The organism is Microcoleus sp. B9-D4 (assembly GCF_036705105.1).
Lineage (GTDB): Bacteria > Cyanobacteriota > Cyanobacteriia > Cyanobacteriales > Microcoleaceae > Microcoleus.
In genome coordinates this window covers 115019-172570 of the sequence record NZ_JAUBTS010000008.1, presented here as the reverse complement: position 1 = coordinate 172570, position 57552 = coordinate 115019, and the positions used below count along the sequence as shown (strand labels likewise).

At 44.0% G+C, this 57552-nt stretch carries 54 protein-coding genes, 3 pseudogenes and 1 riboswitch (2 of these 58 only partly in view); of the genes and pseudogenes, 25 read left to right on the top strand and 32 right to left on the bottom strand.

Annotation, left to right across the window (positions count from 1 at the left end):
- A protein-coding gene (gene hisF, locus QUB24_RS07700; RefSeq protein WP_333152110.1) for an imidazole glycerol phosphate synthase subunit HisF crosses the window boundary here: on the bottom strand, nt 1-583 show its 5' portion. Its footprint begins 209 nt before the window's first position; 583 of the gene's 792 nt are visible here — the first part of the coding sequence; it begins with the start codon at nt 581-583; the stop codon falls past the left edge of the window.
- A 195-nt stretch (nt 584-778) separates the two neighbouring features.
- On the opposite strand from hisF, the gene QUB24_RS07695 reads away from it, so the two are divergent.
- Together QUB24_RS07695 and QUB24_RS07690 are read left to right on the top strand one after the other, a co-directional pair.
- Nucleotides 779-1009 (top strand): hypothetical protein, encoded by a 231-nt coding sequence (locus QUB24_RS07695; protein ID WP_333152108.1) that lies wholly within the window; start codon nt 779-781, stop codon nt 1007-1009.
- A gap of 88 nt (nt 1010-1097) precedes the next feature.
- A complete protein-coding gene (locus tag QUB24_RS07690; RefSeq protein WP_333152106.1) occupies nt 1098-2087 on the top strand; it encodes an adenylate/guanylate cyclase domain-containing protein in 990 nt (329 codons plus the stop codon).
- Between the two features lie 100 nt (nt 2088-2187).
- Here the strand turns inward: QUB24_RS07690 and QUB24_RS07685 are convergent, their stop codons facing one another.
- Nucleotides 2188-3648 carry an IS200/IS605 family accessory protein TnpB-related protein gene (locus QUB24_RS07685; RefSeq protein WP_333152104.1) on the bottom strand — a complete coding sequence of 487 codons (1461 nt, stop codon included), beginning with the start codon at nt 3646-3648 and terminating at the stop codon, nt 2188-2190.
- Between the two features lie 36 nt (nt 3649-3684).
- On the bottom strand, nt 3685-4284 hold the full coding sequence (locus tag QUB24_RS07680; protein WP_333152102.1) for an IS607 family transposase: 600 nt from the start codon (nt 4282-4284) through the stop codon (nt 3685-3687).
- 287 nt (nt 4285-4571) lie between these two features.
- Between QUB24_RS07680 and psbU the strand changes: the two genes are divergently transcribed.
- A complete protein-coding gene (gene psbU, locus QUB24_RS07675; RefSeq protein WP_006635850.1) occupies nt 4572-5006 on the top strand; it encodes a photosystem II complex extrinsic protein PsbU in 435 nt (144 codons plus the stop codon).
- Between the two features lie 321 nt (nt 5007-5327).
- The gene (gene nadB / locus QUB24_RS07670; protein WP_333152100.1) at nt 5328-6980 is read left to right on the top strand and encodes an L-aspartate oxidase; all 1653 of its coding nucleotides are present in this window, start codon (nt 5328-5330) and stop codon (nt 6978-6980) included.
- 21 nt (nt 6981-7001) lie between these two features.
- Here nadB and QUB24_RS07665 read toward each other — a convergent pair whose 3' ends face one another.
- The 4 genes from QUB24_RS07665 to btpA form a co-directional block, all read right to left on the bottom strand.
- Nucleotides 7002-7247: a hypothetical protein gene (locus tag QUB24_RS07665; RefSeq protein WP_333152098.1), complete on the bottom strand. Its 246-nt coding sequence runs from the start codon at nt 7245-7247 to the stop codon at nt 7002-7004.
- A 582-nt stretch (nt 7248-7829) separates the two neighbouring features.
- Entirely contained in the window at nt 7830-9932 is a 2103-nt protein-coding gene (locus tag QUB24_RS07660) for a CHASE2 domain-containing protein (protein ID WP_333152095.1), read from the bottom strand.
- A 561-nt stretch (nt 9933-10493) separates the two neighbouring features.
- Nucleotides 10494-11417, bottom strand: a complete 924-nt coding sequence (locus QUB24_RS07655; RefSeq protein WP_333152094.1) for a vitamin K epoxide reductase family protein — start codon at nt 11415-11417, stop codon at nt 10494-10496.
- Nucleotides 11418-11573: 156 nt separating this feature from the next.
- On the bottom strand, nt 11574-12461 hold the full coding sequence (gene btpA, locus QUB24_RS07650; protein WP_333057464.1) for a photosystem I biogenesis protein BtpA: 888 nt from the start codon (nt 12459-12461) through the stop codon (nt 11574-11576).
- Nucleotides 12462-12678: 217 nt separating this feature from the next.
- Between btpA and QUB24_RS07645 the strand changes: the two genes are divergently transcribed.
- Together QUB24_RS07645 and QUB24_RS07640 are read left to right on the top strand one after the other, a co-directional pair.
- Nucleotides 12679-13920: a transposase gene (locus QUB24_RS07645; protein WP_333152092.1), complete on the top strand. Its 1242-nt coding sequence runs from the start codon at nt 12679-12681 to the stop codon at nt 13918-13920.
- A 418-nt stretch (nt 13921-14338) separates the two neighbouring features.
- Nucleotides 14339-15325, top strand: a complete 987-nt coding sequence (locus QUB24_RS07640; protein WP_333152090.1) for an SGNH/GDSL hydrolase family protein — start codon at nt 14339-14341, stop codon at nt 15323-15325.
- A gap of 870 nt (nt 15326-16195) precedes the next feature.
- On the opposite strand, the gene QUB24_RS07635 is transcribed toward QUB24_RS07640, so the two are convergent.
- A complete protein-coding gene (locus QUB24_RS07635) occupies nt 16196-17242 on the bottom strand; it encodes a Gfo/Idh/MocA family oxidoreductase (protein WP_333152088.1) in 1047 nt (348 codons plus the stop codon).
- 351 nt (nt 17243-17593) lie between these two features.
- Between QUB24_RS07635 and QUB24_RS33570 the strand changes: the two genes are divergently transcribed.
- A complete protein-coding gene (locus QUB24_RS33570) occupies nt 17594-17788 on the top strand; it encodes a PEP-CTERM sorting domain-containing protein (protein WP_445300390.1) in 195 nt (64 codons plus the stop codon).
- A 36-nt stretch (nt 17789-17824) separates the two neighbouring features.
- Here the strand turns inward: QUB24_RS33570 and QUB24_RS07630 are convergent, their stop codons facing one another.
- The 4 genes from QUB24_RS07630 to QUB24_RS07615 form a co-directional block, all read right to left on the bottom strand.
- Nucleotides 17825-19162 carry a PrsW family glutamic-type intramembrane protease gene (locus QUB24_RS07630; protein WP_333152086.1) on the bottom strand — a complete coding sequence of 446 codons (1338 nt, stop codon included), beginning with the start codon at nt 19160-19162 and terminating at the stop codon, nt 17825-17827.
- A gap of 177 nt (nt 19163-19339) precedes the next feature.
- Complete coding sequence (locus QUB24_RS07625; RefSeq protein WP_199292547.1) at nt 19340-19540, bottom strand: hypothetical protein; 201 nt, start codon at nt 19538-19540, stop codon at nt 19340-19342.
- Nucleotides 19540-20100 (bottom strand): peptide deformylase, encoded by a 561-nt coding sequence (def, locus tag QUB24_RS07620; protein ID WP_333152083.1) that lies wholly within the window; start codon nt 20098-20100, stop codon nt 19540-19542. The genes QUB24_RS07625 and def overlap by 1 nt, the downstream gene beginning before the upstream one ends.
- A 96-nt stretch (nt 20101-20196) precedes the next feature.
- Nucleotides 20197-21423 carry an RNA-guided endonuclease TnpB family protein gene (locus QUB24_RS07615; protein ID WP_333152081.1) on the bottom strand — a complete coding sequence of 409 codons (1227 nt, stop codon included), beginning with the start codon at nt 21421-21423 and terminating at the stop codon, nt 20197-20199.
- A 175-nt stretch (nt 21424-21598) separates the two neighbouring features.
- Between QUB24_RS07615 and QUB24_RS07610 the strand changes: the two genes are divergently transcribed.
- On the top strand, nt 21599-22111 hold the full coding sequence (locus QUB24_RS07610; RefSeq protein WP_333152079.1) for a DUF1648 domain-containing protein: 513 nt from the start codon (nt 21599-21601) through the stop codon (nt 22109-22111).
- Between the two features lie 413 nt (nt 22112-22524).
- Here QUB24_RS07610 and QUB24_RS07605 read toward each other — a convergent pair whose 3' ends face one another.
- Complete coding sequence (locus tag QUB24_RS07605; RefSeq protein ID WP_333152076.1) at nt 22525-22980, bottom strand: aspartyl protease family protein; 456 nt, start codon at nt 22978-22980, stop codon at nt 22525-22527.
- A 56-nt stretch (nt 22981-23036) separates the two neighbouring features.
- On the bottom strand, nt 23037-23492 hold the full coding sequence (locus tag QUB24_RS07600) for a retroviral-like aspartic protease family protein (protein WP_333152074.1): 456 nt from the start codon (nt 23490-23492) through the stop codon (nt 23037-23039).
- Between the two features lie 119 nt (nt 23493-23611).
- Here QUB24_RS07600 and QUB24_RS07595 point away from each other — a divergent pair, with 119 nt between their 5' ends.
- Nucleotides 23612-24904: a pentapeptide repeat-containing protein gene (locus tag QUB24_RS07595; RefSeq protein WP_333152072.1), complete on the top strand. Its 1293-nt coding sequence runs from the start codon at nt 23612-23614 to the stop codon at nt 24902-24904.
- 951 nt (nt 24905-25855) lie between these two features.
- Here QUB24_RS07595 and QUB24_RS07590 read toward each other — a convergent pair.
- Nucleotides 25856-26479, bottom strand: a complete 624-nt coding sequence (locus QUB24_RS07590; RefSeq protein ID WP_333152070.1) for a TenA family protein — start codon at nt 26477-26479, stop codon at nt 25856-25858.
- 281 nt (nt 26480-26760) lie between these two features.
- On the opposite strand from QUB24_RS07590, the gene QUB24_RS07585 reads away from it, so the two are divergent.
- Nucleotides 26761-27726 carry a glycosyltransferase family 2 protein gene (locus tag QUB24_RS07585; protein WP_333152068.1) on the top strand — a complete coding sequence of 322 codons (966 nt, stop codon included), beginning with the start codon at nt 26761-26763 and terminating at the stop codon, nt 27724-27726.
- A gap of 113 nt (nt 27727-27839) precedes the next feature.
- Here QUB24_RS07585 and QUB24_RS07580 read toward each other — a convergent pair whose 3' ends face one another.
- Both QUB24_RS07580 and QUB24_RS07575 read right to left on the bottom strand, forming a co-directional pair.
- Nucleotides 27840-28949 (bottom strand): glycosyltransferase family 4 protein, encoded by a 1110-nt coding sequence (locus QUB24_RS07580; protein WP_333152066.1) that lies wholly within the window; start codon nt 28947-28949, stop codon nt 27840-27842.
- Nucleotides 28950-29035: 86 nt separating this feature from the next.
- Nucleotides 29036-30406 carry a condensation domain-containing protein gene (locus tag QUB24_RS07575; protein ID WP_333152064.1) on the bottom strand — a complete coding sequence of 457 codons (1371 nt, stop codon included), beginning with the start codon at nt 30404-30406 and terminating at the stop codon, nt 29036-29038.
- Nucleotides 30407-31387: 981 nt separating this feature from the next.
- On the opposite strand from QUB24_RS07575, the pseudogene QUB24_RS33565 reads away from it, so the two are divergent.
- The 6 genes and pseudogenes from QUB24_RS33565 to QUB24_RS07550 all read left to right on the top strand — a co-directional run.
- Nucleotides 31388-31615, top strand: a pseudogene (locus tag QUB24_RS33565) (hypothetical protein); the annotation flags it as partial.
- Between the two features lie 15 nt (nt 31616-31630).
- Nucleotides 31631-32005 carry an ion channel gene (locus QUB24_RS33560; protein ID WP_445300388.1) on the top strand — a complete coding sequence of 125 codons (375 nt, stop codon included), beginning with the start codon at nt 31631-31633 and terminating at the stop codon, nt 32003-32005.
- Nucleotides 32006-32138: 133 nt separating this feature from the next.
- Nucleotides 32139-32537 carry an IS200/IS605 family transposase gene (tnpA, locus tag QUB24_RS07565; RefSeq protein ID WP_333152062.1) on the top strand — a complete coding sequence of 133 codons (399 nt, stop codon included), beginning with the start codon at nt 32139-32141 and terminating at the stop codon, nt 32535-32537.
- On the top strand, nt 32530-33579 hold the full coding sequence (locus QUB24_RS07560; protein ID WP_333152060.1) for a transposase: 1050 nt from the start codon (nt 32530-32532) through the stop codon (nt 33577-33579). The genes tnpA and QUB24_RS07560 overlap by 8 nt, the downstream gene beginning before the upstream one ends.
- Nucleotides 33580-34317: 738 nt before the next feature.
- Nucleotides 34318-34590, top strand: coding sequence for a hypothetical protein (locus QUB24_RS07555; protein ID WP_333152057.1), 273 nt, complete (start codon nt 34318-34320; stop codon nt 34588-34590).
- 421 nt (nt 34591-35011) lie between these two features.
- Nucleotides 35012-35821, top strand: a complete 810-nt coding sequence (locus tag QUB24_RS07550; protein WP_333152055.1) for a glucose 1-dehydrogenase — start codon at nt 35012-35014, stop codon at nt 35819-35821.
- Nucleotides 35822-36038: 217 nt separating this feature from the next.
- Here QUB24_RS07550 and QUB24_RS07545 read toward each other — a convergent pair whose 3' ends face one another.
- Nucleotides 36039-37664 (bottom strand): cation:proton antiporter, encoded by a 1626-nt coding sequence (locus QUB24_RS07545; protein WP_333152148.1) that lies wholly within the window; start codon nt 37662-37664, stop codon nt 36039-36041.
- A gap of 91 nt (nt 37665-37755) precedes the next feature.
- Nucleotides 37756-37844, bottom strand: a riboswitch (Fluoride riboswitch).
- A gap of 278 nt (nt 37845-38122) precedes the next feature.
- Here QUB24_RS07545 and QUB24_RS07540 point away from each other — a divergent pair.
- On the top strand, nt 38123-38725 hold the full coding sequence (locus QUB24_RS07540) for a glutathione S-transferase family protein (RefSeq protein WP_333152053.1): 603 nt from the start codon (nt 38123-38125) through the stop codon (nt 38723-38725).
- 65 nt (nt 38726-38790) lie between these two features.
- Here QUB24_RS07540 and QUB24_RS07535 read toward each other — a convergent pair whose 3' ends face one another.
- Nucleotides 38791-39828, bottom strand: a complete 1038-nt coding sequence (locus QUB24_RS07535) for a Gfo/Idh/MocA family oxidoreductase (RefSeq protein ID WP_333152051.1) — start codon at nt 39826-39828, stop codon at nt 38791-38793.
- A 527-nt stretch (nt 39829-40355) separates the two neighbouring features.
- Here QUB24_RS07535 and QUB24_RS07530 point away from each other — a divergent pair.
- Together QUB24_RS07530 and QUB24_RS07525 are read left to right on the top strand one after the other, a co-directional pair.
- Nucleotides 40356-40655: a ferredoxin gene (locus tag QUB24_RS07530; RefSeq protein ID WP_333152049.1), complete on the top strand. Its 300-nt coding sequence runs from the start codon at nt 40356-40358 to the stop codon at nt 40653-40655.
- 534 nt (nt 40656-41189) lie between these two features.
- Nucleotides 41190-41489 (top strand): ferredoxin, encoded by a 300-nt coding sequence (locus tag QUB24_RS07525; protein ID WP_333152047.1) that lies wholly within the window; start codon nt 41190-41192, stop codon nt 41487-41489.
- 261 nt (nt 41490-41750) lie between these two features.
- On the opposite strand, the gene QUB24_RS07520 is transcribed toward QUB24_RS07525, so the two are convergent.
- Together QUB24_RS07520 and QUB24_RS07515 are read right to left on the bottom strand one after the other, a co-directional pair.
- Nucleotides 41751-43406 (bottom strand): SpoIID/LytB domain-containing protein, encoded by a 1656-nt coding sequence (locus tag QUB24_RS07520; RefSeq protein ID WP_333152045.1) that lies wholly within the window; start codon nt 43404-43406, stop codon nt 41751-41753.
- A gap of 376 nt (nt 43407-43782) precedes the next feature.
- On the bottom strand, nt 43783-45165 hold the full coding sequence (locus QUB24_RS07515; RefSeq protein WP_333152043.1) for an ATP-binding protein: 1383 nt from the start codon (nt 45163-45165) through the stop codon (nt 43783-43785).
- A 241-nt stretch (nt 45166-45406) separates the two neighbouring features.
- Here QUB24_RS07515 and QUB24_RS07510 point away from each other — a divergent pair, with 241 nt between their 5' ends.
- The gene (locus QUB24_RS07510) at nt 45407-45868 is read left to right on the top strand and encodes a hypothetical protein (RefSeq protein ID WP_333152041.1); all 462 of its coding nucleotides are present in this window, start codon (nt 45407-45409) and stop codon (nt 45866-45868) included.
- Nucleotides 45868-46494, top strand: a complete 627-nt coding sequence (locus QUB24_RS07505) for an AHH domain-containing protein (protein WP_333152039.1) — start codon at nt 45868-45870, stop codon at nt 46492-46494. Before QUB24_RS07510 ends, QUB24_RS07505 begins: the two co-directional genes overlap by 1 nt.
- 73 nt (nt 46495-46567) lie before the next feature.
- Here QUB24_RS07505 and QUB24_RS07500 read toward each other — a convergent pair whose 3' ends face one another.
- From QUB24_RS07500 to QUB24_RS07485, 4 genes are all read right to left on the bottom strand, one after another.
- The gene (locus tag QUB24_RS07500; RefSeq protein ID WP_445300387.1) at nt 46568-46795 is read right to left on the bottom strand and encodes a hypothetical protein; all 228 of its coding nucleotides are present in this window, start codon (nt 46793-46795) and stop codon (nt 46568-46570) included.
- Nucleotides 46785-47123: a DUF6972 family protein gene (locus QUB24_RS07495; protein ID WP_333152035.1), complete on the bottom strand. Its 339-nt coding sequence runs from the start codon at nt 47121-47123 to the stop codon at nt 46785-46787. The genes QUB24_RS07500 and QUB24_RS07495 overlap by 11 nt, the downstream gene beginning before the upstream one ends.
- Nucleotides 47124-47233: 110 nt before the next feature.
- On the bottom strand, nt 47234-47446 hold the full coding sequence (locus tag QUB24_RS07490) for a hypothetical protein (RefSeq protein WP_333152033.1): 213 nt from the start codon (nt 47444-47446) through the stop codon (nt 47234-47236).
- Between the two features lie 200 nt (nt 47447-47646).
- Nucleotides 47647-48834, bottom strand: a complete 1188-nt coding sequence (locus tag QUB24_RS07485; RefSeq protein WP_333152031.1) for a M20 family metallopeptidase — start codon at nt 48832-48834, stop codon at nt 47647-47649.
- Between the two features lie 302 nt (nt 48835-49136).
- On the opposite strand from QUB24_RS07485, the gene QUB24_RS07480 reads away from it, so the two are divergent.
- Complete coding sequence (locus QUB24_RS07480; protein WP_333152029.1) at nt 49137-50603, top strand: glycosyltransferase family 87 protein; 1467 nt, start codon at nt 49137-49139, stop codon at nt 50601-50603.
- 136 nt (nt 50604-50739) lie between these two features.
- Here QUB24_RS07480 and QUB24_RS07475 read toward each other — a convergent pair whose 3' ends face one another.
- On the bottom strand, nt 50740-51057 hold the full coding sequence (locus QUB24_RS07475; protein ID WP_333152027.1) for a ribbon-helix-helix domain-containing protein: 318 nt from the start codon (nt 51055-51057) through the stop codon (nt 50740-50742).
- Between the two features lie 74 nt (nt 51058-51131).
- Here QUB24_RS07475 and QUB24_RS07470 point away from each other — a divergent pair, with 74 nt between their 5' ends.
- On the top strand, nt 51132-51365 hold the full coding sequence (locus QUB24_RS07470) for a hypothetical protein (RefSeq protein WP_333152025.1): 234 nt from the start codon (nt 51132-51134) through the stop codon (nt 51363-51365).
- Nucleotides 51366-51491: 126 nt separating this feature from the next.
- Here the strand turns inward: QUB24_RS07470 and QUB24_RS07465 are convergent, their stop codons facing one another.
- The 4 genes from QUB24_RS07465 to QUB24_RS07450 are packed head-to-tail and all read right to left on the bottom strand — an operon-like array spanning nt 51492 to nt 54867.
- On the bottom strand, nt 51492-53249 hold the full coding sequence (locus QUB24_RS07465; RefSeq protein WP_333152023.1) for a DUF2326 domain-containing protein: 1758 nt from the start codon (nt 53247-53249) through the stop codon (nt 51492-51494).
- The gene (locus QUB24_RS07460; RefSeq protein ID WP_333152021.1) at nt 53246-53515 is read right to left on the bottom strand and encodes an ABC-three component system middle component 6; all 270 of its coding nucleotides are present in this window, start codon (nt 53513-53515) and stop codon (nt 53246-53248) included. Before QUB24_RS07460 ends, QUB24_RS07465 begins: the two co-directional genes overlap by 4 nt.
- Nucleotides 53512-54144: a hypothetical protein gene (locus QUB24_RS07455; protein WP_333152019.1), complete on the bottom strand. Its 633-nt coding sequence runs from the start codon at nt 54142-54144 to the stop codon at nt 53512-53514. Before QUB24_RS07455 ends, QUB24_RS07460 begins: the two co-directional genes overlap by 4 nt.
- A gap of 3 nt (nt 54145-54147) precedes the next feature.
- On the bottom strand, nt 54148-54867 hold the full coding sequence (locus QUB24_RS07450; protein WP_333152017.1) for a hypothetical protein: 720 nt from the start codon (nt 54865-54867) through the stop codon (nt 54148-54150).
- A gap of 97 nt (nt 54868-54964) precedes the next feature.
- Here QUB24_RS07450 and QUB24_RS07445 point away from each other — a divergent pair, with 97 nt between their 5' ends.
- Nucleotides 54965-55207 (top strand): NACHT C-terminal alpha/beta 1 domain-containing protein, encoded by a 243-nt coding sequence (locus QUB24_RS07445; protein ID WP_333152016.1) that lies wholly within the window; start codon nt 54965-54967, stop codon nt 55205-55207.
- Nucleotides 55208-55515: 308 nt separating this feature from the next.
- Nucleotides 55516-55725, top strand: a complete 210-nt coding sequence (locus QUB24_RS07440) for a hypothetical protein (protein ID WP_006633400.1) — start codon at nt 55516-55518, stop codon at nt 55723-55725.
- Nucleotides 55726-55795: 70 nt separating this feature from the next.
- Here QUB24_RS07440 and QUB24_RS07435 read toward each other — a convergent pair.
- A pseudogene (locus QUB24_RS07435) lies at nt 55796-56610 on the bottom strand (transposase); the annotation flags it as partial.
- 152 nt (nt 56611-56762) lie between these two features.
- Nucleotides 56763-57552, bottom strand: a pseudogene (locus QUB24_RS07430) (ISKra4 family transposase); it runs 269 nt beyond the window's last position.

Below are 57552 nucleotides of genomic sequence, written 5' to 3'. Positions count from 1 at the left end.
CAATGCTGCGAGTTAATTCCAAATCGTAACCGGCTTGAGTGCCGTCCGAGTCCATGCTTGTCACCAGAATTTCGCCGGCGCCGCGCTGTTCGGCTTCCTTTGCCCAGGCGATCGCATCTTTTCCGGTATTTTCTCGCCCTCCGCGCACGTAAACGTCCCAACCAGGATGATCTGCGTCTTGCCGTTTGCGAGCGTCGATCGCCACTACAATGCACTGATTACCAAATCGATCGCTAGCTCTGTCAATTAAACTCGGATCGCGCACCGCCGCCGAATTAATACTCACCTTATCAGCGCCCGCCCTCAACAAACTTTTAATTGTGTCTAAGGATTGGATGCCGCCGCCCACCGTCAAAGGGATAAATACGCGATCGGCCGTTCGATACACCACATCGATCATAATATTCCGGTCTTCGTGAGTCGCCGTAATGTCCAGAAACACCAACTCGTCAGCACCGGCATCGTTGTAAACCTGAGCCATTTCTACCGGATCGCCAGCATCCTGAAGGTTGACAAAATTGACACCTTTGACCACGCGACCGGCTTTCACATCCAAACAAGGCAAAATTCTTTTCGACAACATAAAATTCTCGTATTTCCAACTTATTGACCGCCGCAGCGAGGAAAAGGCTTTGTTGATATCTTCAAAAACCAGAAGTTAAGCAACAAATCTTAAAGATACCTTGTGTTTAACAATTCTCGATCGGAGCCGGAGAGCCATTTTTCAGTTTTTTTATGCCCCCTTAGCATAAATAAAACTGGGATCGCAGTGGGAGCCGTGACATTAGGTAGAATATTGGTAGATAGTTATATTTTCAGCAAAAAAGCACCAAATTTAACTCCCCAGATAGAACTGTGGGGTGAAAAATATGACAATTTCGCTTATGATCGAACCATAACTACCTTTGCTGGCGATCGAATTGTGGTTCGGCAATCCTGTATGGTTTGGTGCATCGACGATCGACTAAACAATTTTAGATTTGAGAACGGCCGATTTGAGGTTTTTTAGCAGCAATCTCAGTCATAAGCCGCGCGGTAAAGTTAAAATTTAAAGTTTAAAACCTCAAACCGGTTGACTTGATGTCGTTTTTAGGGCTGTGGTGACTTTGCAAGCCAATCCACATTTGGTACTTCGTACAGAGAAAAGCGGCAATCGCTACTTGCCGCTCTCCGGCAGCAATTGCTGGACAGTAGGGCGGAGCGATGACAATAATTTTGTACTGACCGATCGCTGGATTTCCCGTAATCACGCGATGTTACAGCAAATGGAGACAGGAGAGTTCTACCTAATCGACTTGGGCAGCCGCAATGGTTCCTTTGTCAACGGGCGGCGGGTCAGTATTCCTGTCACTCTCAGAAATGGCGATCGGATTATTTTCGGTCAAACCGAATTGGACTTCTACAACCCAACCGCCGGGCACCGACACGATCCAATACACGAGACAGACTCTGAAGATTTTACGGCGACTTTGACGGTGCGTAGCCTGATTAGCGTCATGGTAATGGACATCCGAGACTTTACAGTTTTGACTAGGCAGCTAGACGAAACCCTCCTCTCGGAAGTCATCGGCAATTGGTTCCGCAAAGCAGGACAGATCATTCGCGAACACGGCAGTTGGGTGGACAAATACATCGGCGATGCCATCATGGCCGTCTGGTTCCACAAAACCAGCGGTGTCAGCAGCGAGGAAATGATGCGGATTTGCCAAGCTTTGAGCGAACTGCACAAGGCAACAGACGAACTCAGCAGCCGTTACCCGCTGCCTTTTCCTTTGCGAGTCGGGGCCGGCATCAATACTGGTTATGCAATGGTGGGAAATTCTGGCAGCAGCGACCGATCGGACTATACTGCCTTGGGAGATACTGTAAACGCAGCATTTCGCCTGGAATCTTGCACCAAGCAACTCGGCAAGGATATCGCTGTGGGAGAAACTACCTACAAATATCTGACGCAATTGGGGGCCCAGGGCGCTTTCGAGCAGCACACCGTTGCTTTAAAGGGTTACGACACTCCCACCGTGACTTACGGCGGTACTTATGCTGACTTGAACGCTTTTCTCAAAACGAAAGGAAAAAGTTCTCCATAGCTAGAAAATGGGGTGCAGGGCAAAAATTAACCGCTTTAAAAAACCTAGGCCAACCTGGGTAAGCTCAGCGGTATAAGTTTGAAACGTTCTTTCTTAGCGCCTACGCTTCCTCGACATCGAGGTTGACCAAGAAACTCCAGTTAGAAACGGTATAATAATCACAGCGACGTGATATTACACCGGAACGTTTGATTTTTTTATTCAGTTGGTTCCACTCGCTCCAAACGTGCTTTTCCGAGTTCACCTCAGAATAGGCGGTTAAGGAGCGAGGTATTTTTTCACTTAGTCGCATAGCTCGGCGAGCAATCACCAGCGCGGCAGATTCGTCGCTAGCTAAGCCATACATTCTCAGATATTTTACCAAGCCGATAATGCTCGAATATGCTGGGTTAACTGTAATTAACTCAACTCCACGATTCGACAAAATAGGATTGAGTTGCTTGTAAAATTCACTGTACGCCCAACTCGACAACATTCGAGAATATTTTCTACCTTTCTCTCCTAAAGATTCCTTTTTTGTGGAGAAATCAAGTTCTTCACAAACTACGGGGCATTCAAATTCCGCAGCCTTTGCTGCTAGTTGCAGGCAAACTTTAACAATTTGAGCCTGTTGCTTGCCGTTCGGCAATCCCATCTGCAATGGAATCTGCCCTTTGGCTTTGAGGTTTCCTTGAAGATCAACATAAGCCCACCCAATAGAACCGGGATTCATATCGATACCGATACAACCGTACATCCTACTTCTAGAAACTTGATTAACAGGATTTGGGGTAAACTGCACAGCAATAACCCACTTTCCGTTTTTGCGGTAGAAGTGCCAGGTATACGCCCCGCATTCTGGCAGCCTATTTATCTTGCGATTGAAATCACCGACCTCGGAAGATACAGTTTTCCCGAATCGCGACTCCAAGCATTTGGGGACTCTAAAAGTTATTTTATTTCCATTCCACTGAGAGACTTGATTGCCGAAAGATTCATCCTTGGAACCGACAAAAAAGATATCGCCGTAAGGGACGAAGACTTTGAATGGCTTAGTTTTTAAGTATTCGAGTCTATTCGTTAGTAGGGTTAGTCTACGTTTCTTGTTGTGTATTTGAAATCGTACATTCTGCCAATTAGTGGATTTGTTATCGAGCGAACAGGCGATAGGGAAATTGCAGCCCGTCTTTGAGTTATGCCATTTTTTCTTGGCATAAAATTTACGAGCCAATACTAATTTGCGCTCCGCTTTCTTGAGCCATACGCTAAGAGACTTAATCTTTCCTTCAAGAGTTTTTATGTGTAAAATCCTATGCTCTTTGCCCGCGTCTACACGACCTTTGGCAGAACTAATTACACCGTTTGCGTGACGTTTATTGATGCCGTAGGTTTGCTGTAAGTGCGTGTTCCACTCGGACTTCTTGAATTCCGCATTCAAGAGTAAGTGGTTGACTGTTTCAATGCTTGCAGCCCTGAAGATTGGGGCGTAAGCTTCCAAGAACATCTCAAAATCTGTAAATCCAATCTCGTTAAGTTCATCTGCCGGTGTGGGCAAGCCTTTGCAGTACGTTATGGTAGCCATTGATTCGACCTCTCAATGCGGTTGTATCTTAGTAGATTAATCGCTTTCCAGAGATTTTGCAAGTTTTTCGATAAGTTTTTTATTTGGGCTCGACCTAGAGCCGTACAGTCGAGCAGAAAATACGGTAATAATTTCTAAAACGTCGCTGGCCAGGTCTTCTTCAAAGGTTGTGTCTTCTTTTTTGTTCAAAATTACCACTTCTACTTCGTGATATTCGCAGAGTGAAAAAATAAGTTCACATCCAAACCTTAGTAGCCTATCTTTGTGGGTAATTACAAGTCGAACCACTTCGCCGTCTAAGATGGTAGAGATTAGCTTTGTTAGTCCTTTTTTGCGGTAATTCATTCCACTACCTAAATCTCTAATGACTTCATATTCCCAGCCAAAAGACTGACAGTAGCCAGACAAGACAGCATCCTGTCTGTCAAGATCGGCTTTTTGATCGTGACTGGAGACTCTGGCATAAGCAAGTGTCTTTCCTGTTTTTTGTTCAACAAAGTCGGAAAGACGATATCGCCTGTGTCCGCCATCTGTCCGCACGGACTCTAGTTTTCCCTCTTTTTCCCAGCGTCGTATTGTGTCAACGCTGACCGCCTTGAGTTCTGCCAATTCACCAATGCTAATCAGTCTGTTCATTAATTTACCGAGAATCTGGTTCCTAAATCCTAGGTAAATCTAGGTAAATTGTCAACTGCCGTTAACCCCTTAAAATCGCAGTCCGAGTTTTTAATTTGGAGTGCCTTTTATAAACTTGCCTGCGATGCTAAAAAGTCAGCTAATATCATATATAACCTGCGTTGTCAATACCCCAATGGAAAGTTTATAACAGCCCTCTACCTATTGCGGATTTATCTGAAAAACTGCATAAGCAAAATGGTAGTCTCTACATAAATGCTGTGTATGAAATTGGGAGACAAAACTTCATGAAACGATTGGGTCGTCTATTGGCAGTATTGGGCTTAGTGCTGGGCTGCTTTGCATGGGCTGGAGACCAAAGCGCGATCGCGGCGTCATTAAGCCGTATCGTCTTGCCATCCTCCTCGCTCCTAGCTGTTGAAGCTCCGGCTAGAACCAATCGCGCTGATGAGAAGCTTGCCACAGAATACGGCAAAAAACTTGATTTGAACAACAGCGCCGTCCGGGACTTTCGGGAATTTCGAGGGTTGTATCCCACTTTAGCTCGACTAATTATTAAGAATGCTCCTTACGAAAATGTTGAGGACGTACTCAATATTTCAGACTTGACGGATGCTCAGAAAAAAGTGCTGCAAGCTAACATGGACAAATTCACCGTAACTGATGTTGAATCAGTCTTTATTGAAGGAGACAACCGGTTGAATAATGGTCTATACGACTAGGTAGCAGCGGGTCTCATTTGAAGTCAGAAGTCATTGGGCAGAAGGCAAACGGCCGAAAGAAAAGATTTTTTTCTATAGGCTGATGACTTCTGCCTTTAATTTCTCAAGACTTACTTTCAACCACCATTGGGCAAAAGGCGACCAAAATTCGCTAGATTGAAATAAGCGGGTTCCCCTGATTCATCTAAAATCTAAAATCTAAAATCTAAAATCTAAAATCTAAAATCCCTTGACTGACATTAGTTCAAGTCCCCAGATTCATCTGTAGACTCAATTCTAAAATCTAAAATCTAAAATCTAAAATTGACTGGCGGCAGACTTATGACTGACAAATTTGACGTATTGGTAATAGGTGCTGGCGCGGCGGGTTTGTACACAGCACTTTGCCTGCCAGAGCATTTACAGGTGGGCTTGATCAATAAAAATACCCTACCTGTTTCTGCAAGCGATTGGGCTCAAGGAGGGATTGCCGCAGCGATCGCCCCTGAAGATTCCGCAGCGCTGCACGTTCAAGATACACTGGCTGCAGGAGCCGGTCTTTGCGATTTGGATGCGGTGAAATTTTTAGTCGAGGAAGCTGGTGCTTGCATTGACTCCCTGGTGAAAATGGGCGTTGCATTCGATCGCACCGGCCCTGATTTAGCCCTCACCCTAGAAGCCGCCCACTCCCGCCGCCGAGTGCTCCACGCCGCCGACACTACGGGCAAAGCCGTGATCAGTACGCTGACAGCAAAAGTATTAAGCCGCAAAAACATTCAACTCGTATCTCCTGCCTTTGCTTTGAGTCTGTGGCTAGACAAAACCGGGCGCTGTCAGGGGATTAGCTCGATTTGTGGCTCACAAGTCAAGTGGCTGCAGGCCAAAGCCGTGGTGCTGGCGACAGGCGGCGGCGGACAGGTTTTTGCTCAAACGACCAATCCGTCGGTAAGTACCGGGGACGGGGTGGCAATTGCGTGGCGCGCCGGGGCGCTGCTGCGAGACTTAGAATTTGTGCAGTTTCACCCGACGGCGCTGAGCACAGCGGGCGCGCCTCGGTTTCTGATTAGCGAAGCGGTACGGGGAGAAGGAGCTCATTTGGTTGACAGTAAGGGATATCGCTTTGCTTTTGACTCTCACCCCAGCGGGGAACTCGCCCCTAGGGATGTTGTCAGTCGCGCTATTTTCCGCCACTTGCAGAAGACGGGGGAACCTCATGTTTGGCTGGATTTGCGCCCGATTGCGGTCGATCGACTGCGCTACAGGTTTCCGAATATTATTCAAGTGTGCGCTGATTGGGGAATTGATATTTTTTCCGAACCGGTGCCGGTGACGCCCGCAGCCCATTACTGGATGGGAGGAATTGTCGCTGACAAGTTTAACCAAACTTCGATTCCGGGTTTGTACGCGGTGGGAGAAACTGCGAGCACGGGGGTACACGGCGCTAATCGGTTGGCGAGCAATTCGCTGCTGGAATGTCTGGTTTTTGGGGCGCAGATGGGACTTTTGCAGCTAGAAGGTGGAACGCCGGAGGCATTCGCCGATCAGTTCGAGGCGCGGGAAATCTTGGAAAAATCGATTTCTGAAAAGGATATTGAGGCGATCGAAAGGTTGCGGGTCGAATTGCCGAATTTGGTGTGGCAGAGTGCGGGAATTTGCCGGGGACAGCGGGATTTGGAAAGGGCGATCGTCCAACTTGAGATTTGGCGGCAAGAATTTGCTTCGTTGCCTTTGAGTCAAACTTTGCTGAAGTTGCGGCCTGGACAAATTATTGATTTTTCCCCTGCTGAGGCCCAGAATAGCTCAATTTTGCGAAATTGGGGAGAAGTTGGGAATTTATTGGATATCGGCTATTTAATTGTCAAAAGTGCTGCGTTTCGCACCGAAAGTCGCGGCGGTCACTACCGGGTGGACTATCCTCTCACAGATCCGGATTGGTGCAGCCATACTTTAATTCACCAATCCCATTGGTACAAATCTCCGCGCATAGAAGATTGAAAATTTATTGAAAATTTGGGGTCAGCGCGTTCCCGTACCGTCACTTTCGGGGTTCCCGTTCGGGGTTGGTTCGTATTGTTGAGGATTTCCCAACCTAGAGGTTGGTGTAACTGTCCAAACTCTGGGGCTCTCGCCCGTGCTACGGGCTTTTGTGAAATTGCTAGTTGAGTTGCTGGCAAGTCGAGCCGCATTTGCGGTGCCGACTACATTCACTTGCAGGCAGGCCGCCAGGGTTGCCGTTGTTGTGAGCTGAATCAAAGTACGCATAGTATTCACAGCCTTATTCAAATCACCGCAATAGATCCCCGTCTGTACCACCTATTATATCTATCAATTTCCGTATTTCCACTGATATGTTTACATTTACTTTAATTAATTTTCGTAAGTTTACATAATTTTTTTTACATTAAGGCTTTTGGGGATTGGAATTTGGTTTGATGTTGTGATTTATTTTAATATTTTGTAACATTTAGATGAGACGGCAAGTTGCTCTCATAAGTTTTATATTTGGCTAAATCTATCTAATGACAGATGACAAATTACAGGATTTTAATTTAGGTGACTTTAGATTTGAGATTTTACTACTTTGGACATTTTTTTGAACGGTTTCAAAAAGCTTAGAAGCCTTACAGTTTAAGGATCGAGCTATTTTTTTAAGTTAGCTGCACAGGGGACGCCTGAAATAATATCTCCCTCACAGCCCAATTAGGGTTTGAGGCCTAAAAATTGCTCTAAATGTGTCTGAAATAATTGAGATTTTAGATAAAAAATTGAATAATTACAAATGACTTATCAAGATTGGGGTGGGGACTTTACCTACAGTTGCATTATGTTTTTAACTGCTCTTAATTAATAAAAGTGATATTGATTTTTCCCCCGTTCCTTAGCACGATACATCGCAACATCGGCATTCTTAACTAAAATCTCTGGCTCTTGACCGTCAATGGGATATAAACTAATGCCAATACTTGTAGTTACAGAAACTGTATGTTCTTCTAAAATAAAAGGCTGCATGATGGCGTCGCAAATTTTTTCCGCTACTTTCGCAGCTTCCTCGCGACCTGGAATTGCGGGCAAAATGACTGTGAACTCGTCGCCGCCCAACCGCGAGATTGTATCGCTACCGCGCAAGCATTTTTTGAGCCGACTGGCAACTGTTTTTAAGAGTAAATCGCCCACATTGTGTCCGAGAGAGTCGTTGATTGATTTAAATCCATCTAAATCTAAAAAGAGTAAAGCTACCAATTCCTGAGTGCTGGAGGCTATTTCTAGAGACCGATACAAGCATTCGTAGAACATTTGGCGGTTGGGCAAGCCGGTAAGAGCATCATGATAAGCTTGGTGGCTGAGTTCAGCATTTTTTTGTTCTAGGGCATTTGCCCGGAGTTGGCGCTCGGTAATATCTCTAATTGCTCCGACTAAAAAGAGATTGCCTGCAGCATCTTTATGTAGGGATCTTTTAGTCGCAATCAGATGCGTAATTCCGTTAGCGTCAGTAAAATATTCTTCATTTTCTCGCGGCTGGTGAGTTTGAAATACTAATTCGTCTTGCTGCCAAAATATCTCGGCTTCGGCTTGGGGAAATAAATCGTAATCGGTTCGGCAAGTTAAAATTTCTAAAGGATAGCCAATAAACCGACAATATGCCTGATTCAAAACTACGCAGCGGTGAGATCGATCTTTGACAAAAATGGGGTCGGGAATTGTATCGATTAGCGATTGTAAAAATTCTTTAGACCGTTTTAATTCTTCTTGCAAGTGCGCCAGATAACCCACAACTGCGGCACCAGAACCCACAATACTGAGGATTGGAGGAATTAACGGTAGCCACCAACCTGCTAAAAACACCAAGTATAAACTCGCACTCAGACCTAGACAGATACTTAATAAACAATAAGCCGATCGACCAAGCGATCGCAAATTCCAACTCACATTTGCTCCCGCCCAAGACCACAGCAAAATCCACAGCAACTCCGCAGCCTCTGGCCAGACATTGATACCCCCGCGCCCGTCGAGAGCTGCACTCAAAATTTGGCTCAAAAAATGAGCCTGAAGCTCGACTCCCGGTATTTGCTGGGGAGGACCAAACCAACCGGAACTGTAAGAATTTTGGTAAAAGTCTTTGAGGCTGGGGGCATTGGAGCCGATCAAGACAACGCGCGATCGTACAAAATCAGCAGGTACTTTGCCAGAAAGCACATCGCCCATCGATGCAGTGCGAAAACTGCCTCGCGGGCCGCGCAGGTTGGTCAAAATTTGATAGCCACGGCTGTCCGATCGAACGTAAGCACCGTCATTCGGTTGAAAAGGCCGAAAAACCCCCTTGCCTAACTGCAAGTATGTAGGATTGACTCTTGCTGGTTGAGGCGAAATTCCTTCGCTTTTGAGGTAAAGCAAAGCCAGTCTGAGTGCGAAACTTTGATGAGTTTTGCCGTCTCCGGGCCAAGCGTAGAGCAAAGTTCGCCGCACTTTTGAGTCAGCGTCGATGACAACGTTGTTGAAACCGATTCGATCTAGCTTGTCAAGTACCGGAGGCGGGCGAACTCCCAACCTGGTTTCGTCTGGCATCAACTCAATGCCGATTAAGTTGGGAATAGTTTTAAAAGTTTTGAGCAATTCGGCGTTACCCGGTTGAGTTGGCAAATCTCGGTAAATGTCGAGGCCGATCGCCCGTGGCTTGCCAGCGTGCAATTTTTGCAGCAATTGGGCCAAGACAGCATCCGAAATTGGGTAGCCGTATTTTTGCAAGTCAGCTTCCTTAATTTCTACAATGACGATGCGCGAGTCAATTGGTTCGGCCGGCCGCCAGCGCACAAATTGGTCGAAAGCAGCCCATTCCCACACCTGAAAACATCCGAACCAGCGCATTACAATCACCGTACTAGCAACGGCACTCGCAGTAATCAATACTCGGTGTTCTCGATCGACCCATTTTTTGATAGTTTCTAGCATATTTTGGGGATTTGGGCCTCGCCCTGTGAGCTTCTAAACTACTACTAGGTATAGGTTTTACATCTCCGGGGCGAGTCGATTTTAGATTTTAGATTTTAGATTTTAGATTATCCAATTTTTTGGTTTTTCGGTGCGATCGAGTAGATTTTAGATTTTAAATTTTAGATTATCCAATTTTTTGGTTTTTCGGTGCGATCGAGTCGATTTTAGATGTTAGATTATCCAATTTTTTGGTTTTTCGGTGCGATCGGGCTGCAAGAGCAGAAACCGGATTTCGCCACCAAAATATGTCGTTTCAACAATAATTCTGGAAGCAGAAACCCGGTTTCTGGCGTTTTTGTGTAAAAGTTCTAGTATTTATTCGCTGCTCTAAATACTAGAGAGCCACAAATTGTTTTAAACTTTTTCGTTCTAACTAATTTTTACTATTTTTTTATTGATTATAGATGCGAGATTTTAGATTAATTTCGCCGCACTAGCCCACGATAAACTAAGTTAAAAATCACGATATTTCCGGCCAATCAATCTAAAATCTGTCATCTATAATCTCAAACTTTCCTGTTACTTTTGAAAGTTGCGGGGGCCCGTGTAACCCGATAAATCAGCGAGTTTATCCAAAGATTGTGTCCCCGCATAAAACTGACCATTAATCTCCCAAGTCGGGAAACCTTTAACATTCGCAGCAGCAGCTTGGCAAATTTCAGCGCGGGAATTTTGCCCCCTGGGATCGCATTCAAAATAATCAATTATTTTGGCTGCTTCTTTGCCGAACAGCATTTTTTGGTCGTGGCAGTGGGGACACCAGTAAGCGCCGTACTCTTTAGCGCCGATTTGTCGGAGGTGGCGGGCCAAAGCAATTTCGGCAGGGCCGGAGGTTGTAGTGACGGCAGGGGGTGCAATTCCGGGGGTAGAGACAATAGGAGGAGGTGACTTGACGCTGTTATAAAGTCCCAAGGCGCCGATCGAACTCACCATTGCCACCAAAATGCCTGTAAACACCAACTGCCCGATATCTTCCCACTCGCGCCCGACTAGCACCAGCACAAACAGCGACAGCGCAAATAAGGCAGAAGTGACGCAGTAAATGCACAGATCCTGAATTTCAAAAGCCATCAAATACATCAAATAGCTGCTGAAAATTACCATCGCAGCGGTGATGATAAATAGCGCTTGCCAAGTGTTTTTTTCTAGTTGAGAGTGCAGTCCTTTATTTGTGGCGGGATTTACAGCTTTGGGAGCCAATGCCAGGATTGCTATGCTCAGGTAAGCCAGACAGCCTAACAAACTTAAAGGCACTGTGCCAAAGACTGTGGCGTAGGGACTGTTAAGAACTTTGTCGCAGCCGCTGGTGGGACAAATGACCGAGCCATTCGTGAATTTAGCGATCGTGAGATAGGCCGTTTCTACGACGCCTATGGCTGCGATCGCTGCCATCACAGTCCTCGACCAGCGATGAATCCAAGGGGTTGAACGTCGGCGAATCATTTTTTGATTTAGTAATTTGGGAATTGGGAATTGTTGACTGTTGACTGTTGACTGTTGACTGTTAATTGTTAACTAATGACTGATAACTGATGACTACTGACTACTGCCAACTGCCAACTGACTACTGCCAACAGTCAACAGTCAACAATTCCTATTTTACGTTTTACTTGTGACTTTGCCCGGTTCCGGTGTTGGCCCTCTTGAGCCATTAGCATCTCTATTTTCCTGTTCGGGCTCTTTCTGTGACAAGCTGCGACGGGCAGCTTCTACAAACTGACTGACGCGGATCGGATCGATGGGCTGCTCGATGCGGCCGTTTCGCTTCAGGGAACTCGATACGATTACGCCGTCAGCGGCCTGCATGAGGGTGGAAATGTTTTCCCACGAGGCGCCGCTGCCGATGAAAACTGGAATTCCCGCCGCTGCAGCACTCGCGAGTTCTAAGTCTTCGAGATTGGGAGGGCTACCAGTTGTCCAGCCGGAAAGGATTACGGCGTCGGCTAAAGCTCGCCCGATCGTCTCTTGGACGGCTGTGGTCAAGTTGGGGCTGCCTAGGGGGCGCCCGTGCTTGACTAACACGTCTGCTAATATTTTGACATCGCTGCCCAATTCCCGGCGGTAGCGCAGTAGCTGGTGAGCTTGGCCTTCTATTAAGCCTTGGTCTGTAGCCATGATGCCGTTGAGGACGTTGACGCGGATGAATTGAGCTCCTGTGCAGGAGGCGATGGCGATCGCGCTGTGGGCGTCGTTTCGCAGCACGTTAACGCCGATCGGCAGCGTCACGAGATTTGTTAGCCTCTCGACTACTAGAGTCATGGCACTTACCACAGCCGGATCTACGCTGTCTTTGGCAAAAGGAGCGTCGAAAAAGTTCTCGACAATGATACCGTTTGCGCCACCAGAAGCCAGCGCTGTAGCCTCTTGCTCGGCTCTTCCGATAATAGCTTTGAGGTTCCCGCCCCAGCGGGGAGAAGTTGGCAAAGGCTGTAAATGTACGACACCGATTATGGGATTCGGCGTTTTGAATATTTGTTTTAAGTCCACGGATTTTCCTGAAACCACCAAGTTCGCTGACGGCTGACGGCGGATGAGTCACGGTATATTCTAGAATTCTATAGCAAATATGCTGAGAACCCCGTGTCTTTAGACCGGGGATGAAAGCTAGAGGCAGGCTTTAGCCTGCAAGTTACCTTACATTGCTTTGCTTGTCGTTAACTCTACAAAATGCTACTCTATTTTGTAGATCCAGGGAAAACGAGCAATGTTAAACCTTAGTTACGAGTACAAATTGAAGCCAACCGCAGAGCAAGCTCAAGAAATTGAGCGGGTTCTAACGGTTTGTCGCAAGGTTTGGAACTACGCTTTGCGGGAACGCAAGGACTGGATCAACTCTCGTAAATGTGCGGTCAATGCTTGCTCGATTTCTAAGGAATACATCATTCCGCTTGATGCAGCTTACCCAAATTATTTCCAGCAAAGCAAATCATTGACAGAAGCAAAAGAGCAAATCCCAGAGCTAAAAACTGTGAACGCTCAAGTACTCCAACAAATCTTAAGACGACTGGAGACAGCTTTTGTGGATATGCAGCGCAAAGGAATGGGTTTCCCAAGGTTTAAAAACCAGTATCGGATGAGGTCGTTTGTATTCCCCCAAATGCTTAAAAATTGCATCCAAGGGAATTCGATTAAGCTTCCCCAACTGGGTCAAGTGGAGTTCATTAAGTCTAGGGAGATACCAGACGGATTTGTAATCAAGCAAGCTCGGATAGTTCGCAAGGCTTCAGGGTATTTTGTCGTGATGTCACTGAGGTGTGATGTTAACGTGCCCGACCCTGTAGCATCGGGAAATCCAATAGGGCTCGATCTTGGTTTGGATCAATTCTTGGCAACATCTGATGGTGAAGTAGTTAAACGTCCCAAGTTTTTGAAGACCAAACATCGCAAGCTGAAATTGCTGCAACGTCGGTTAAAGAACAAGAAAAAAGGGTCTAACAACCGCCACAAGCTAAACAGAAAGATAGCTAGACATCATCAGCATATTGCCGACACCCGCAAAGATTGGCATTTTAAGCAAGCTAATCATATTTGTGACCAGGCCGGAATGGTATTCGTCGAAGATATCGATTTCAGGGTTTGGGCTAAAGGGATGTTTTGCAAGCATACGCTAGATGCTGGGTTTGCCCAATTCGTGTCAATACTGCAATGGGTTTGCTGGAAACGAGGCGTATATTTTGGCAAGGTGAATAAAGATTACACCTCGCAGGTATGCCCTCAATGCGATACGCACACAGGTAAAAAGGAGCTTAAAGAAAGACTCCACCAATGCCCTGAGTGTGGTTACACGACGCATAGAGACGTAGCAGCAGCTCAAGTTATCCGCAATCGCGGATTGTCTGAGGAGGGACGCTTCTTGGACATTAAAGAAAATGCTTGTGGAGACGGTCTGACGGGGACTGGCAACGGTCTAGTTAAGAGTCGCGGAAGCAAGAAGAAGAAAGCTTGAGGGTGTGGCTTGGGCCCACCCTCAAGCAGCCTTTAAGAATCCCCGCGCTGGTCTGCCGGGGAGTACGTCAAATCCACGGGGGCGATTCGGATGACTCGATCGCGCGGTCAGGTCGGTAAAAGCCCGAAGCCATGCCATTTTAGATTTTAGATTTTAGATTTTAGATTTTGCAATTGCCACCTACTACTTACCTGACTCAAAGACGGATAAACAGCTAGAAGACAAAAGTCGCCGACAGCAAAAAATTTTAGACATCACGGATCTGTCCCAGATTCATCTGTGGAGTCAATGCTTTAATCTTTAATCTTTAATCTCAAATCGACTGACTACAATCGGGGTTGAAAGCTTGACTGCAGTTGCATTCTTTTTTATACCTTGGTGTCGGCAGGGGTTTTTCCTTCTCTATCGAGGTTGACTGGTGGAAGTTGTTCTCATAATTTTGGCTGTCACCGCAGCATTGGGGGCGGCAATCGAAGTGCTGCTGCGGGTGCTGCTGGGTTTTGGTAATCCCTTGATTTATATTGCCGATGCCGAGTGCGGCTATTTGTTGGCGCCCAACCAGAAGGTGCGCCGCTTGGGCAACCGGATTGAGATTAACGAGTATTCGATGCGTAGCGGAGCGATCGCCCCGATGGCCCCTCCACAAACTCTGCGCGTCTTGCTATTGGGAGATTCTGTCGCCAACGGGGGTTGGTGGACACATCAGACAGATACAATCTCGGAAATTATGGCTCGGAATTTGAGACTGCAAGTACAGCATCTGGCGAGCGATGCACAATTAGGTTCACAAGTCAACTATTCAAATTTTGAAGTTCTCAATGCCTCAGCCAATTCTTGGGGGCCGAGGAATCAACTTGCTTACGCCAAGCGGTTCGGTGTTTTTGGGGCAAAGGCTTTGGTTTTGCTGCTCAATACAGACGATTTGTTTGCATCGCCTCCTTGCGATCTGGTTGTGGGGCGCGATCGATCTTACCCGGATCACAAACCTCGATCGGCTACGCTAGAGTTATTGAGCCGCTACCTGCTACCTGCTGTGCCGACTCGCCCATTGGCAGCACCCGGAGCCACAAGCGGCGATGTAGTAGGCTGCAACTTAGAGGCTATTCGCCAAATCCAGAAAATAGCTGTATCCGCCAACATCAAGTTTTTGTTAGCCATCACGCCCAAGCGCGGCGAACTCGGCGGCCCGGGCCCTCGCGACTGGGAAGTCAAAGCTAGAGCGCGTCTCGCCGAACTCGTAGAAACAGAGAAAATTACTTACATAGATTTTCTTCCCATTTTCAATTGTGCGGCCGAATTTCCAACTTTGTATCGAGACAGCATTCACCTGAGTCCTCAAGGAAATCAGCTAGTTAGCAAAACCATCAGTCGTCAAATAGTCGCTCTTTTTTGGGATAAATCGTGACTTTACCTAAAGACGGATACTTGCCCACGACTCCGGTTGTCGAGAGCAAAAAAGTTAAAACCTTAGTTCAAGCCGCCAGATTCATCTGCAGAGTCAATCGATTTTAGATTTGAGATTTGAGATTTTAGATTAAAGAATTGAAGCATTGACTTGCGCGAGATAAATACGTTCGGCAAGTTTCATCGGATACAGGTTGTTTATTTCCCCGGTCCTGAGTCTGCTTTCGGAATGAATCCGGGGGCTTATATCCTGGATGCTTTTGGTCGATCTAAAGTCTAAAATCGTTCGATTGAGCGCAACTCGACGCAGGCGCTCGCCGAACTTCTCACGCCGAATTGTCCAATCTCAAATCGACAGACATCGAATCCGGTTGCATGGGAACAGTTACCCTCTTCAACGAACAACAAACCCAAACTGTAAAAGCACCCGGAAACGACACGATTTGTCTCGATTTAGCTAACTTGCAAAGTAGACTGATACTTTTAATCCAGACAATCTCTGACAACTTCAGAGAATCCGAATATAGCACACTCATCAGACAGGTCCCAGAGCATGGTGGTATCCCACAAAGCTTTAAGGAAAATCCCTAAAGCGCTACTCAAACTGGGTGTTTTCTAACCACAGTTGGGGCATTTTAAAATTTTAGAGCCACCTAACTTTTATGGCTCTAACCGTATTTTGCACAAATCAAGGAGGTGTATTCTTCACTGGTTTTGACCAACCTCGAACCGCAAGGATTACAGAGATGCTCTCAAGCCAAAGCTTGAGAGAAGTGAGAGAAAGTCCAAGTCATCATTACTGATGGTTTTATGCAGGCTACTTCAGTCTACACCAATTGTCATGAGTATTACCTAAAAGTCTAGGAAAATATCATCCTAGCAATTGCTCTAGCTCTTTCGGATACCAAGCTTGACCGTCGAGAGCCATTTGCTCGATCGAACTCGCAAGCCGCAGAGCTTTGAGAGCTTGTTCTCCTCCCACAGAAGGCTGATTTCCACCCCGCACGCAATTAATAAAATGCTCCAATTCTGCGTGGAGCGGTTCAATATTGCTGGTGTAAACTTTCTCGATCAACCCATCTTGACGGTAAAGCACCTGACCGTAATCCGTCACGTAATTGGCGGTTGTTTGCCGGTGAATCAAGATTTCGTTGTTGAGAAAATCTGCCTCTGTCAGAGAATTCTTGCAGTGAGCCACGATTGAACGGAGTTTGCGGTGTGTCACCTTACTGGCAGTCAGGGTGGCGACAATGCCGTTAGCAAAGTTCAGCGTCGCTGTCACGTAGTCTAAATAACCTGAATCTGAGGCCCTGCTGCCGCTGGCGGTCAGCTTCACCACTTGGGAATCTGCCAATTCCAGGAGCAAGTCGATGTCATGGATCATTAAATCCAAAACTACCGATACGTCGTTAGCCCGCTGGGAATAGGGACTCATCCGGTGAGCTTCCAATGCCAGTAACTCTTCAGTTTTCAGCACTTTGCCGAGTTCCTGAAAAGCTGGATTGAAGCGCTCGATGTGACCCACTTGTAAAATCCGGTGGGCCTCAGCAGCCGCGTTGACCAAAGATTCGGCTTCGGCAATGCTAGCCGCGATCGGCTTTTCAATTAAAACGTGAACACCCGCTTGGAGACAAGACATCCCCACAGGGTGATGCAGGCGAGTTGGAACGGCGACGCAAACTGCATCTACGTGGGCGAGCAAATCTCGGTAGTCTTCAAAGAAGCGAACCCGGTATTTGCTTGCTACATCTATTCCCCGCTCTACATTTATGTCTGCAACACCCACGAGCTCGATATCTTTTAGCAAGCTCAGAACTCGCGTGTGATGCTGGCCCATATTGCCAACCCCAATCACCCCAATGCGGAGGGGTTCAGGTTGACTTCGCTGGGCGAAAACGTTTGCGTATCCCAATGACATCCTATCTAGCACTCCTGGATTCTCCTCCACCACCACAGGAATCAAGCCCCTTGGCTTCCCTCAGCTACTCACAGCCATCCAGATAGTACCACAGTCAAACTATTTGTGAAGAATTTCTAAGTTCAGTTGCGATTATCCCATCGGGCAATTAAGCAGAAGCTACTTATACACAAGGGCAGAATACTGGCGTAAAGTTTTTGGAAACTGCGTATTGACAAAATTTATTAAGTATGTATAAGCACCGGGACGATCGTCCGCAGCATCGCAACAACACAAACCTGTCGGAATATTTGGCGATTACGATCAAACATTTTTCTGATTTCTGTTCAAAAGTAATAGTTAAAGCCATAAATTATACAAATACAACAGAGGACGCATCCGTATTACTTCGGTTATTTACATTCGGCAATCTTTGACTTCAAAAAAATTTACACCCTAGTCGATACCGAACCCGAACCAGTTCCCGAACCTCTCGCCGTTGGGGGCACAGCTTTAGCATTGGCAGGTTTAACCTGGTTAAAACACAAGAAAAAAATGGCAGTTTGAAGTGCGATCGCACCTCAACAATTAACCAGTCAGAAGTCATTTTTCAGAAAATATTCGAGTTGCAAAATTTTTCTCTCGATTCGGAGACAGAGCTCTGGCTTTCAAAATCGCAGCTACCAAAAACGCATAGGACAAAACTCCCACCAACGCCAGCAAAAGTACGCTGGCTGCTCCCGACGCATTCCACAAAGCGTGAAGTGCCGAAGCACTGAAATAGCCTACGCCCAAAATTTGCCAGCGCTTCCTGGGTTTGAGGGCGCTCAAACCGATAAAATATCCCAAATAGCCACTGTAAGCCATGTGTCCGGCGGCGGAACCCAAAATGCGGGGAATTAGCAACTGCAATCCTACTAATTGTCCGGCGTCGGGCCCTGCTTGCAGGGTGACATTTTGGATGACATTGGGAACGTACTGTCCCAGAGTTTCTAACAGTGTAAACCCGACTGCTGAGGCACTTCCTAACAGAATTCCGTCTAAAGGTTCCCACACGCCGATTCGATCGCGCCACGGATTTCGCAGCCAATTTCCCAGCAACATCGCTCCCAAAACGGGCAGGGCTTTCAGCAATTCTTCCATCAGACCCGCCCCGAAAAACATTCTGGTCAAAAAAGGCAAAAAACTGATTGTTTCGCCTTCGGTTGGCAGGCGACCGGGCAAAATTTCTCTAAATACTAATATAAATCCAATTAATAAGGGGCTGATCACAATCAGGACTGTAGCTAAAGCCGAACCAAGCAAGACCCACCAAGGCTTGTGTTTGCCGCATAGTTGATAGATAAAGTAGTAAGCCGCACCGGCGAGGTAAGCTGACAGCAGCAAGTTGAATGCTGCAGAATTTCCAACGGCGACAAACATCGATACGACAACAATAACTGTGGCAATACCTGGATATAAGTAAGCTTTTTGGCTTAATTGTTTGCCCGTGGAGGCGATCGGGAATAATTGAGTTAAAGTGAGAGCGTCTTTTTCGCTACCAGCAAAATTGCCCGTTTGTGGTGCTCTTAATCCGGGTTGATTCTGGTAAGGGGTTACGGGAGATTCAAATATAAATTCAGGGCCGTCAAGGCCGAGACTGATGCGATCGCCTGTTTCTAAAGTTTGGCAGCCTGAGAGCTTTTTTCCGTTGATATAAGTTCCGTTAGCGCTGTTGAGGTCGCAAATTTCCCATCTCGTCAAAGTACCCTGAGTTAGGGGACGGATCAGGGCGTGGCGACGGGAAACCATGCCGTGGGCGATCGACTCTAAAGCTATTTGACAATTGCGATCGCGTCCGAGGACCAATTCCCCATCTTCAGAAAGTTGGTACTTGGATACTGGGGTTCCCACAGCGTCTTTGGCTGGCACTTGTCGCAGAAATCCGATTTCATTAGTCATGAGTTATGAGTCATTAGTCATCAGTCATTAGTCATTAATCATGAGCTCGCGAGCTGTTAGCTGATGTTATTTTTGAGCAGTCTTTATTCCACAGTTATTGGTTGTTAGCTGCTGACTAATTACTAATTACTAATTACTCATAACTGCTGACTAATGACTAATGACTAATAACTCTGCTTATAGATTTGCCCTGGCATCCTGAACGGCTGCATAGAAAAATATGCCAGTTAGCGGTACGCTCAGGGCGAGGATGATGCCCGTGACTAAATTGCCAAGTTGAGCTTCTCCCGATGACAGCTCAAAGATGGAGCCGACTGCCGCGATCGCAGTGATGCACGAAAGAGCTAAGAGTAAACCACTTTTCGGAGTTCCTGCCATCATACTGATTTTACTGCCTTTGGCGAAAATTTCTGCTTGACTAATGCTTCATTCAGTGCGAGCTTGTTTTCTACTCTGTCTACAAACAGCACTCCGTTGAGGTGATCCATTTCGTGCTGAATTGCCCTCGACAGTAAGTCTGTTGCTATCAGGGTTTGTGGGCGGCCGTATTCGTCGCGGTAGGAGACTTCAATGACTTCTGGGCGTTTGACTTCTAAATAAACTCCTGGAATACTCAAACACCCTTCTTGCAAGATGCAGACATCGCTGCTGCTACTTTTGATGGTGGGGTTGATCAAAACCATTGGGGGTGTGGCGGGGTTTTCCGGGTCGCAGTCGAGCACGATTACTTGTTTGTGGACTCCGACTTGGGGGGCAGCCAAACCGATGCCATCCGCACTGTACATGGTTTGCAGCATTTCTCGGACTAGCTGCCGAATTTCTGCATCGACGCTTTTGACGCGCTTAGCTGGCTGCCGCAGGACGCGATCGCCTAATGTGTGTATTGTTAGGGGCGGTTTTTCTAACTTTTTCTTTTCAATCAAGACCTGAGCCGTCATAGAACCTCGCGGGATGTTTGGAAACCCCCAACGAAAGCTGTTGGGGGATGGAATTGGAACCAATACTATTATTTCCAATATTAATCTAATTGTGAACTACCCAGCGCTGATGCTATCGCATACAGCGTGGGCTTCTGTCTTCGTAGGGGAGTGCCTCAGATTGGACTTACGCCCCACCTTTGGACTTACCTTCCCTCCAACAGCAGAGACGGCCGTTCCATCCGTCTTTAGCATTCTGATACCTTCATTCCTGATATTTGTTGCAGCATTGCCATCTCTGTCGTGATGAGTGCCACAGTGAGAGCAAGTCCACTCGCGCACATCTAGAGACATTTCCGAGACTTGATGCAAACAAACTGAACAGGTTTTGGAGCTAGGGAACCATCGATCAATTTCTACTAACTTACCGCCTTTGCGGTCTAATTTGTAGCTCAGGAAATTGACAAACATTCCCCAGCCAGCATCAGAAATAGCTTTAGCTAAGCAATGATTACGAACCATGCCTTTAACATGAAGATTTTCTACTATGACAACTTGGTTTTTGTTGACCAGCTTTGCGCTGAGTTTATGCAGAAAATCCTGCCGACTATTGGCTACCCGTTCGTGTACCTTAGCAACTGATTTTTTAGCTTTTTTGCGAGAATTACTACCATCCTTTTTACGCGCTAACTTTTGCTGCTTACGCTTGAGATTTTGTTGATATTTTACAAAATGTTGAGGAGTCTCAAACTTAGAAATCTTAGTGCCGTCGGCAACGATCGCAAAGTGTTTTAATCCTAAGTCAATCCCAACGATTTTCCCAGAGGTATAAATTTCTCGCTTTTCACCTTCAATCTCAAATAAAATTGCAGCAAAGTATTTACCTGAAGGGTTTTGGCTAACTGTGACAGTTTTGATTTTTCCGTCAATCGGTCTATGTAATTTTGCTTTGACTACTCCAAGTTTAGGGAACTTGAGTTCAGAGTCAGAAACGACTTGAACATTTTGGGGGTATTGAATCGACTGCTTATGCTTTTTTGACTTGAACTTAGGAAACTGAGCTCTTTTGTCAAAAAAGTTTTTATAGGCAGTCGTGAGATTAAGCGTGGCCGCCTGTAGCACTTGACTGTAGCAGTCACTTAACCATTCATATTCCTTTTTTAGCGCTGGCAGTAAAGCATTTAATGCAGATTGTCCAAGCCCTTTGCCAGTCTCTTGATAGACTTCAATGGACTTATTAAGCGCGTAATTCCACCACCAACGAGCGCAACCAAAACTCTGTGCCAGATGCTGGGACTGCCGAGCGGTAGGGTATAAACGAACTTTGACAACTTTGCGTAGCATTTACTTACTGCTAATTGCTATTAATAGTAAATATTATATCAAAGGTTTTGCCGATCTGCAAAGATCGCAAAGCGAACAAGTGGGCATCGAACCCACTTGTTCTGTACGCTTTCATCCCGGCACTCAACGGACTACCATTAGAGTGCGGGACTTCCCGCTTGTTAGTTAAGTAGCCATGACTGGAAACGCACCAAACCAACGGCCGGTTATTTCTCTGGGGCTTTCGCCCGTTTTAGTGGCGGTAGAGCTTTTAGCTGCGATCGCGATTTTGCTGGCTGTGTTGCTCATCGTCAAGTTTTGGGCCGTTTTGCCCGATCGAATTCCCATTCATTTCGGCTTGGGGGGGCTGGCTGATGCTTGGGGCGACAAGGTGACGATTTGGATCTTGCCGGCGGTGGCTGCGATTATTTTTGGGGTTTTAACTGCGGTATCGCGCTATCCGCATACTTTTAATTATCCGGTACGGATTACTTCTGAGAACGCTCACCGGCAATATCTGTTGGGGCGAGGCCTTTTGGTTTGGCTGAAGGCGGAGATTTGCTGGCTGTTGGCGTTTGTGGTGCGGCAGCAAATTCTTGTCGCTTTGGGCAATGCTCAAAGGTTTAGTATGGAGTTGCTTTTAGGGTTAGTTGTTTTGATGTTTGGGACGGTTGGCGTGTATTTGCTCAAGGCTTATTCTGCTCGCTAGATGTAGCGCCAAAAACTTACATCTACCCCAATACCCAGTTTATTTGTATTAATAAAAATCAAGCCCCGATGATATTATGTCCTGACTACCAAAGAAATAAAATTAGTTTGTAGTCAGGACTAAACTCGTCATATAACTTTGAGGACTAAAGTCCTCATTACAAACATTTTTGAGGGCAGCTAATTGACAATCAAGCATCCAGGATATAAGCCCCCGGATTCATTCCGAAAGCAGACTCAGGATCCAGAAATAAAAAACCTGTATCCGATGAAACTTGCCGAACGTATTTATCTCGCGCAAGTCAATGCTTCAATTCTGTAATCTAAAATCTAAAATCTAAAATCTCAAATCGATTGACGGGACATGAGAGGAATCACAGGCGAGAGGTTTGTGCTACGGTAAACGCCGATCGACTAACCCATCAGATATGTTTGCTGATTGTTCATCGGCAATACTCGCAGCCGTTGATTTTTCAAATCTGGTTCTAATCCTAGTTCTTCCATAGGAATCACGCCCAACAAAACAGCGGAAACGCCTTCTGGTAACTCTAAACAATCAAATCTCCCTTCTCTCCCTTCTATAATAATTTGAGCACCTGCAAAAATTCGACTTTTTGTGATGCCAGCCGATGTTTCTACATCTCTTTCTCCTACTTGTTTTAAACCGAGTTGGCTAATAACGGGAGCTGGCAGGGAAAGCAGTGTCGCTCCGGTATCGACAATAACGTTATCGATCGTCACAGAGCGAACTTCCTCAGCAGAAATGAATCCCCGTTCAGCCATAACTAGATCGATGCGATTCGTGACGGCGATTGTTGTAATAACTTGACCCTTTTGTTTGCCTTGCAGATTGGGGAGTACGAGTGTCATATTATTTACCTATTTTAAAATTTTAAATTAATTGACAAGTCTTGAACGCGGATAAATTAAAGCATCAGATATGTTTGTTCTTCATTCATCGGCAATACTCGCAGCCGTTGATTTTTTAAATCTGGTTCTAAGCCTAGCCTTTCCATCGGAATCACGCCTAGCAAAATCGCATCAACTCCTTCGGGCATTTCAAGGCAGTCAAACACTGCTTGTCGCCCTTCAACTTCCAGCATAATATCTTGAAAAATCCGCCCTTTTCTGATTCCCGCAGCAGTTTCTACATTGGTTTCTCCAAGCTGGCTTAAACCTAACTGGCTGATAATGGAAGCTGGTAAGGCAAGCAGAGTGGCTCCGGTATCTACTAAAACTTTATCGATAGTTAATGAACGAATTTCACCCGCAGGAATGAACCCCCGCTCAGCTAGGACTTGATCGATGCGATTCGTTACGGTGATTGTTGTAAGAACTTGACCCATTTGTTTGCCTTGCAGATTGGGCAGCACTAGTGTCATATTATGTTACCTTTTTGACTGCAATTGGTGGAGATTTATATTGTAATATTATCTAGAATCCTGCTTGGTTAGTTAAAATCGTTTTAGTGACCGGCTAAAATTAGAATTTGCCTCAACGCATGACACCAGAAAACAACTCTTCTCAACCCAATCGCCCTGAGTCTAACGTGACTGTAGAAAGTCAGAACGGTGCGAACCCTACTGTGGCACCAGAATCAGGGACAATCGTCGCTACTGCGGAACCGGAAAAACCGGTGCCGCCGCCTCCAACTCGCAAGGTTTTTTTGCCACAGCAGCCGGAACAAACGACTACTGAGAAGTCGGGATCGGTGCTGACGCTGGGGTTGATCGCAGCGATGATTTTTGGGCTCGCCAATGACAACATTTGGCTGGGCTTAATGGGCGCTGTCGGTGCGATCGGCGTATCGCTGCGGTTGATGTGGCCGAGTTGGGGCAAAATCTGGGCGCAGGTAATTCCGCCGACTTGGCGCACTCTGATCGTCGCCTGCTTCGGGCTTTTAGCTGGGATTGTTGGCTTGCTGATGCTCAGCGGTAGTAATACTGAACCGGGAAGCCGCAACATCCAAATCAACTGGGACGCCATCGGCGCTCTCGGCGAGCTGATCGGCGCTTTGGGCCAAATTTTGATCGCGATTTTGGGCGTTTACGTGGCTTGGCGGCAGTACGTGATCTCGAAAGATTTGACGATTCAGCAAAATCGAATTACGCAGCAGCAAACGATCGATGCTTATTTTCAAGGGGTTTCCGACTTAGCCCTTGACGAACAAGGGTTTTTGGAAGACTGGCCGCAGGAAAGGGCGATCGCAGAAGGCCGCACCGCTGCGATTATGAGCAGTGTAGATGCTGAAGGTAAAGCTAAAATTCTGCGGTTTTTGTCGCAGTCGAGATTGGTTACTCCTCTGAAGCGCGATCGGCTTTTAGGCCGCCCCATCCTTGACGGCGACGGCGGCTACGCTGAAGATAGAGATCACGGTATCCGCGTTATCGATCTCAATGTCATGTTAGCGGGTGCTGACCTGGCTGGCACCGATTTGCGGTGGACGGATTTGAGCGAAGCCAACCTCGTCCGCGCCAATCTCAGCAAGTGCGATTTAGTGAAAGCCAACCTCTCGCGCGCTGTCTTGTACGACGCCAATCTCGCTCGCGCCGACATGAGAGCGGCCGCATTATTCTACGGCTCAGCACAAACTGCATCCCCCCGCAGCCGTACCGAATTTCCCAACTATCAAACGGGTGAACATACCGGCGCTGTGGTTGAACGTGTTGATTTCACCGGTGTCAAGCGGCTGTCGGAGGATCAGCGCTATTACTGCTGCGCTTGGTGTGGCTCGAAGTCGAGAGAGACTATTCCCGGCGGCTGCGAAGGGATTCCCAATAAACTCGGACGTTAAAATTAGCAGTACGCCTGTACTTACGTATATATTTGGCGATCGCTCGGCAGCGGACTATACTTTAATTTTAAATCAACAGTCTTGCGCTGTTTTAGCCATGACAAATACTGATTTAGGGTTAGAAGTAATTCCGCGCCTGGATCGCTCCAAAAGCGGGACGGGTTAATTTTTGTAATTGCTATGTGGTTTCTGAGCCGATCGATAATGGCGATCGGGATGCAGGTAATTGCCCCTTTAGTCTGCCAGAAACTGCCCGTGTATGGGATTCGGCAGCCTCTAGGTTTGGTAAGTGGCTGACTTCCCAAAAGTGGCGGGGAACTGTTTTCGGACTGGCACGGTAAATGGTAGCTCGAAATAGCTAATTTAGGATACAGCTATGCAGATGACGATCAGCACCATTCTGTAGCTTTTTATCCCCTGTTTCCTTTGCTGATGCGCGGGTTGACTACTCTTATAATGCAAATAGAATTAGCAGGTACTTATTAATACTTGGGATTTTTTGGGGCATTATTTGTGGTTACAAGCTGTTAGTCAAGTTGCGAGTATTTAGGGCGGTAGCTATTTCTGGAATTTGCGAAAAAGGCTGAGCATTACAGTCAGCTATTTCGGTTTTGGATCTTTAGCGTTACTGATTAACTTCGGTACTCGGCAATCTGTTCATCCCTAAGCTTACGGCATTGTTTTGCTCTCGATGGGGCTCGGTTTAGTGTTGAATAGTCAGCCTCGTTGGGAATATGCTGTTAAGCTAATCCGCATTTAAATTGCATAGTAAAATAAATTTTTACTCTTGTGGGGAGTAGGGGTTGGGCCCGAAAGCCCGCCCTCAACATACAAATTAAATGCACAACAGCTTATGACAGTATTGGCTACATTCCTGCTGTACATGACTGTTAAATTTACTGCGTGTAGGTAGCTTAAGATAGTTTTCCATATCTTTTGCCCAAACTTAATTTACTCTATTTCCCAAGCTGCCTGAAAAAAGTCTCTTTCACACAGCATAGCGTAGTGATAGGTTGCTTCTACTTCCGGCGTAGCTTCGGCGTAGCGATCGACCAAACTTTCCAGCCGTTTTGCTAAAATCTCAAAATCTGGGCTGCTATAGGTCGAAATCCAGTCGCTAAAGGCGTGTTCCGGTATATTAGGTTTAGCTAGCTGCTGTCCCAAAAAAGCATACAACCGCAAGCAAGGAGTCATGGCGGCTACTGTCAAACCCACACCGTTTCCCCAGGCTGTCGCTAATAAAAAATCTGTGTAGCGGCGGGTAGCGATTCCCGGTTTTGCCCCTTGCAAGTTTACACCCCATTTGGCTGCATATCCTTGATGCAAACGAAGTTCTTCTAAAACGCCACTACCGAGATTGTGGAGGATTTCAAACCCCTCCCAGTCGGGTGCTTTTGCCGCAGCGATACTATAAGCGCGAGCGAAGGCTCCCAGAAAAAATGCGTCTTGTGCAACGTAATATGCAAAACTATTTTGGGGGAGGCTGCCGTCAGCAATGCCTCTAACAAAGGGATGTTCCAGACAAGCTTCGCTTAAGTCTTGATTTGCTTGCCAAATATCATTGGAATTGGTCATGCAATTTTGAATCTCTGGGTTATGATTGTAATTTTTATAGTCTGACTAAACATCTATGATAACAGATATTTTCGCTGTGCGTCAGTCTTATGGTATCTTTTATTTTTCGTATTTAAGAAAATAGATAAGTTTTGGTATGCGGCTATTTTGGGGGCTGCTGTTGTCTGGCTAAAAGAGCGAAATTACGTGCAGAACCTCTCTCGTGAAGTAGCCAGGGTGTTTGGGGAAAAAGAAACTTTTGATTTAACGGTTGAAAAGCCGATTTTTAAACAGAAACTGCAATGAACGATACACCTAAGTATTCCTTGGTAATTCCTATCTATAACGAAGAAGAAAATCTCGCTGAATTGTATCGGCGCATTAGTGCCGTGATGGCTCGAATGGACGGCCCAGTAGAATTAATTTTAATCAATGATGGCAGTCGCGATCGCTCTCTCGAACTTTTGCGAGAATTGCACGAAAAAGACTCGCGAATTTGTTACCTCAGCTTTGCCCGCAATTTCGGTCATCAAATAGCTGTAACTGCTGGTTTAAACTTTTCTAGAGGTCAAGTTGTAGTCATCATGGACGGCGATTTACAAGACCCGCCAGAGCTAATTATAGATATGGTAGAACAGTGGAGGCAGGGCTATCAAGTTGTTTACGCTCAACGCACTCAACGCCGTCAAGAAGGTTGGTTTAAGCGGTTGCCCGCTTATATGTATTATCGCATTTTGCGCCATCTTGCTGATGTTGATATACCCATAGATACCGGAGATTTTTGTTTGATGGATAGGTGCGTCGTGGATGTCCTCAACGCCATGCCAGAACGCAATCGTTACATTCGGGGACTGCGGGCTTGGATTGGTTTTAAACAAACGGCGGTTAAGTTTGAACGTGATCCGCGTTTTGCTGGCGATGTTAAGTATACCTTCAGTAAATCTTTTGCTTTGGCGATGAACGGTTTAGTATCTTTTTCAAAAGTTCCCCTCAGACTTTCGATTTATATGGGGTTATTTGCTGCATTTATATCTGTGTTAATGGCTTTTTTGATTTTGTATTGGCGGCTTTTCTATCCAAGTTCTGCCTTAACTGGTTTGACAATTGTGATGATGGCGGTTTTCTTTTTGGGTGCGGTGCAGTTGGTGAGTATTGGAATTTTGGGCCAGTATATAGGGCGGATTTATGAGGAGGTGAAGGGCAGGCCACTTTATACGCTGGCAGAAGTGGCGGGTTTCGATCCATTTCGTCAAAAAAATGGTAAATAAGCAGGACATTTTTACTATCTTGACGGCTTAAAGATAGCGGTTGTATGGTACGTCTGCTTAATCACCTGAACCCTGAACCACATTCAAAATGCGGGTAGTTGATTCATTATTTGCTACTTAATTTCAGCCGATATAAACTCCTGATGCCATTGTTGAGCGACTCTATCCCATCCAAATGAATCTTTAAGAGCTAATGCTTCCTGTCTTAAAGAGTCTTGTTTCTCAGGATTTTTTAGCAAGTCTATCACTGCTGCAATAAAAGCATTATTAGTTTCCTCATCGCCCGCAGGCCCCTTAATTCTGATACCTGATTTTACAGTGTCATCTAAACCTGCATAAGTTGTCACCACAGGAACACAACCAGCAGCTTGCGCTTTCCAAGCACTAATACAGAAAATCTCCGCCGCAGTATGACAAGGATAAACCCAGATGCCTGATTTGAATAATTCTTCCACTAACTCCTTGTGTCCAATCCTGCCATGTTCATAGACATTTTCTTGCTCGAAAAGTTGTAAAAGTTTTTGCTTTTTATCTGGTAAGTATGGAAATTTATCAATATAAGGTGAATTAATTAAAGCATCAATTCCTTGCCAACCATAAAAAATATGTAATTCAACATCAGGCACTTCTTTGAGAACTTGATCCCATTGAGTCAGTAAATTTTCAATACCTCTTGCATAATCACTAATCGAAATTAGCCTTTTGGGATTTCTAGCAATTCCTGTTAAATTGAAATCTTCGAGATTAATCCCATTGGTTGTTAAAAAAATCTTGTCTTCAGGAATCCAGTCTGGGAGCAGAGATTTATGAAAATTTGACAACATAAAAATTTTGTCAAAACTTGCCAGAAATTCTAAACGCTGAGACTCTTCTACAGGAGGAAATAATTGCGGGTTATCGTGCATCCAGACAGCAGTTTTTCGAGCTTTCACTTTCATACGCATAGGTTGTGTCCAAACACGATGAAAGATTAAGACATTAAAGTTATCTTCGGTATTGAATTTCTCAACTGACTGATAAACTACTCCCTTATATTCCCCTTCCATATCACCGCAGCGATTAAAAACAGTAACCTGGTAGCCTAATTTAACTAATTCTTGACTTAAGTAAATAATCGCTTCTTCACTTCCGCCAATACCTTTATTCACAGATAGAGGAGACCAATCTTCTAGATGAAATGGAAAATTGGAATAAATTACAATTGAGTTATTGTCCCAGTTCATATTATTTGACTATTCCAAATTTTTGACATAGATATTGTAGAGTAAAATTAGATATTTGTCAAATAAATTTCCTAAATCAAGAGGATTTAATTTTGTGTCACTGACTCACACAACATTGTTAACGTCGTTTTTTGATTGATACACACTTTTTCTATGACTGTCATCACATCATCAGCAAATAACTGTGCTGTTCGATCGCTTATTACAGGCTGTACATAAATAAAGTTGCAAAATAACTGCTCATTTAGCGTGAGAACACCTAACCAAAAACAATCACCACTAATATGGTGAGGAGTAGCAAAGTATAATTCCTTAACCTTTAGCTTATCGGCTTGATGTCGAAATTTAAATTTGCCTCTATTGGAAATTGAAAAAAGATTATTTCTTCCCATAGTATCTTCTTTACTCACTATAGACTTAATAACGAGTTCCTTGATGGTATCCATGTCAAGATTACGTAATTTACCTTGTAGTAGTTTAGTTATATGGACACCGCTAATTAAAGAATCATGTATTCGGGATTTACATTCTCTAGCTAAATCCCAAAAAGATGTCTTTGGCTCAATTAACTGATTAAAACCCAGCGCAGATATAAAACAACCTAGATTTTGGCCTGTGATTTCAGGATCACAATATTTTCTCAAATCTACAGGTAAACCATAGGAGAAATTTACCTGTGTATCTATTGATAGTAATTTGCCAGCAGCAAATAGCATAGCCGCACACATAGCACCATGCACAGTGGTTTTTTCTTGTTTGCATTTATCAATTAGTATCTTAGTCTTTTCTTGACTAAGCATTCGCGGTAGCATCCGAGTCAAACGTTCATTTGCGGATGCTTGATGTTCAATAATTAATTGTGGTGGTAGAGTTTGTTGTTCATTTGCGAGTTGAGGATTTTCTCTTGGGTGTTGAGTGGGAATATTATAAGTAAGTACATTTTCTATGGGAGCAAGAAATTCTAGTGATTCTACTTGAGATATATTCTCTCCTTCTTTAATTGCCTGATAATAAAATAACAAATCATCAATAAAGCGCATACATGATATGCCATCTACAATTCCATGATGAAAGGTAATAATCATTTCACAGGTATTTTGATGTTGATGAGAATACAAAAGAGTTAAACGACACAGAGGATTTTTCCCTGGTGTGAATTTTGTATGTAGTTCTTTTTCAGCAATTTTAATTGCTTCATTTTCATCTTGTTTGTATATAACTTGTACGGGAATTTCTGTTATGCCTGTCGATTGAAAATATAATCCATCCTCAGACTCAACAATGTAAACTTGGAGCATGGGATGACGCTGTTGGACTAATTTAAGAGCTTGTTGAACAACATCCGGTGTTAAAATCCCTTCCAGAGAGACAAGATTTACAATTAGCCCACCTCCCACATCATGGCCTAGCGCCATCCACATTTCTACCAAACCAAGTTTTCTGCTGAAAGATTTCATTTTTTTTAATTTTCTCTAATTTCAAAGTTTATCTACATTTATGCAATTGCTCAATTATCCCAAATTGAGTTGTATGTAAGTTAGTTTCTTCATCAACCGCAGGTTCATTAATTCTGATACCTGATTTCACAGTTTCATTTGTGTAACTCACTCAATACTTCGGACAGTTTTTGGTTGTCACCGGCATAATTAGGGTTTGAGCCAAGTCACAACTCAGGAAAAATCAACGATTCCAGCCATTTTACCCCAAAGTGTCAGAACTATTGTAACTGACTCATCTGGGAGTGTGACAAAGAGGCCTAGGAACTAGACTAAATAAGGGTGGCAGGTTGTATACCCTGTTGAGAAAAGCAAAGTTTATTTGGAGTTAGGTTCATTAACTCTTGCACATCTACTGAATATTGAGCCAGATCATTGACCCAGGGGTCTCCATCTCAACCAACGCCTTCATGTACTCCGTATGCGATATTTTTTTGTCTGTTATTGAGAGGGCGGCATACATATTTTGATATCGGCATTTTATGAATTTTAGCGCATTTAAATACAGCACCACTTTAGGCGAGGGTTATTAACAACATGATTTTAATGAGTTAGCTTCTCCTTAAGCTAGTTGCTTCGCGCATTGTAACATCGAGCTTTACCATTTCGGAACCTTTCTTCAATTGCCATGCGCTGGCTGTAACCATCGCTCTCTAGTGACAACGAGCCTAAATCTGTGAGAATAAACTTGCGCGTCTTTAAGTTTAGATCCCTGATAGTTGCGTTTCTATTTACAGGCAAGATCAAACCCTGCTAAGGGTCGGGTTTTCCTGAATCTTACTCCTTGAAAGTATAAACCAGTTGCTGGTTCTACTCCTAGCTGACGAGGTGACAACCGAGTTGAAAGACTTATCATCGCAAGCTGTTTTAAGCGTATTCCGTTGTGATGGTAGTGCGATTGTCTCTAGTTTTTTTTGGGAGTTTACCGATCGATTGAGTGCTTCAGATGATAACTTTGCCTCCATTGAAGCCGCCGTAGAAGAAGGATGCACCGTTTATGGCAACCTGCTGAAAACCATTGGGCTTATCCGACCCGTCAACGGTGGAGAGGCGATGACCATAGTGGTGGGAATCTTGGCTGGTACCACCTTGCCAATTTTGCCCGTGCAGATTCTCTGGGTGAATATGGTGAGTTCCGTCGCCCTTAGTGCCACTCTAGCTTTTGAGCCCTTATAGGCTGACACTATGCGCGGTTTGCTCCTCTTGCGTAATGTGATAGCGATCGTCAGTCTAATTGGCGCGGCTGGAATTTATGCGTTTTATCGCGAATTTCCTAATGGTAGTGCTGGCATTAATGACTATGGCACTGTGCTGTGGTGGAAGCGAATGTTGATGAGTACGATCGGCTCTGATTACTTTCCGAAAACAGCCCAAGGGCATGTGTTTTGTTTTTTACTGGCGTTGTGTGCGATCGCCATATGCGGTTATTTGACAGCAACGCTGGCTACATTTTTTGTGAGTCAGAATGCTGAGAGCGATCGATCAGAAATAGCGGCTACACAATCAATTCAAGCAGTGTCAACCGAAATTACTGCACTGCCAAGGTTCAATCCTGCTTGACCGAAGAACGAGACGCAAGCCCCTGGCTTTAGACATGGGGATAAGTAGGTAGCGGTTTCAACCGCCTTCAGTATTTAACAATTCTTAAGGTAAAATTAGTGTAGTATGCAGATTAGTGCTGTATAACTCTACTATGAGTGTTAATTACAAATCAAATAAAAATGTTGTCTACTCGTGCAAGTACCACATTGTGTGGTGTCCGAAATATCGTCGCAAGATTTTAGTTGAGGGGGTCGATGCCCGTTTAAAGGAGATATTGTTAGAGGTGGCGACTGAGTTTAACAGTGAATTAATAGAAATGGAAGTAATGCCAGATCATGTTCACCTCTTAGTCGAGTGCGATCCTCAATTTGGAATTGCCAAGCTAATTCGATACATGAAAGGACGCTCTTCCAGATATCTCCGTCAAGAATTTCCTTGGTTAAAAAGTCGATTGCCAACCCTGTGGACGAATAGCTACTTTATTGCGACTGTTGGCGGTGCGCCTATTTCAGTAATCAAGCAGTACATTGAAAATCAAAAAAATGTCTAGCTATGGATGTCAGCAAAATTTAATTAGTCCAAATCGAGAGTTAAGAAGCGTTCTAGAGTTTGTATGCGAAGAGTCGAACAAACTAGCCAACTGCGGGACTTACTACTCTCGACAACTGTATTTCAAGACCGGGAGGATTCCCGGCAAGTATGACTTGCACAAATTATTCAAGGAAAATCTTCATTTCAAAGCGCTGTATTCCCATGTTGCTCAACAAACGTTGACCAGTGTTGCGGAATCTTTCAAGTCATATATTGGATTGCTCAAGGGAATCAAAAGTGGCACAGTAAGGCAACATCCTAGACTACCCAAATACCGCAAAAACAGCTTAAAGCTTGTGACCTTCCCAAAGGCAGACGTAAAGCTAAAGAATGGGCAATTGAGGTTCCCATTAGGCAGTAAGGTTAAATTGTGGTTTGGAATTAGTGAATTTTATTTGCCCATGCCGTCCAATCTCGACTACAAGACAATTAGAGAGATTCGTATTTTGCCAAGAAATGGACAATTTTATGCCGAGTTTGTCTACCAACTTCAGTCAAGAGCGATCGAATTAGATGTCAGCAAAGCTCTGGGTATCGATCCAGGGTTGAATAATTGGTTAACTTGTGTTTCCAATGCGGGAACAAGTTTTATCGTAGATGGACGGCATCTAAAATCATTAAATCAATGGTATAACAAGCGAGTTGCAGCGATTAAAGAGCATAGACCTCAAGGTTTTTGGTCTAAGAGATTGGCGCATATTACAGAGAAGCGAAACAGGCAGGTCAGAGATGCAGTTAACAAAGCGGCTAGATTAATATTGAAACACTGCCTAGAAAATCAGATAGGCACAGTCGTTTTTGGCTGGAATAAAGAAATGGGTCAAGAGATTAATCTTGGCAGCAAAACAAATCAAAATTTTGTGCAAATTCCTACCGCTCGATTGAAAGATAGGATTTCCCAACTTTGCGAACAATATGGCATTCGGTTTATCGAAACCGAAGAAAGCTATACGAGTAAGGCGAGTTTTTTAGATTCGGATGAATTGCCTAAGTGGGCGTGAAAAAACTGAAGGGTGGAAAGAATCTGGGAAGCGCGTTAATCGCGGATTGTATCGTTCAAAAGATGGAAGCAAAATCAATGCAGACTGCAACGGTGCGGCGAATATTTTGCGAAAAGTAGCGGCAACTTTAGGGTTATGCCTTAAAAGAGTCAGTAGAGGCGCTTTGATTTCGCCTTTGAAGGTTCGTATTTGGACTCTTCAAGAATCCCCATCCCTTTAGGGCTGGGGAGTATCAAGAAAAGGTTTAGACCTGTGAATTGCTAACCTTGGATTTGAGCATGAGGTCGATCGCTCTCGATGCGATACTAGAGAAACGATGATGTCTGTCCAATTATAGATCACCTTTTACTCTAAACTCTTCCAAGCGAGAGATGATTTTTGATTTGGGGAAATTTACTATAATAATACCCTCTAGCAACTCACATAAAACTACTTAAAATAATGGGAAAAACAAGCCGAATAAATTCATGACAGAGAATAAAAAAAAACTTGATCCAGGATAAATCCTATATTGCACTGTTCAATAGTGCGGACTATTTTTCTAGGGCCCAATGGCTAATTTTCTATGACTTTGAGCCCCGGTGGATAATTAAATCAATGTCATCTCCACTCCTGACTTGCATTTAATTCGACTTTTTTATGTTCCTTGCCCTCTAAAGCTTGTAGTATCATCCCCCAAAAAACCAACTGTATTGAATGTCAACCTGGTTATATTTATTACATTGACACGAGAAACTCATGGAAAACACATTGTTCGATCGCACATTCCGCGACAGCGAAGGCCAAATTGTTATAGCTCAGATGCCAAATCTACCACTGAGTGTCGGGATTATAGCTAGTTTATTAACGCTCATTGTTACAACAGGAAAAGTTAATCTAGGATTGGAGCTAGTCGCCTTTGGCTCTTTGTTTACTTGGGCTTGGGAAGAATTATTTCAAGGCGTTAATTACTTTCGTAGAGCATTAGGTCTGATTGTGCTTGTTGGTCTAATTGCGGGGAAACTTCAATAATTAGGTAAGCATAAATCAAATCAAGAAGGTATATAAGCTGTCACGCATTTAAATTGCATATTCTGGGCGGGCGGGACGCCCACCCCACCCCAAGGGGATTGTTTTGTGACATTCAGTTTAAATGCACAACAGCTTAGCACTGGGAGCATCTCAATGAAAGCAGCCCAGCTAGAAATTGGAGTTTTGAGGCAGGAGTTTTGAGGCTCTCTTGCTGCGGGGAAAGAGGAAGAAGGAAGGAGCCCGAATAAGTGTTTTTACAAATATGAGATGCTCCCTCCCGATCGCGGGCATGGTGATCAGTCTTCTGGATATTGATGAAATGCGTGGCGAAAAGACAGAACAACCTTCTGGTTGATGTTGAAGCTAGTTGGCTTGAGGTTTCGGTTAAGATATTTTGTTGTGAATATCTGGAAGAGAAATTATGAAAGGTTTAAAGGGAAAAAACGCACTCATTACTGGAGCGAGTTCAGGCATTGGGCAGGCGATCGCCATTCGTCTCGCCCAAGAAGGTTGCAACATTGCCGTTAACTATCGCAAAAGCTTAGAAGAGGCAGAAGATACTGAAGAAATTGCTCTGCAAAAAGCCTGTGGACAAGCATCGGAATGCGGAGTTGAAACGCTATTAGTTCAGGGAGATGTCTCCAAAGAAGACGAGATCCTTCGTATGGTGAATACTGTCATTGATAAATTTGGTAGTCTCGATATCCTGATTAATAATGCTGGGATTCAAACAGAAAGCGCATCCCATGAAGTGCCAACCGATGAATTCGATCGCGTGATTGCAGTAAATTTGCGAGGTGCATATCTCTGTGCGCGGGAAACTATTAAGCACCTATTGAGTCAGCAACGCCCTGGGGTGATTATCAATATTTCCAGTGTGCATGAAATCATTCCCCGCCCGATGTATATCAGCTATTCCATCAGCAAAGGTGGCATGGGTAATTTAACCAAAACCCTAGCGTTGGAATACGCAAACCGAGGCATCCGCGTCAATGCTATTGCGCCCGGTGCAACAATTACACCGATTAATGAAAGCTGGACTGACAATCCAGAACAAAAGGCAGTAGTGGAAAGCCATATCCCAATGGGACGGGCAGGCACATCGGAGGAAATGGCGGCATCTGTTGCCTTTCTCGCATCAGATGAAGCGGCTTACATTACGGGACAAACGCTCTATATTGATGGTGGATTGACCATCTATGCTGACTTTCGCGAATCTTGGTCTGCCTAAACTGACAATGAACCACTTGCTGAGTTGCGGAATGACTGTGAACTGCTGAAATTGAGGGATAGGTTTCATAAGAAATGATTCTTTTGGATAAATTTAGGCTCGCTGCGATCGAGCCTAAATTGGCGTTAAATAGCGCCTTGATTATGAACCGCAGAGGGCGCAGAGGACACAGAGAGGGGAGAAGATGATCAAGGGGATATAAAACCCATATTTGGGATTACTTGTAACTAGATTCTACCAAGATGACAGGAAGAGGACTGGTTTCTAATACGGCTTGAGAAACTGAACCTACTAGCACTTGTTCCCAAGGTTGATGCCCTCGTTTTCCGATCGCAATATATGTCACTTGCCGAGCTTGCGCCACGCGGATAATCTCCTCTGGCACTGTACCAGAAAGACTCAGGAACTCATAGCGAATATCTGATAAGATTCGTTGTGCTTGTTGTTGTAATTGGGCGATCGCCTTTTTATCTCCCAGGTTATCCACATACAAAACAATCACATCCCCGTCACTGCGCCGAGCTAAGTCTGCGGCCTTAGTTAAAACATCTGTTGTTAGGGGGGAAGTGTCTACGGCGGCGAGAAAAACTGGACGACCGGAAATAGCTACTTTTGTCGGGTCAACTTCGCCTTTTTCTAATAGTTTGGGAGCAAAGGTAGGAATTGCCCATGCACCCAAGGGAGCGGTTACTAAAATTGAGAGGGCTGCGATCGCCAAAATCGTCTCGCCACCAGCAATCCCCTGAGCTAGAGGAATCGCCCCAATCGCCGCTTGCACCGTTGCCTTAGCCGAATTTCCTGCTAGCAAAAACAGCCGTTCTTTCCCAGTCCAATTACTACCCAAGGTGGAAAGATACCAACCGAGCGATCGCCCAATCAGAGTCCCAATCGCCAACACCAACAAACCAACCAGCAAGGTATTGCCTAATACATTAAGTTGAATACTGGCTCCCAGCAGCACAAACAAAATAATTTCCGCGATCGTCCACAAACTATCAAAGCCACCCCGCAGCCTTCGTGCTAAAGGTGCATCCAACTCAATCAGGAAAAACCCCGCCGCCATGACAGCCAAATAGCCAGAGAAAACCGGAATATGTTCGGCTGATACTACCAGCCCTAGGGCAAAGCCAGCAGCGACTAGGGAGTCCTGAACCGCAGTTTTAGTCCAGTTTTGCTTGACTAATAGTGACACCAAAATTCGAGCAGTCACCCATCCCAACAGCACCCCCAAGGTAATTTGGATGATGATTTGAAATGGCAGTAATTGCAGAGGGCTGAGGGTGATTCCTCCCAGTAAGGTAATGGTTGTAGCTTTCCCTTGGGACAGAAACGCTAGCAGTAGGCTAAACACCAGCAAAAGCAATACATCTGACAAGGCACTTCCAGTCAGAATGGCATCGGGAATTCCTTTTTTTACTCCCCAACCTAGACTTTTTAACCGCAGCATTCCGGGAACAATTACTGCTGGAGATTCTGCGCCAATGATGCAGCCTAGCAGTAGCCCCGTCAAAAAATCAAACTGAAGTAGCCACATCGCAGCGACAGCAATAGAGATAGCCTCGCAAGCTGCAGGGAGAAAGCCTAATCGCAGCGCCACGGTTCCCTGTTGGGATAGCTTTTCGCGATCGAGTCCTAACCCCGCCTTCATTAAAATCACCATCACGGCAATGGTGCGAAGGGAATTCGCTGCGCCCAAAACCTCTGGGCTAATGACATTCCCCAGTTGTGGGCCTAATAAAATGCCCACTAGCACCATACCTACCAGTGCTGGAGCTTTCAGCCGTCGAGCAATCTGCCCGACAAAAAAGCCCATTAATAAAATCCAGATCATACTTTCTAACATCACGCCACCTTGAAGCTGAATGGATGAACGTGACTTGTAGGGGAAAGATCGATCGACGCCTCCGCACCATCCTACCCTTCCGCCACAAGTCGGAACAGTAGGAGCCATCAGCCTTTTAAACGTTATGAAGATTATTAATAACGAAGGGCGGTTTCGGCGAGCTCCATCGCCATCATTACTTTTATAGCACTATTGAAGCTCATCTTCCATTTCCGTGCCCCTTCCCTAACGCTATTTAAGGGAGGATTTTTCCCGTATAATTTCATTGATTCTCCAATATTGATGAATTTAGGGTGCTCTGGGTTGCACCTAACCCATATTACTTCTGAAGGTAGCAATGCTGCTCTAGCCCCCAAATGCTGCTACAATAATGAGTTGTGAACTTCTTTTTTTCTTTGTTTTTTTTCTTTCTTAAGTCTGCGTGTTCAGTGTTCTTTGCGGTATCTAAAAAAATACTCATGTTGAAACTTTACGAATATTCTCTATCTGGGAATTGCTACAAAATCCGCTTGCTTTTAACTCAGCTTAACATTCCCTGCGAGCGACGGGAAATTGATATTATAAAAGGAGAAAGCCGAACTCCTGAATTTTTGATTAAAAATCCTAACGGGCGTATTCCTGTTTTAGAAATAGAACCGGATAATTTTCTATTTGAATCTAATGCAATTATGTTTTATTTGAGCGAAGGAACAGAGTTTTTCCCCAGTGATAAAGTTGAACGCGCTCAAGTCATGCAGTGGTTATTTTTTGAACAGTACAGCCACGAACCTTTTATTGCTACTTCTCGTTTTTGGTATTTGACAGGTAAAGCTGAAGAATATCAAGAAGCACTTAAACAAAAACAAGCACCGGGTTATGGTGCTTTGGGGGTGATGGAACAGCATTTAGCAAACCATGCTTTTTTTGTTGGCGATCGCTATACTATTGCTGACATCGGTTTATTTGCTTACACTCACGTTGCGGGCGAGGGCGGATTTGATTTAACCAGATTTCCGGCAATTCAAACTTGGATCGAGCGAGTAAAAAATCAACCTCGATATATTAGTATCGCACATAAATAAAAGTTGTTCGTAGTAAGTACGAAGAATCTTAATTGACTAAAAGCATCAACTGAGGACTGAATTCCTTACTGCAAACTTATTATGTCCGATGGTAAGTTACGAATCGCTATATTTTGCCCAATCTCGCTCGATCGCCTCGCAGCATCTGCAACCTTCAAAGCGTACAAACTACTGGCATTATTTACGTACAAAGGCGTACCGTTTGACAAATATTCCAACACCATATCGGTGTCTTTGGCAAACAAGCCGCGCCGCGTTCCTACTTTGATGTTGCGCCGATTTTCTCCCTGAATTAATTGACCGGATTCGGGAGTAAAAACCAGCGTTCCTTCTTCACCGTAGATAGTAAAAATGTTTTCCGACTGCCAAAAAGTCTCTCCTTTTCCATAAACAGCTTCAGCGACAAGGCCATTGGCAAAGCGCAACTGTGCGTTGCACAAACAAGCTTTGTAGAAATCCGGCTGACTGTCCCAAAATTGAGCTTGACAGTTAACGCTTGCCACTTCCCCGAACAAATCAGTAAATCGGTGCAGTCGCGAAATTGCACCAACTAACGGAAAGCCAAAGAGGGAATGTTGATAAGTCCACCGCTGTGGCGCTGGATGTTGAGGACTCATAGTAATGTAGCGGGCGTAAAAAACTTTACCGATTAAGGGCAAAGATTCTTTGATTGAGGAGTGCAAACCGCCTAACAGTTCGATGTGTTCGATGTGGAGGAGTTTTTGCTTTTGGGCGGCAAGTTCGATCGCCCTTTCTGCTTCAGATACATCTAAAGATAGAGGATATTCCACGACAACGTGCTTGTCATTTTCGAGCGCGGCCAGGACGATCGCCCCGTGATCCCGGTTCACCGTACAGACAATTACCAAATCTAAATCGTCTCTTTCTACCAGCTTGCGCCAGGAAACCGCAGCTTCTGCCCCGAACCCTTGACAAAATGCTGCGGTTTTCTCCGGGCTGTGGCCCGCAACCGCTACCAAGTGCGATCGCCCATCAGCTTGAATTGTCTCGGCCCTCAACTTAGCGGCAAAACCAGTACCCACAATCCCCACGCGAATTGGAGAATTAACTGAAAAACCAAAGCGAGTATCAATATTAGTCATGGGATTTGAGATTTAAGATTTTAGATAGTTACAGACTTGCGGTGCAGGGGTTTAGGGGTTCTATGGCCCCGATTTTAACCTGTGGTTGTGGTGCGATTTATGCGATCGAGCCTTCAACACCCAAGTCTTGATGTCGATCTAACTATACATTTCACCGCCTGCTGGGACTTGCCTTGCAGCAAGTCTTGCTGAAACTCGATCGACACACCGCATACCCACAACCCGGTTTTTGTGCTGTAGGGCTCAAAACAGGATTTTTCCTAGAAACCGGATTATTTAGCGCAAGTCTTGCGGCAACAGTATCACACGGCTGAACCCAACATAGGTATAAGTAATAAAGATGAAATTAGAAAAAGTTATAACTAATCCCATTCAAATTTTTTGTAAATAAGTGTTGCAACCTTGCTTCTTTCCCCTACTATCATAGAGGGAACAAACCTAAGAGCTAACCTCAAAGCTAATAGAGCCTTGAAGGTTGCATTAGGAAAAATTATCAATATTGTTGAATTTTTGAGAGGATTTAGTGCATGGCGACTTACAAAGTTACCCTCATCAGCGAAGCCGAAGGAATTAACCAGACCATTGACGTTGATGACGATACTTACATTCTTGATGCTGCTGAAGAAGCAGGACTCGACCTCCCCTACTCTTGCCGCGCTGGAGCTTGCTCCACCTGCGCCGGCAAAATCATATCAGGCACTGTTGACCAATCCGACCAATCTTTCTTGGACGATGACCAAATCGAGGCCGGATTTGTCCTCACCTGCGTCGCCTATCCCAAGTCTGACTGTACGATCGAAACTCACAAAGAAGAAGAGCTCTACTAAGAAAGGACGCTCTGCGTGATACCCTAAGAAACCCGGTTGCTCGTTTCCAGAATTAAGCTGAAATACGGCAATTATGTTAAGAAACCGGGTTTCTGTGTCTAACACTGCAACAAAGCCGCCAGCAGTCTCTCACTCCCATCTATGAATTCGTAGCTGTTTGAGCAGATAGCTGACCAAATAATTTTAGATTTTAGATGGCAGATTTTAGATTAACTGTGAAACCAATCTAGAATCCAAAGTCTAAAATCTAAAAGTTTTACGACTGATATTTAGTCTCGCGTTGCGCGGACTTTGTTTGTGTAGTGCCGATGATTTAAATCCGACTTTAGTATGTATAAGTAATCAAGATGAAATTTAAAAAAGTTATAACTAATCCCATTCAAATGTTTGGTAAATGAGTGTGTCCACCTCCCTTCTATCCCCTACTATCATAGAGGGAACGAACCTAATGCCTAACCTCAAAGCTAATAGAGCCTTGAAGGTTGCATTAGGAAAAATTATCAATATTGTTGAATTTTTGAGAGGATTTAGTGCATGGCGACTTACAAAGTTACCCTCATCAGCGAAGCCGAAGGAATTAACCAGACCATTGACGTTGATGACGATACTTACATTCTTGATGCTGCTGAAGAAGCAGGACTCGACCTCCCCTACTCTTGCCGCGCTGGAGCTTGCTCCACCTGCGCCGGCAAAATCATATCAGGCACTGTTGACCAATCCGACCAATCTTTCTTGGACGACGACCAAATCGAGGCCGGAATGATCCTCACCTGCGTCGCCTATCCCCAGTCTGACTGCACGATAGAAACTCACAAAGAAGAAGAGCTGTACTAAAAAAGGAGCCGTCAGCCATCTGCTCTAACTCCAAGCTATTGATTAATAGTAGTTTGAGGCGATAGCTGACCGAATAATTTGAGATTTTAGATAGCAGATTTTAGTTAACTCGTAAAATCATTCTAGAATCTAAAATCTCAAATCTCAAAATTTTAGGACTTGCGCTAAAGATTCGGAAAAATCCGGGATTGAGATTGCATTGCTCCTGCTTGCCTTCGATAGTTTTTACGCAAGTCCTCACTGAATTTTGGGAGTTTAATTTTATGGTTGCCAAAATGTAATGTTATCGCTGAGCGGCACAACTTGAGTGCCGGGAAAATAAAAGCCCAGAATTTGAGAGCCATTCCAGCCCAAATTAGCCAAATTGTAAGAACCAGTCTGACTCATTCCCACCCCGTGCCCGAAACCGCCTCCGACAAAAGCATAACCATTGAGAGTTTTGTCTGGATTGTAAATTGGTTCTAGGTAAAAAAGCGTGCTAATCGGCGGGTAAAAAGCATTGCGAATTTCGTCTTTGTCGATATCGATAGGGCCCAAGTCAGTTTGAACCTTCATTTGCAAAACTCGACCTGCGAGCGACCTTTCCACCACTTCCACCTGAGTGACAGTTTTAAAATTAGCCAGCGGGTGCTGTTTTTTCTGAAGATACTGTTTGAGAAATCCACCAATCGCGGTCAAAGAAGCGGGTTCGCGCCACCGAAAAGTGTCTTCTTTTTCCTCATTAAACCCTTTTTCCAAACTGATAAAGCGGCGGAAATTGTTTTCGTCAGACAAACTCTGCTTGGACAAATCCCATACCTTATTAGGGGAATCGACGATCGATCGCAAATATGGACGTTCCGCGCCCTGCCACACATCATTAAAAGAGGCTGTCACGCCGCCGCTAGACGCGGAATAGAGCGCGTCTACTAGCTGATTTTCGTAACTTAGCACCAAACCGCTCGTTTGGGCGATCGCCTTATCACTTTGCGGGTAAACCTCCGTCAAACCCTTATAAACTTGACAGTTAACATCAGCGCACAACTCATAATTATCCACAGCAAACCGGCGCAAATTTCTCAGGGCGTAGGTTCTCGCCAAAATAGTTTGAGCGACAATCGCAGCGTAAGGCGAAAAAGCCCCAATTTCGTGAGGAACAACACCCCGCAAATAAGTTTCGGTCAGCACTTTATTCACCAAAGTATAAGTGCCGTAAGAATTTTTTTGCAGGTGCAAACTGCCGCCATAACGGTGAGTTTCTTGAATTGCTTTTTCTGGTTCAGTAGCTGTCGCCTCTTGGGTGGTTTGTTGCAATACCTCAATCACATTTTTCCCGGCCGTCACATCCAACTCATTGCGGTTGAAACGAAAGCCATTTAAAACCCAAAATGCCTGGGGTATTTGTTTAAAAACTTTGGAATCCAAAAAAGCTGTTTTGTTCCCTTGAGCTTGCAAACTTTGCAACAGCCAGCGCCGCACCAAAGGAGAGTTATAAACATCTCTTTTTGCCCAAACTTGCCAGCGCAAAGGTTGAGCAATTTCTACTTCTATTCCCTGGGCGCGCCACTGATTGGCGCTGTCTTCTGCACTCTCGAAACTGCGGTGGGAACTTAGTACCACTCGTTCTTCTACTAAGGGCGATTCCAGCGGTTTCGGGGCTATTTCTAACTTGACGCTAGCAGCCGTTTTGGTTTCTATGCCTTGAGGAGTTTTGTAACTCAATGTTAAGCTGTCGCCCGGTAATGCTTTCAGCGTCAGTTTGTCGGTTGCTTTCGTGCCAAACCGCTGCACTACGCCGATTTTGATCGGTCTATTTTGGGGAGTTTGGGCGTATCCCGCAGCGCTGAAAAGAGGCAACAGGCACAATGCGGTGAAAACAGTGCTAGATATGCAGCTAAACCATTTGTAATTGGGAGTTGGAGGTGCTTGAGCGAACACGGTTATCTGTCTCGCGATAGTTGAAAATGGGGGATTTTTGATTGTACGTTAGCACATTTGGCGGCTGGTATAGGGGAATTCCGGAAGATAGGCCAATACGCTTGAGCTAGCCGTAGGGTGCGTCGCCTGCGATAAATCCCTAAAAAAGAGCGACAATCTCGCAGCGACGCACCTTGCAAAATAGTTGTGCTCTCAGAAACCGGGTTTCTTCGTAGATTTCTGGCTACTAAACACAAAATTTCGTAGAAACCCGGTTTCTAGCCTCCCATGAAAATAGTTGTGTCTTCAGAAACCGGGTTTCCTCGTAGATTTCTCGCTACTAAACGCAAAATTTCGTAGAAACCCGGTTTCTAGCCTCCCACGAGAAGCCCTGAAACTATCCAAACTTTAGGAAGTGGTTTTTCACATACTCCATCAATACAGGCTGGAGTGTGAAAAGCGTTTTCTCACCTTGTTTCACTTTTTCAATTAATAAACGCCGTCCCAAGGATTGCACAGCTTGTAATAAGGCTGATGGGGATAATTCGAGATTGGCTGAAATTTGTGATATTTCAACTGGTTCGACTTCACTAGCTAACCAGGATATCACTTGTTTTTCTGAGTCAAATAGGCGATCGCACTGCTGGTGCAGCAGAGATTCTAAATCACCTAAAAATAGGGTATCATAGGACAGGAATTCGGAAACGCTGCCGCCGAATAAATCTTGAATCATAGTTGCAACTATATTTAACCATAAGGGATTGCCTCGGTAAAGGTCAATCAGTTGTGACCATTTCTCCTCTTCTGCTAATCTTTTTTCTCTGAATATTTCCCCTGCTTCCGGGCCCAAACCGTTGAGTTGCAGCGATTTACATGGGCGGTTTTCGCCTTCTAGGGGGGCAATTTCTCTGGGCTTTTCCCAACTGAGGAGAATTAAGCAACTGTTGTGGGATGATTCTGCTAGTTGTTTGAAGAATGTGCCGTAATTGTCATAGCCTGGTTGGTAGTTGCCTGCGAGTTGTTGGCTGCTGAAAATGGTTTGGATATCATCGAGGATGATGAGACAGCGGGATGAACGCAAATGCTCAATAAGTGAGGGCAATTCGATGTCTTGTTGCTGCGAGACGAATTGAATTAAGTTTGTTTGGAGGGTTTTCAGTGTTGGAGAATTGCGGAGACTGCGGTAAATAATATAATCGAATTCGTGTTTAATTTGTGGGATTAGTTGGAGAGTTAGGGCGGTTTTGCCAATGCCAGATAAGCCGTATATGGTGATGAGGCGGGTGCGGTTTTCCAAAATCCACTGTTTGAGAGTGGTGAGTTCGGATGTGCGGTTATAGAATAGGTTGGGTTCTGGTGCGTCGGATAAGTCTTGACATACTGTAAGTTTAGCGTTCTCTGTCGGTTTATTTGATATATCCTCGTTTTTCTGTGTTTGTTCGGGGACTGTGAAAGAGAGGGAACCATCTGTGGAGACTTTACCTATCTGCACGCAGCCATTCCCAGTAATTGAGAAATTCGAGAATTGCCATCTCTCTACAGTTGGGCGAAAGTTAGATTGATTGATGTCTTCACCTAATGTTTCTGATAAAAGCTTCCATAATTTTGAGGCGACTTTTTTGACATGAGCTTCGCTACGGTGGCAGCTTTTGGCAATTTCAGGGTATTTCTGGCGTTGCCAAGTACCGCGCAATATAGCTTCTTGAAGATGGTCTAGGTGTTTTTGCGTTTTGGTGAATACAAGATTGTCAGCGCATTCTAAAACTTCTTGAACGTCCATAGATCGAGTAGGGGGTGGGGTTTTGCCTATGATTTTCCTACTCTATCCTACTGCTTGATACTTTAGCAACTAAATCCTACTTGATTCAATATGTTTTGAGGTAAAAATGGCTACTAAAGCCGACTATTTGCTAACGAAACAAAATGAATTAGATGATATTATATCAAAAGGTGTTAATTTTTTAGTCTAAACATTCTCGTCCGTCAAATTTATTGTTTAAAGCAGGAAGATTAACAGTAACATGGGAAAAATAAAATCATCCTCTGAAGATCGTAATGAAACTACTTCAAAAATACTTTCTGGAATCTGGGAGGTAGTTTGGTTTATACTGAAATTGTGTTTCAAAATCGCATTTGGAGTTGTATTTGGGGTAATTGCATTTGCTTTTGCACTTGGAGGGGTTAAACTTCCAAATCTTCCTGATTTTACTTCTAAACGAAGAGCGGGAAAATTTGATCCTGATAAATATAGAAGTAATTTTCAAAATCTGACACTTCAAGAACTACTGAATGAATTTGGCGAACAATTGGATCAACTAGAACAGCAAGGTAAATTAAAACCTCAGCAGCAAGAAGTTATCCGTAAGATTCGCAAATTTGACCGTTCAAAGTATGACAAGCGTCTCCGAAATCTTTTTAATGATAATGAGATAGAGGAACTTTTAATGTTGATCTTGGCGTTACTTGGAGTTGAGGTGTCTTAATGTCAATGAAAAGATCGTTTGAAAATATTACGATTAAATCTCACTCGCCACTGGTGAAATATTTAAATATTCAGCCAGGAGATTATTGGGGGCAGTTTGATCCGTCAGTGGGAAAGCTGCTTCTAAAAAATAAAAAGGCAACGAAGAATGGCGAAATCCTTGAGCTAAATGTTACGCTAGAACAGCTACTAGCTATACTTACGATGGCTGCACGAGTTCAATCAGACAAATTTACTCCACAAGATATAGCAACTATGACTGAAGTCGCTAGAAAATCTACGTTTTCTAGTAAACAAAAAGGATTTATCGCGCACCACGTTATACCAATTGACGTATGGAAACATAGTAATTTGACACTTTGTGCAAGAAGAAGATGCGGTTTTGATGAAAACAAACCCATTAACCGTTTGCTCGTGCCAGTTCACTTCCATAAAGGGAGTCATCCAGATTACTCCAACTTGGTACTGGACATTCTTGAAGAGGAATGGTATGACAAGATTGTGGGAAATGGTTTAGAATATGATTGTGAGGCTATTAAAGAGCTTTTGAACGACGTTATTGCTTATCTCAAAGAGAAAATAAATGAATGGATAGCAACCGGGATTTGCTCAATCAATGATGTGTAATTTAAAAGGTTGAGCGATCGCCCTTCATCTGCCAACTTGTGAAAAGGGCGATCGCCCTTTCAACATCAACTATTCAAACTAACTCTGACCCTCTCAGCCGCCCTTCTACGGGTTCATACTCATCCTCTAAAAGCCAATACTGCGCCTCATCATAACTCTGACTAGAAAACACAACTTTATAACCCTCCGCCGGATCGTATATCCGACAATTTCCCTCAGCGTCACTTAGTAACAAAAGCAGATAAGGCGGTGAAATATTTGGATCGATCCATACCTCTGTAAATTCCCAGTTATTCTTCACTTGGTCGGCTTCGAGGTGTAACGTGGTATCGGTTTTCTGCATCAACTTTTATCTCTCCATAATAAAGTAAAAGACGGCTACCATCCGGGTCAACTCTATAACCAATTGATTCAACAAAAAACATACCATAACGATCGTAGCCCCGAATCGTACCTGTAAAGTCTCCATCTTCTATTATGGCTTGAGCTACCTGATTCATAGTAGCCTCATCGTTAAAAATATGAGCAGCACGTCCTTTATTAAGCAGTCTTCTCATTTGTGGCGTGTCTGGGAAGTGTTTAGCAATGTGCCTGCTGTTAAGGGTGATTTGGCGATTAATTCCACTCATTAATTAATTGCTAAGCATACAAGTATCATTAAATCACGCGATCGCCCTTAAATCCCAATTTGTCAAAAAGTGCGATCGCCCCTGGCCTGTGTTTTTCAAAAAAGCACTGCTTACTGATAAAGATTATGATTCGGATCTAACCAAACAATATAAAATACATCCTCAATAAAAAAACCCTGCACTCGACCGTGTTCGTTCGTTGAAAGAGAAAACTGATAAGGAATCGTTACTAATTCTTTTTCGTTCGGAATCCCAAACCCATTGGGTTCAGTTGTTTCTCGCCACTTAATCGGATGACAGCGAAGAGATTGACTGCGATTCATCTCGATCTCTTGTGCGGTTAATGTGGATAAATCGCGCAGTCTTTCCAAAAAAGTGATAAAATAATTCGGAGCGCGATCGCGAATTGAGAATTTTTCATTCTGAGTTAGCTATTTGGTAAGGTGCGTCGCTATTAGATTGTCGCTATTAGTTGAGGGATTGTCGATCGCGACACACCCTACAACTACGATTAGAAACGATATCACTTACTGGCTTGCTGTTTCCAATATTGGTAGGCGGCATAGGCTAAGGTGACAGCGCCGGTCACGATCGCAGATTCATCGACCTCAAATTGCGGGTGATGGAGGGGATAGTTGGGTTTGTCAGTCAGTCCCACTCCTAAGCGAAACATGGTTCCCGGTGCGTGTTCTAAGTACATCGAAAAATCTTCCGCGCCGAGGGATGGTTCTGGTAAAATCTGGACGCGCGATCGACCTAAAGCTTCTAAAGCCGCAGTTTCGACTAATTGGGTGAGTTTTGGGTCGTTTTGGACTCCCGGCACGCCCCGCTTGTAGGTGAGTTCGTACTTAGCGCCGTAAGTCCCGCAAACGCTAGAAACAATTTGTTCGATCCAAGCCGGCAGGTTTTCGTGGGTTTCCGGATGGAGCGATCGCACAGTTCCCAATAATTTTACTCGATCGGCAATCACGTTCGGCGCTCGTCCGCCGTTAATTTGCCCGATCGTCAAAACCAGTGGCCTCAAAGGATTTTGCGTGCGGCTAATTGCCTGCTGCAAAGTGGTAATTATCTGAGAAGCAATCCAAATTGCGTCGATCGCCTCGTGGGGGCGCGCACCGTGGCCGGATTCGCCCATCACAATCAATTCTATGTCATCTGCCGCCGCCGTCAGGGCCCCGTGGCGGATACCGATGCAACCGCCGGGAATCGTCGGAAAAACGTGCACTCCGAGGATGCCGTCAACATCTTCCATCGCCCCATCTTTAATCATCCATTGAGCACCTTGGGCAATCTCTTCGGCCGGCTGAAACAAGAAGCGGACGTGACCGGGCAATTTTTCCCCTAGCTGAGACAATATCATGGCTGCGCCCAAACCGACGGTGGTGTGGATGTCGTGGCCGCAGGCGTGCATGACTCCCTCGTTGCGGGAGGCAAATTCTAAGTTTGTGCGTTCTTGAATCGGCAAAGCGTCCATATCGGTGCGAATTGCCAACCACCGGGACTCGCTGCTGTGGCCTTTGAGTTCGCCGAGCACTCCTGTTTTGCCGATTCCTTCGATGGCGTGAACTCCGCTGGATGCGAGAACTCCGGCTACGTAGGCGGCGGTTTGATATTCTTGGCCGCTGAGTTCGGGGTGGGAGTGGATGTGCCGGCGTATTTCTATTAAGCGGGGTGCGAGGGTGGCGGCTATTTCTTTGATGCGGGAAAGCATGAATTTTGTTGGGGAGTGCGGTACAAGTTGTAGTCAACTAGGGTAACGCATATGTTTGGGGGTGAACAGGGTTATAAGGCGCAAATGTGCGATCGGGCTTTTGGATGGCAATGCTATTTCGTTTGTGAATAAGATTTTTTTTCTAACCGCAGAGGGCGCATAGGACGCAGAGAAAAGAGAGAAAAGAGAGTTAGGTTGAAACGGGGAACAAAAGTTAATATTTTAGGTGAAGATGCTGATTTTTATTTGACTATTTCTGGTTGTGATATCATCTAATAGTAAATTTATCAAAATTATTTTCTATGATTAGCTTGGGATTCTGGAATGTAATTATTTTAATTGCTGTCGCTTTGATTGTAAAATTTAATTGGCGATTAGATAGCGAAAAAACAGCATGGCAAGATTCTTTGTTTTTAAAACATCCTTCAATCGAAAGGTTAACTCTGTTTTTTCGTCAACCTATTGTTAACTTTATTTTGCAAGCAGTTATTGTATTAGTTCTCACCCGATTTCTCTGTTATACCGGTTGGTTGGTTTACAATCTGACTAATCGGCCCGATCCGCCTTACTGGGATTTTAAGTGGTTTTATGTAGCGAGTAGATTAGCCCATCAGCATTTGAGTCCCTTTAATGTCGAGGTGTTTAACATCGGTTTCTGTAGCATCACAAAAGTGTGCGGGTTTATTCCATCTTTTGTTTATCCACCTAATATCATTCCTCCGCTGTGGTTTTTGGGCTATTTCCCGATGAAGACTGCTTTCACAATCTGGACTTGGCTGCATCTTATTGCCACAGGTTTTGTTTTATGGGGAGCGAATATCTTGTTGGTGTCGCACTCACGAGCTTTTCGGACTATTTGTAGTATATCAGTTGCATTCCTCTACGGTTTTGTCTTCGATCTTCAAGTTGGCAATGTGGCAACTTTTATTGCGGTTATGCTGTTATGGATGTTTATTTGTGCCAGAAACAATAAGGATGTACTTGCCGGATTTTTATTAGGAGTTGCCCTTTTTAAACCAACTTTAGTTATATTGTTTATTCCTTATTTTTTAATCAAAAGACGGTTTCAGCTAGTTTTTATATCTATAGTCACGGTAACTTTTTTGGCAGTTATAGGTCTAGCTGTAACGGGCAATTCTTTAACAGGATTTATACAGGATGCGACTCGTGGATTTCCACTCTGGCTCAACGATCCATCGAATAATGCTTATATTTCTATGAGTCGCCTTGATTTAAGGGTTATGGGGCCGAGATTTTTCCCCGATAGTCCCTTCGTGGCGAAGCTATTTTCTGACTTGATTGTTCTGCTGCTAGTTGGTTTAGTGAGTTGGTATTTTTACAAAAAACAATCTCGCAATGCTTGGTCAAAAAAGGTTGACTTATCTGAAATGGTGCTAATTTCTACTTTGAGTATTGCTATCAACTATTCTCAGCCAACCAGTTCTGTGATGTTAGCATCGGCGGTGGTTTTTTTGCTGAATGATTTATGTTTTCAGATTAAAAATTGTGCCTTCTCTAGGCAAAGAATGTCGGTTTGGTTATTGGGAGTTGGCTGTGTCATGGTGCAAACCGCTGTGATTCATGGCGGGCTGTTGGTGTTTCTAGGAAAGCGGTGGAACTGGAAAGGGGGGGAATTGCCTTATTTGTTTAAAGTAACTATTTTTTCACTACCGAGTTATGCGATTTTAGGCCTTACGTTAAGTGTTTTAGTCTTAGCGATTACATCCGTTGGTCAAAAACAGGTTGCTGAATTTGACCGACAGAACTGAAGCAGGAAATAGACATTCATCTGGCCAAGAGCAAGTAATAGGTAGCGTGTTCACCATGTTTCATCTCTCTCTTCTCTTCCTCTGTGATCTCTGCGTCCTCTGCGGTTAAATCATTCAGAAAAAACCTTAAATGATATTACTCGTCGCTGTCGCTTTTCTGTTGCTGCGATCGATCGTCGCTTTGAATTCTCCCCTCAGATTTAGCCTCATCTACTGCTTCTTGAATTAATGTCAACACCATATTCGAGACCGGCCGATAATGCGATTTGGCTAACCGCTCTAGGTCTGCTTTAAGTTCTTCTGGAAGATATACAACTATTCTGGGGAGTTTTGCTGGCAAGGCTGTTATTTGTGCTTTTACTGCCCTATTGTACCTTTTTTTGACCTCTACAGTATCAATTTCACCCTCAAGTGTTGACTCGGAGTGCATACCGTGATACTTTAGAGTAGACACAAAACCAAACCCCCACCGCTCAGACTCGCAATCGTTCGGTGGGGGCTGGAACTCCCATATTTAGGAGAAACTGTATGATATCACAGCCAAAATCAGTTCCTGAACTGCTCCGGGAAGAAATTCCTGATGTACCCGCTGGTAAACAACCGATTCGTTTGCTGTTGTGTGGCGTTCCCAAAGCGGTAGACAGCATCGTTAATCTGTTGCACGTTTTAGGTTTTGCAGAAGTTGGGGAATGGAGCCCGCCTCTACCATCGCCGATAGGGGGTGAGGTGATTCGGATTTTAACCCGTTACTGGAAAGAGTAATCTTTGAGGGCGATCGCACGAATTGAAAAAGTGCGATCGTCCTTATTTGACCCTTTGGATCAGGTTTCTGGTTAGAGGAAAAACAAAACCGGATCAAAATATTTGTAGAAGAGTCAAAGAATATCTCTAAAAGAGAATGCCTAGTAGTCCACTCTCATCACTTTCGTCTGTCAGTCTAAGTCTTACAAAGGAATTAAAATCAAAATCTGCTGCAAACTCGGAGCGTGGAACCATATCTGAGTTTAAAGTACAGATATACTGAAAGCCACATCTCCTAGATTCTCTATCAGCAAATTCAAGAGCCAGTCTGACTTGTCGCTCATCTACACCATCAAAAATGGTACTGTCATGAATGAGTATACGTGGTGAAGGATCGCGTTCAGACCAAAGCTGTGCCAGCATTAAGTCATAACAAAATATTTTCATGTTATCGATACCTTCGCTGCCATCACGGTTAATCTCTACTTTAAACTGAAAACCATTGTCACCTACATCAATAATTAGCCTTCCTGGGGCATCATAAAGAAATCGAGAGTTTGTATTGAATAAATCTATAGCCCGATTTGCTTGAACACGTCGTTCTTTATAGTCACTACGTGCGCGTTGTAATACACGTTCTTTTTCAATCTTTAAAGCACTTTTTCCTTCTTCAAACTTATTTAACTCTTCTATACGTTTTTTGATATCGTTTAGATTAGATACAGTTTCTAGATAAAGTTCTTGGAGTCTTGTGTACTCTTCTAAAGCACCATGTGTTTGTAGCACTTCCAATAAAGAAGCACGTTCTTCTATTTTTTCACCTATGATAATTTCTCTAGATGATATATCTCTCCTGATACGATCAATTTCATTCGATAGAAAATCGCGACGATTTTCGATAAGTATACGATGAAATATTTCTACTTCTTCCAATCTTCTAACTACCAAACCAGGAAGTTCAATGCCGACACTTTCATATATATTAGTGACATCCTCTGGAGAGGGCTCATTTTCTGCTTCCAGGCTAGATTGATAAAGTTCTAATATTTTTTTTTCTGCAATATTGTTATTAGTGAGTTCATGAATTTCCGCAGTCAACCGATTAGTATTAGCCTCTAGTTCGTGGTATTGATCAGCTACGCGAAAATTACTTAAGGTTCTTTTTCTCTCGCGTAACTGTGACTCGACTTCTACTTTTAAAGCTTCGAGTTCGCCTAGAGAACCCAATATACCAATTGCAACTCCTGTCTCAGTGTCTTTTTTAAGTTTTTTGATATTATCCAGTATTTTTTTTTGATCTTTTAAAAGTTGTAAATCTCTCGCATCTTCCCAAGCCAAACCTAGTAAAAAAGCATTATTAACTTGCTTGTCCCACTCAAGTTGCTTTCTGTGATTTTCAAACGGAGTAGAAAATGCGTCTCGTCCACGGCGGATAAAATAAGAAATTAGACCTCTAAATGTAGGTTTGAATTTTTGATCTTCATTATCAATTGGCAAGCCAAACAGAAGATTTCCTAGTAATCCTTTCCATTTTATCAGGCTTAGAATTCTTTGCCCTTCTTTTTCTTTCGGCTGAATAGGCCATGAAGTAGTATCTCCTTCAATTGCTACCTGATGAGATTCCTTCTTATCAATACTTCTAGTAACTGTAATAACTTTATTAGTAAGTGTAAGGTCTAGGCTAAATGCCCAACCTTGTAAATTTTGAGAACCCAGTCCTCTAGCGGTTGGCAATGTAGCTCCAAGGCAAAAGTGAATTATTTCAATTAAAGTTGATTTACCTAAACCGTTACGAGAGTCTTTGCTTCCAGACTCTTCTGTACGATCGGCCAACACTACATTAAAGCCGGGTCTAAATTCGACGGCTTTAAAGGAAGCATGATTACAGCGAACAGCATGAATCATCGACGACTCCTACGAAGTATTCCTGCATCCATTTCAATTGCCCCAATAGCGTATAGGATATCCAGAGTCAAAACAAACCGTTCAAAGGTTGCGACTTCCGGCATCGTGGAAACAGCACTCCAAAGTGATGAGACTGTTCTCGGTTGATATAAATGTTCTATTATTTTAGCACCTACTCCCAACAAAGAGCGACGGGTAGAGATGTGTTTTGTAGGTAAAATTCTTGAGTAGTTATATGTAGAAGCTGCCTCTGTAGAGAGAGTCATCTTTCAAACACCTCGCACTTTTCAAAAAGATAGTAAAGAACTGCTAAGCCTGCCGCTTTTAGATCGTAGTCTGAGCTATGATGGCAAGAAAATTCATGTAAGGCATTAAATAGAGCATTTCCCTCTAATCCTATTCCTTGGAGTCTTTGATACTCAGTAACGAATCCTACTTTTAGCCTTTCTGGAAAGTCAGGGATTAAATTGACCATATTGTCAACAAAGTTGCTAACCATCTTGGCTTGAATTACCCCTGTCATTAATCTTGATTGAGCAGCCCCAGTCAGTTGATTATTAAACATTTTTTGCAAAGGAGGAGTAACTGAAAAGTTAGTATCAGAAGGTATGGACATACAAATAATTCCCTGTGTCACTACATCCAACTCCTTGAATGTAATATTTGTCATTGCACTAACAAGAAAATATTTATCTTGTTGACTTTGACCTAGGGAATTTAATTCGACATAATAATTGTCAACCCTACTTTTAACTTCCTCTATGTCCTTGTTGAATTTGGTTTTCTGCTGTGGCTCTGAAGCCAAACGCAAACCCTCTTCTAATTGCTTCAGTAGTTTGTATTCCTCTTTTATGTTTTCTTCTAAATCATGCTTACGTTGATGGTGCGGCTCCACGATTTACCCTCCTATAAGCCGCGGTCGCGCCATAAATTGTTTCAAAGCTTCTTTGAGATTTATCCCTGTACCTAGTTCTAATTCACCTTCATAGTCCAAGATAAAAGGAATAATAGGCACCGCAACCTTTAATCTATGCTTAAAATCCATTTGAGGTGCATTAATCACTTCGACGATCTCTCCCTGACTACCCGGAAAAGTAACACCGCGTTGTTGTAATATACTTAAACCTTCCTGGATACTTGGTAAAATATTCTGCATTTCTGCATCTGACACTTTGTTAGATTCTATTGCATCTAACAAAGCAGAAATGGTCGTTATTTGAGATTCATTTAACCGCTCTGTGATTGCAAAAATGATATTTTTCTCGCCAGCATCATAATAGGCTAGTAATCCTTGTCGCAGGTGGTTGATGTTTTCATAAATAGCTTTCTGTCCAGCGGATAATCGGTATAATCGGCTGTTCATCTGTTGTAACTGGATAGCTACGCTCTGCATTTGTACAGTTGGTTCACCAGTGATCTGCTGATGCAGTTGATCGTATTCCTGCTGATAGCGATTCGCTGATTCCCTTAATTGCTCAATTGCTCGATTGTATTTACCCTTGCGACGTGGATCATCTTCATCGCGTAAGGCATCTTCGTAGTCTTTGAGTAAAGCAAAATCTTTTTTAATATTGTCTTCCAAATCTTTCAGTCGCCGGGTAAGGTTGGATGGTTCCATTGGATCAGCCTTTTGCTTTTACAAAAATGATTTGTCAATAATGTAGCACTTGGCGCACCTTTTTTGACCTGCTATCACACCAATACCATGACGTACCGTGTTCTTTTGGCAACTCCTAGACTCAGACAAACACCCCATCCTCATCTTCTATGAAGACCCCACATCCGCCGCCGCCGGAGGTTTGAGCCCTACTTTCCTCGATGCCCTTACCCGCTTCGACGGTACAATCTGCCTCATCACCGACACACCTCATCCACCCCTGCAAACCTTCTCCCCCCATGACCCCGATTTACTTCAAACTGTCGTAAACTGGCTCAAACGACTTTATCTAGAGTCCTAAGTTTTGACTGTCGGGAGTTACGCATCAAAACCAAAGAAACCGGGTTTTTCACTTTAGTTAAAGGTCGGGATGCAGTATTCTCGAAAAAAAACCCGGTTTCTGACTACCCGCAAACCAAAGAAACCGGGTTTTTGGCCGCTTCTACGAGGTGTAACGAAGTATTCTCGAAAAAACCCGGTTTCTGACTACCCGCAAACCAAAGTTAGCTAGAATAAATTAAATTAAATTAAATTAAATTAAATTAAAAATAAATTTGCCGCATTTCGTGATAAAATAAAAACCTTAAAAAAAATCCCACAAAAAAAGCAATGTCTGAAATTACTCTAGACGAAACCAAACTTAAAGAATTGCTCAAAGCAGCGATTTTTGAGTTATTAAAAGAACAAAAAGAAGTATTTTCTGAAATTTTAACAGAAGCCCTAGAAGATATAGGGATGGAAAATGCTATCAAAGAAGGCGAAAATACTGAAACAGTCAGCCGCGAGCAAATTTTCAAAATCCTGAAGAGACAACCATGAATGTGGAGTCTAAAAAGAGCTTTGAAAAGGATTTACTCAAGATTCTTGATGCCGACTTGTTGCAAATAATTCAGGAAGCGATAGAAGTATTAGGCGTAGACTCTATGTAGGGTTTGCTGAATAATCGCTCGCCAAGCAATAGCAGGAGCTCACGATATCTGAAAGCTCGATTAAAGATAAGTTGTTTCGGTATTGATTCCACCCAGTTATAATTGTAGATTATCTTCAACCTAAAAACAGGTGTTCTTTTTCCAAATAGACATAAAAACACACAAAAAACCCGGCGCCACCAGGAAGCATCCGTTCATGACTAAAAAAGTAATTGCCATAACTGTACCAGATGTATTATCAAGTTTTGCCATCACAAGCGTTCAGACCGAATCTTCGTTTGCCTTGCCCAAACTTTCCCTCTATCGCATTTCTAATTCTTTCATCATATGCGGCTTGTTTCTTTTTTGATTTACTGACGTTTGCTGGCGGTCTTCCTAGGGGCGGTCCACTCAGCCTAATTCCTTTTTCTTTACACCATGCTCGGTTTTCACGCTTTACGGTAAATGCGATCTGCATGAACTGATTCACCGATAGTATCCTGTGAACTTATGATATGCTTCAAATGAGTGTTTTTAAGTCCCCTGATTCGTTAAAGTTATCCCAGCTCATCCGGTCTAAAAATACATATCCTTCAAAACAACTGGCTGATAGTTTGGCTCCAAATTCTACGCTTTAAGATGCTTTTCCTCTGACTATGGGACGAATATGGGGTTGACTTAAACTTACTATTCTATCCTCAATACTCTGTTTATCGTTGTCAAACAACCACTGTTGTTGGCGAGCGACTTCTGTGAGAACTAGCAAGGTTTTATAGGGAGCATCCCGGTTTTGTAAATGGTTAAAAGTATGATATGAGCCAAAATTTTTCGCCCTGCGCTACATGATAGAACGGAAAAGTTGTCGCCCGCAGGCTAACCGAACTGGCGAGAGAGGAGTATTTAAAGTATGGGAGTTGGGAAGAAAAATATAGAAACGGTATCTATATTCTAGATTAATTCATTCAAGTAAGCACACCTAAGTTTGAGCATTTGATTAATATTTTCACGACCCCACTGAGCGCCGGAAATTTTCAATATTCTCTCAATCTGTTTCACTAATGATTCCACCGCTCCCGACCCAATAGAACAAATATTTTTGTCCGACAAGAGTTGATAGTTAACAATTAGATCCCGATGTTTTGTTAGAGATTTACAAAAGTTGGTAGTCTGACGACTACTGCACAACTCAAACAACTTAATGGTTTCATCTATACGACCTTGCCACAACAATTCTTTGGCTCTAGACAGCCGTTTCTTAGACCCTGCTACTTTGTACAGATTTTCTACTAAATGATACCACTCTAAGATTTCTCGGCGATTGCCATCTGGATTGAATTTACCGATGATATTCCAAATTCCATCGTGTCCATCGCCTACACAAGTCAGTAGGGAATTTAACGGCTGACGATTGACATAATCAATCAACACTTCATTTTCGATAAAATATGCACCATAAAAGCTGTCATGAAGACTAACTGCTTTATAATCGAGCCAGTGAGAACCTTCCCCTTTTGCCCCTCTAATACGCACTTTTCCTCCATCCACACTGGTTTCTTTAATGGGCGCTTCTGCTACTGGTTCGACCCCAAGAGTGGTTTTCTACCAATCTATGTAAACTGGTATGACCTATCTTGACTCCCGTCTGTACTTCAATTTCTTGAGATGCCTTGGAATAGGATAACAGGGCTACTTGTCTCCGTCAGCATTTCTCAAAAAAAGGGGCCAAGCGAGTCGATTT

Excerpts from the sequence above, each read along its gene's own strand:
- QUB24_RS07685 (WP_333152104.1), bottom strand. The coding sequence starts at position 3,648 with ATGGCTACCATAACGTACTGCAAAGGCTTGCCCACACCGGCAGATGAA.
- QUB24_RS07680 (WP_333152102.1), bottom strand. The coding sequence starts at position 4,284 with ATGAACAGACTGATTAGCATTGGTGAATTGGCAGAACTCAAGGCGGTC.
- psbU (WP_006635850.1), top strand. The coding sequence starts at position 4,572 with ATGAAACGATTGGGTCGTCTATTGGCAGTATTGGGCTTAGTGCTGGGC.
- nadB (WP_333152100.1), top strand. The coding sequence starts at position 5,328 with ATGACTGACAAATTTGACGTATTGGTAATAGGTGCTGGCGCGGCGGGT.
- QUB24_RS07665 (WP_333152098.1), bottom strand. The coding sequence starts at position 7,247 with ATGCGTACTTTGATTCAGCTCACAACAACGGCAACCCTGGCGGCCTGC.
- QUB24_RS07660 (WP_333152095.1), bottom strand. The coding sequence starts at position 9,932 with ATGCTAGAAACTATCAAAAAATGGGTCGATCGAGAACACCGAGTATTG.
- QUB24_RS07655 (WP_333152094.1), bottom strand. The coding sequence starts at position 11,417 with ATGATTCGCCGACGTTCAACCCCTTGGATTCATCGCTGGTCGAGGACT.
- QUB24_RS07645 (WP_333152092.1), top strand. The coding sequence starts at position 12,679 with ATGTTAAACCTTAGTTACGAGTACAAATTGAAGCCAACCGCAGAGCAA.
- QUB24_RS07635 (WP_333152088.1), bottom strand. The coding sequence starts at position 17,242 with ATGTCATTGGGATACGCAAACGTTTTCGCCCAGCGAAGTCAACCTGAA.
- QUB24_RS07630 (WP_333152086.1), bottom strand. The coding sequence starts at position 19,162 with ATGACTAATGAAATCGGATTTCTGCGACAAGTGCCAGCCAAAGACGCT.
- QUB24_RS07625 (WP_199292547.1), bottom strand. The coding sequence starts at position 19,540 with ATGGCAGGAACTCCGAAAAGTGGTTTACTCTTAGCTCTTTCGTGCATC.
- def (WP_333152083.1), bottom strand. The coding sequence starts at position 20,100 with ATGACGGCTCAGGTCTTGATTGAAAAGAAAAAGTTAGAAAAACCGCCC.
- QUB24_RS07615 (WP_333152081.1), bottom strand. The coding sequence starts at position 21,423 with ATGCTACGCAAAGTTGTCAAAGTTCGTTTATACCCTACCGCTCGGCAG.
- QUB24_RS07610 (WP_333152079.1), top strand. The coding sequence starts at position 21,599 with ATGACTGGAAACGCACCAAACCAACGGCCGGTTATTTCTCTGGGGCTT.
- QUB24_RS07605 (WP_333152076.1), bottom strand. The coding sequence starts at position 22,980 with ATGACACTCGTACTCCCCAATCTGCAAGGCAAACAAAAGGGTCAAGTT.
- QUB24_RS07600 (WP_333152074.1), bottom strand. The coding sequence starts at position 23,492 with ATGACACTAGTGCTGCCCAATCTGCAAGGCAAACAAATGGGTCAAGTT.
- QUB24_RS07595 (WP_333152072.1), top strand. The coding sequence starts at position 23,612 with ATGACACCAGAAAACAACTCTTCTCAACCCAATCGCCCTGAGTCTAAC.
- QUB24_RS07590 (WP_333152070.1), bottom strand. The coding sequence starts at position 26,479 with ATGACCAATTCCAATGATATTTGGCAAGCAAATCAAGACTTAAGCGAA.
- QUB24_RS07585 (WP_333152068.1), top strand. The coding sequence starts at position 26,761 with ATGAACGATACACCTAAGTATTCCTTGGTAATTCCTATCTATAACGAA.
- QUB24_RS07580 (WP_333152066.1), bottom strand. The coding sequence starts at position 28,949 with ATGAACTGGGACAATAACTCAATTGTAATTTATTCCAATTTTCCATTT.
- QUB24_RS07575 (WP_333152064.1), bottom strand. The coding sequence starts at position 30,406 with ATGAAATCTTTCAGCAGAAAACTTGGTTTGGTAGAAATGTGGATGGCG.
- QUB24_RS33560 (WP_445300388.1), top strand. The coding sequence starts at position 31,631 with ATGCGCGGTTTGCTCCTCTTGCGTAATGTGATAGCGATCGTCAGTCTA.
- tnpA (WP_333152062.1), top strand. The coding sequence starts at position 32,139 with ATGAGTGTTAATTACAAATCAAATAAAAATGTTGTCTACTCGTGCAAG.
- QUB24_RS07560 (WP_333152060.1), top strand. The coding sequence starts at position 32,530 with ATGTCTAGCTATGGATGTCAGCAAAATTTAATTAGTCCAAATCGAGAG.
- QUB24_RS07555 (WP_333152057.1), top strand. The coding sequence starts at position 34,318 with ATGGAAAACACATTGTTCGATCGCACATTCCGCGACAGCGAAGGCCAA.
- QUB24_RS07550 (WP_333152055.1), top strand. The coding sequence starts at position 35,012 with ATGAAAGGTTTAAAGGGAAAAAACGCACTCATTACTGGAGCGAGTTCA.
- QUB24_RS07545 (WP_333152148.1), bottom strand. The coding sequence starts at position 37,664 with ATGTTAGAAAGTATGATCTGGATTTTATTAATGGGCTTTTTTGTCGGG.
- QUB24_RS07540 (WP_333152053.1), top strand. The coding sequence starts at position 38,123 with ATGTTGAAACTTTACGAATATTCTCTATCTGGGAATTGCTACAAAATC.
- QUB24_RS07535 (WP_333152051.1), bottom strand. The coding sequence starts at position 39,828 with ATGACTAATATTGATACTCGCTTTGGTTTTTCAGTTAATTCTCCAATT.
- QUB24_RS07530 (WP_333152049.1), top strand. The coding sequence starts at position 40,356 with ATGGCGACTTACAAAGTTACCCTCATCAGCGAAGCCGAAGGAATTAAC.
- QUB24_RS07525 (WP_333152047.1), top strand. The coding sequence starts at position 41,190 with ATGGCGACTTACAAAGTTACCCTCATCAGCGAAGCCGAAGGAATTAAC.
- QUB24_RS07515 (WP_333152043.1), bottom strand. The coding sequence starts at position 45,165 with ATGGACGTTCAAGAAGTTTTAGAATGCGCTGACAATCTTGTATTCACC.
- QUB24_RS07510 (WP_333152041.1), top strand. The coding sequence starts at position 45,407 with ATGGGAAAAATAAAATCATCCTCTGAAGATCGTAATGAAACTACTTCA.
- QUB24_RS07505 (WP_333152039.1), top strand. The coding sequence starts at position 45,868 with ATGTCAATGAAAAGATCGTTTGAAAATATTACGATTAAATCTCACTCG.
- QUB24_RS07495 (WP_333152035.1), bottom strand. The coding sequence starts at position 47,123 with ATGAGTGGAATTAATCGCCAAATCACCCTTAACAGCAGGCACATTGCT.
- QUB24_RS07490 (WP_333152033.1), bottom strand. The coding sequence starts at position 47,446 with ATGAATCGCAGTCAATCTCTTCGCTGTCATCCGATTAAGTGGCGAGAA.
- QUB24_RS07485 (WP_333152031.1), bottom strand. The coding sequence starts at position 48,834 with ATGCTTTCCCGCATCAAAGAAATAGCCGCCACCCTCGCACCCCGCTTA.
- QUB24_RS07480 (WP_333152029.1), top strand. The coding sequence starts at position 49,137 with ATGATTAGCTTGGGATTCTGGAATGTAATTATTTTAATTGCTGTCGCT.
- QUB24_RS07470 (WP_333152025.1), top strand. The coding sequence starts at position 51,132 with ATGATATCACAGCCAAAATCAGTTCCTGAACTGCTCCGGGAAGAAATT.
- QUB24_RS07465 (WP_333152023.1), bottom strand. The coding sequence starts at position 53,249 with ATGATTCATGCTGTTCGCTGTAATCATGCTTCCTTTAAAGCCGTCGAA.
- QUB24_RS07460 (WP_333152021.1), bottom strand. The coding sequence starts at position 53,515 with ATGACTCTCTCTACAGAGGCAGCTTCTACATATAACTACTCAAGAATT.
- QUB24_RS07450 (WP_333152017.1), bottom strand. The coding sequence starts at position 54,867 with ATGGAACCATCCAACCTTACCCGGCGACTGAAAGATTTGGAAGACAAT.
- QUB24_RS07440 (WP_006633400.1), top strand. The coding sequence starts at position 55,516 with ATGTCTGAAATTACTCTAGACGAAACCAAACTTAAAGAATTGCTCAAA.